The sequence below is a fragment of the Flavobacterium suncheonense GH29-5 = DSM 17707 genome, from assembly GCF_000430025.1.
GTDB lineage: Bacteria > Bacteroidota > Bacteroidia > Flavobacteriales > Flavobacteriaceae > Flavobacterium > Flavobacterium suncheonense.
In genome coordinates this window covers 186,777-244,447 of the sequence record NZ_KE387021.1, presented here as the reverse complement: position 1 = coordinate 244,447, position 57,671 = coordinate 186,777, and the positions used below count along the sequence as shown (strand labels likewise).

Below are 57,671 nucleotides of genomic sequence, written 5' to 3'. Positions count from 1 at the left end.
AATGCCGCTTCGTGGTCCGGATGCCATCATCCTAATATCATTGGCAATTTTGTTTAAGGAAACGGCTAATTGTTTTAAAGCGCCGTGAGTTTCCACCATGGTATCATGCGCAGCCAGGGCTTCAAACTTATTGTGAGCTGTTTTAAAAGGGAGATTGGTGAATTTTGTAATGTATTCCGCCACTTTTACATCGTAACCTTTTGGTGTGTTTAAACCAGTTCCTACGGCCGTTCCGCCTAATGCCAGCTCAGACAAATGCGGTAAGGTGTTTTTCAAGGCTTTCAGTCCGTGATTCAATTGTGCGACGTAGCCTGAAATTTCCTGACCTAGCGTAAGCGGCGTAGCGTCCATCAGATGCGTTCTTCCGATTTTCACCACATTAGTAAAAGCTTCCGATTTGATTTGAAGGGTATCCCGCAGTTGTTCAATGCCCGGAATAGTAGTTTCGATTATCATTTTATAAGCCGCAATATGCATCGCAGTAGGGAAGGTATCGTTGGACGATTGCGATTTGTTCACATCGTCATTCGCTTTGATAAACGGTTCTTCTCCAATTTTTCTGCCGGCCAAAACCTGTGCGCGTTTGGCAATTACTTCGTTCACATTCATATTGCTCTGCGTTCCCGAACCAGTTTGCCAGATAACCAACGGAAATTCGTCGTTTAGTTTTCCGGCAAGGATTTCGTCACATACGGCCGCAATGGCATCCCGTTTTTCAGCAGGTAAAACTTTCAAGTCTGCGTTGGTGTAGGCTGCGGCTTTTTTGAGATAGGCAAAAGCTTCAATAATCTCTTTCGGCATTGAGGCCGGTTCGCCTATTTTAAAGTTGTTTCGGGAACGTTCGGTTTGAGCGCCCCAATACTTATCGGCGGGCACTTTTACCTCGCCCATGGTATCTTTTTCGATGCGGAATTCCATATTATTCAGATTATGTTGCTTAAAATTAAGCATAATCCAACGGTTATGAAAGGCTGTTAAAATAAATTTAAGAGAAGTATTGCTGAAGCAGATAATATCGCGTATATTTGGCCTGAAATCATAAAAATTCCGGAAAACATGTTTGATTTTCAACAGTATTTAGGCTTTTTACTTTTCTTAGGAATCTTTTTAACAGGATTCTGGCTGATGCTTTTTCTGGTTAACTTCGTGTTTTACTGGGTAGGCGGGGCTCTTTGGGAAAGATTCAAAGAGAGAAGAGCAGAAAAAGCTGCAAAACAAGCATAAATTTATGTAAGTTTTTAAAATAAAAAAGTCCCGAAATTTCGGGACTTTTTTTATGATTATGAATTAATCATTAACCGCCAAAGAATTCATCACCGCCGTTTTCTTCACGTTTCGGCTGTTTTTCTTTGTCTGTTTTCTTTTTGTTGAAACGATAGGTGAACGAAAGATTGATTTGTCTTACTCTCCATTGCATTTCGCTGTAGGAGTTTAGTACGTTAGCTAAATTCGTTTCGGTGATTCTTTTTCTGGAGTTGAAAATATCACTTACATTCAAAGCCAGCGTAGCTTTTTCTTTAAACAGATCCTTGCTTAAAGAAGCATTGGCAGATATCACACCTTTACTGGTTCCCTGGGCATTTTTCTGAGGTGCATTGTAAGTGGCGTTAGTTTGCCAGTCGATTCCGTATGGTAATGTGATTTTGGAATTAATTCTTGAAAACCAGGAATAAGCCGTATTGTCTAAATTTTGTGTTATTTCATCACCTTCAAAATTGATATACTGATAATCACCTTGTGTTTCATTGCGGAAGAAGTTAAAATTACCGTTTATACGCCACCATTTGTATGGATTATAATTTAACGTAAATTCAAATCCGAAACGGTATTCTGTGGCTAAATTGACTGGAGTACTTACAATTACAGGTACACCATTTACAAAATCACCGGATTCCTTGCGGATAAACTGGTAAACATCGGTTGTTCTGTTCAGGTAAGTCGAAGTATTTAACGTTAGTTTCGGCCAGCGTTTCATGTAGCCTAAATCGAAAGCATCGGTTTTTGCCGGGTTAATGTCCGGATTTCCCTGGAACAAGTTAATGTTACTTGAATAATTAGAGAACGGATTTAAGAAACGGCCTCTCGGACGGTTAATACGCTTACTGTAACTGATACTTGCGCTTGAAGATTCCGAAAACTCATACGTTAAAAACACACTTGGGAAAAAGTTATTGTACGATTTTGTATTGTAATCGTTTGTGGTTAATTGGTTTACGTTGATGTGTGTGTCTTCAAATCGCAACCCAAGCAAATAGGAAAACTTATTGATTTTTGATCCGTATTGCGTATAAAAAGCGTTAACCTTTTCAAGGTATTCTAAGGTATTGGTGTATTGCGCATTGTTTACCCAGTTTCCGTCGTTGTCTAAATAATCGATGGCAAACGGAGTGGTAAGGTTGGTGAAACTTCCGCGATAACCGGCTTCAAACTGGGTTTTTTCTCCAATTGGCAGCACGTAATCGGCCTGGAAAAGGTTTCTTTGCTGTTTTTCGTTATTTGTGGTTCTTTCAATCAGTTTATTGGCTTCGTCACCAAAAACATAATCGGTAATGGTAGATTTGCTGTTGTCCCGGTCTGCTGATATTGCAATATCGAATGTCAGTTTATGACCGTCTTTTTTGAACTTTTTAGTCAGATTGGTAGTGTATTCAAAATCAACACTCTTACCGTACTGATCGTTAAAACGGTTTCGGATGAAAGTAGGTGTGTAATCGGCATCAAAATTATAATACAAAACATTGTCCGGATTACTGCTGCTGTTTTTACGGATGGAAATGGCATTGGTCCAAGTGGTGGTTTTGTCTAAAAACCATTCTAATCCGAAATTGGTATTGTACCCTTCACGAGCTCTTTCGTTATTGCGTCTTTCGTTGATGTAATTCGTTGTTTCGCCAGTAGTTCGGTTTAGATATTCGGTATCGGTTAAGGAGTTTCCGGGACTTTTACTGTTGGTATAACCGGTTGTTGTAAACAAATTGAAATGCTCACTTCTTAAGTTGATGTTTCCGTTTAAACCATAATTCTGCGGATCTCCGATTGTTCCGGTAATACTGCCGTTAACCCCTTGTGCTTTTCCTTTTCTTAAAATGATGTTTACAATACCACCACCACCTTCTGCTTCATAACGGGCTGACGGATTGGTGATTACTTCAACTTTTTCAACAGCGTCTGCCGGTAATGTTCTTAAAGCATCGGCGATGTTACCTGCCATGCCGGACGGTTTTCCGTCAATTAAAACACGAACGTTTTCATTTCCGCGTAAGCTTACATTTCCGTCGTTATCAACCGAAACGGAGGGAACGTTGTCTAAAACGTCGCTGGCAGTACCACCTTTTACCATCATGTCCTGACCAACGTTGTACACTTTTTTGTCCAGTTTGATTTCTACGGTAGAACGTTCGGCAATAACCACAACTTCATCCAACTGTTTGGCTTCTTCACTTACGGCGACAGTTCCTAAATTAGTGTCTGCAGTGATGGCTTTATCTTTAAATTCTACGGTTTTAAATCCAAGAAATTCTACTTTCAGATAGTAAGTACCCGAAGGAACTTCAAAGGAAAATTCTCCTTTAGCATCGGTCATGGCGCCGTTAACAATACTCGGATTTTTGGTGTTTTGCGCATAAATACTAGCATATTCAAGCGGTTGGCTCGTTGCTTTTTCAATAACTTTTCCTGTAATTTTAACTTTCTGAGGTCCTTGAGCGAAAGTCAAAACAGACGATACTAGTAGTAATGCGACTAGTATTTTTTGAATGCTTTTCATGAATGACTGGTTTGTTTCCATTTAAGACTGCAAAATTACTCCGTGGTTTAAGGGTAAATTCACAAATCTTTGTTAAAACAAAAGTATAATTGTTCTAAATAATCTCCAGGATTTTTTCGATAGGCCGGCCGATAACCGCTTTATTACCGTTAATGATAATCGGCCGTTCGATTAAAATCGGATTTTTCTGCATGATAACAATCAGTTCCTCATCTGTAAATTCTTTACCGGCGTAGTTTTCTTTCCAAAGTTCTTCTTTGGTTCGGATTAGTTCTATGGGTTTGATTTTCAGTTTTCTGATGATGGAAGTCAGTTCGCGTTTGGTGATTTTTTCATCCAGATATTTGAAGGTTTTGAATTCTATTCCTTTTTCTTCCAGCAAACAAACACCTTCTCTGGATTTGCTGCATTTTGGGTTGTGGTAAATGGTAATCATGGATAATTTTTTTGCAAAAGTAAAGGTATACTTTTAAAAATGACGTATTTTCGGCATAACAAAATTTAATTGGTTAAACTTACCTGTTATGTATATCGAACAACTTAAAACTAAAAATTATAATTACACGACTCATTTAATCTTATACCTTCTTGTAGTTGTTGGTTTTACACTTTTGATGTTGCTGAATTACCTGACAACACAAGACATGAATACAGAAGACGTAATCCATCAGATGATTGAACAATTCGGTTCCAATGTTACTTTTGTGATGATGGTTTTGCCTTTATCGCTTTTCTGTTTAGGACTGTTGTTTTGGGTAAAATTCCTGCACGGACAAAGTCTCAGAAGCCTTACCACTGCAAGACAAAAAGTTGACTGGAGCAGAATTTTCTTTGCCTTTACCCTTTGGGGTTCGGTAACCGCCATATTAACGGTTGCAGCCTATTACGCATCGCCGGAGAACTTTGTCGTTAATTTTGAACCCGGTGCTTTCTTTTCGTTTTTAATTTTGGCGATTATATTAATTCCGTTGCAGACAAGTTTTGAAGAATTTCTTTTCAGAGGCTATCTGATGCAGGGAATAGGTATTTTTTCTAATAGCAGGATTATTCCGTTTGTAATAACATCAGTATTGTTTGGGTTGATGCACATCGCCAATCCGGAAGTCGGAAAAATGGGAATGACAATTATGATTTACTACATCGGAACGGGTTTTTTCTTAGGATTAATCACTTTGATGGACGACGGTTTGGAATTGGCGTTAGGGTTTCACGCCGCAAATAATTTAGTGGGTGCTTTGTTGGTCACCGCAGACTGGACAGCTTTTCAGACGAATTCTGTTTTTAAGGACATTTCCGAACCTAGTGCCGGTTTCGATGTAGTTTTACCGGTTTTCATAGTGTTCCCAATCCTGATTTTCATCTTCGCCAGAAAGTATAAGTGGACCAACTGGAATCAGAAATTATTCGGAAAATTACAGCCAACCGAAGTAACCGAGGAAATTCTGTAATCATGAAAAAGTTATGCGATACGGTTCATGCATCGTTTACATTAAATTCGGTTGCTTACGATAAAGAGGCTTTGTGTTTGTTGGCACAATCGTTTTTAAATTCAGCGGAAGAATACAAAAAACAATTCGGGCGTTTTGTTCTGGAATGGTTTGATGCTAACGATTTTATAACTTTAACAACATCCGGCACCACAGGAAAACCCAAAGAAATTCACCTGAAAAAAGAAGCGATGGTCAATTCCGCATTCGCTACGGCTGAGTTTTTCAATTTAGAAGAAGGTTGTAAAGCGTTGCATTGTCTTCCCACACAATATATTGCCGGAAAAATGATGTTGGTTCGCGCCATTGTCTGTGGCTGGCAACTCGACTTGGTTAAGCCGGATGCTCATCCGCTTGACGGAAATGATGCAGCATATGATTTTGCCGCAATGGTACCACTTCAGGTTGAAAATTCCATTGCTGAGTTGTATCGTGTAAAAAAGACAATCATTGGTGGTGCCAAATTAAATCCGATGCTGGCAGGAAAGTTAAAAACTCTACCCGTTTCGGTATATGAAACTTACGGAATGACGGAAACCATAACGCATATCGCCGCGAAGAAAGTTCAGGAACAGGCTTTTTCGGTTTTACCGGGAATCACCATTGGTACCGATGAAAGAAATTGTCTGGTTATTGAAGCACCAAGAGTTTCAGATGAAAAAATCGTTACGAATGATGTGGTGGAAATTGTAAACAGCAATCAGTTTAAATGGCTGGGAAGGTACGACAACGTGATTAACAGCGGCGGTGTGAAACTGTTTCCCGAGAAAATAGAGGAGAAGCTGTCCGGGAAAATTCCATATCGTTTTTTTGTGATCGGAAAACCCGATGCAAGGCTTGGCGAAAAACTTCTGCTGGTGATAGAAGCAGAACCATATGACATTCAAACTTTGGTTTTTGATGTTTTGGACAAATTTGAAAAACCAAAAGAAATTTTGTTTGTGCCGAAATTCAGAGAAACGGAAACCGGAAAGATTAAAAGGCTTGAAACCATTCAATAAAAAACCACAAAGTCGCTTTTACAGTTCACATCGCCCCAATGACGAAGGTTTGCAATCTTTGTGGTTAGAGAATATTAAAAAAAGTTGTTTTCTTTATTGCTGCATTTTAAAATAGTAATCTGCAGAGTGTTTACCGCTTCCGTAGAAAAGAAAAAACACACAAACAATAAGTGTCAGGGAAGCCAAAATGAAATTCTGAGTATTAAAACTTCCCATAAAATTTACTGCTACTGCACCTATGAGTATCGGTAATTGTGCCACAATAGACCATCTGGTGAGTAACCCAAAAGCAATCATTAGTCCGCCCATCATATGCGCAGCAGCAATATAATGTATGATTAGCATTTCTCCACCTAAATTTCCGGCCTGACTCATAATTTCATGCAGGTACTGTCGGTTGGTAATAAATGAAATCCCTTTTACGATTAAAAAAACGCCTAATGCTATCCTTAAAATATCCAAAGGATAACTGGTGTGTGCGTTAGCCCATTTGTTTAAATTTTTTACAGTGTCCATAGCATAGTCGATTTGATATATGCTAAGATACTGAAGAACAATAAACTAAGGTAGTTTTTTCGTTGAAGCGATTTAGAATATCGACCAAATGAAAATTAATGCAATTTTGAGGTTTTAAAGTACATTTTTTTCGTGTTAAAATCGATTTTATCTGCAGTGGTTTTCACCGGAAGTTTCTGCCAGTTGTTCGTTACGTTGATGCGCGAAATTTTACCGTTAGCAGTATATTCCACTGGCATGGCGAAGTTTTTTACATCGGTTTTCCAGCGAACTTCCACATTTTTCTTGTGTTGACGGTACTCCAGAACCGGGACATTCTTATAACGAAGATATTGATCAAAAACAGGCGTAAGGTTCAGACCGGATTCTTTATTGAAGAAATCCACTACGGTTTGGGTTTCGATAATCTTATGACGATATGTTTCCGAATATTTTAAAATCAACGCCCACCATTTTGCATCGTCATTGATTATGTGTCGTATGGTATTCAGCATTAGGGAACCCTTATCGTACATATCGCCGGAGCCTTCGTGATTAACGCCATAATGACCTATTATTGGTTTGTCATTCGACACATTCATTTTCTGACCGTTGACGTATTGGATGGCTTTATCATAGCCTAAAGTACATTCCACAAAAACCGCTTCGGAGTAAGTGGTAAAACTTTCGTGAATCCACATATCGGCAATGTCTTTGGACGTTACGCTGTTGCCGAACCATTCGTGCCCGGTTTCATGAATCGTGATGTAGTCGAATGTTAAGCCGATTCCGGTATAACTTCTGTCCATGCCTAAATAGCCTTTAAGGTATTTGTTTCCGTAAGCCACGGCACTTTGGTGTTCCATACCCAAATAAGGCGTTTCCACCAATTTATAACCGTCTTCTTTAAAGGGATAGGTTCCGAATTTCGACTGGAAGCAGTCCATCATCGGTTTTACTTCTTCGAAATGTTTGCGGGCTTTGGCTTCGTTGGCTCTCAAAACGTAATAATCCAGATCCAAACCTTTGTGGTTGTCGTGAATGTGAACATAATCGGCAATATTAACCGTGATATCGTAGGTGTTGATGGGGCTTTTAACTTCCCAATCCCAACGGGTGTATCCGTTTTTTAAATCTTCACTGCCCAAAAAGCGTCCGTTGGAAACATTCATTAAACCATTAGGAACGGCTACTTTTACAGATGCTCCAAAATCAGGTTCATCGCTTTGAGTGTCTTTTACCGGATACCATAAACTTGCGCCGGTTCCCTGTACGGCCACACCAATCCAAGGCTTATTCTGGGTATCTTCTGCGAAAACGAAACCACCGTCCCAGGGTGCATTTTTGGCAATTATGGGTTTTCCGGAATAATAAAAACGGATTTTGCCTTCTTCGCCGGTTTGCATCATTAAAGGGAAATCGATGAAAACAGCGTGATGCTCTCTTTTGTATTGCAACTGTTTTTTGTTGAAAACAATACTGTCCACCTTCATGTTATCGAACAAATCGATTTGAATTCTTTGAGTCGGAACTGCAATTTTAAAAGCAATATCGTTATAACCCACAATAGATTTCTCATCGGGACTAATTTTGATGTTCAGATCGTAGCGCTGTACATCAAAACTGGTGCGCTCAGGACGTAATCCGCCTTGCAGGGAATCTTTACGCGTAAATTGCTGTGCCAAAACGGATTGAATACCAACAAAGAGTAGAACTGAATACAGTACGTTTTTCATAAGCTGCTGAATAAAAAAAAATCTGCTATATAAAGATATGTAGCAGATTTTAAGTTTTTGTTACTTAATTGATAAGTAAACTTCTGTAGATATTGTCCGATTGTTTTTCCGGGATTAATTCAACACCCAATCTTACAGATTCAATATTACATATTCTAAGATTAATGAAGCATTGCCGATATTGCCGGAAGCATGGTTATGGAAAGTTGTAAAATAAATTGTTCCGTTGTTGCTTATGCCGTTACATGATCCAAGATTGTCGCCATGGGCCAGATGGGCGTTTAAGGCACTTTCATTTATAGTGATAGTGATCGGATTTTCGTTGTTTCCTGGCGGAAGATGACAAATAGTTACCCAACCATTGTTCGCTGCATTACCTATTTGAACATGTGGTGCATCCTGATTATTGTAATTTTGGGTTTTTAGCATTAAGGCTTCATTGTTTGCCGGGTTTTTTACCAATACATCCCAAAAAGCAGTATCATAATTGACAATTCTTTGCCAGGCTCCTAAATCGTATTCAATATTCAGGCTGTTAAAACCCATTGCCGCTGCTAAAGCAGGATTGCTTATTTCGGCACCTGGAATAGTAGAACTGGAGCCGCTGTTTACAGAGCATAGTTTACTGTCCTCAATAAATCCTCCGGCAAGTCCGCAAGATGGTGAATTTCTTTGACCTCCTGTCAGATAGGCTACATCCCAATCCGATACATATAAACTACCACCATTTGAAACGAAGGTTGCCAGATTTGCATCAATAGCAGCTTCCAGGCCTGTGGCTGATGAGGGTCTTGATCCGCAATTCAGGAAAATAATGTCATATTGTGAAATGACTGATATATCCGATAAATTATCGAACGTAATCATGTCTGCATTGTAGCCGAGATTTGTAACAATCTCTTGTATGTTATCATAAGCTCCTGCAACATATGCGATATTAGCCACTTGATTAAGTTTCGCAGCAGAAGCGTCCAGATTTACGGTTTGGTTGTTTGGGATGTTTACAACAAGCTCGGTTCTGAAATTTGAACCGTCACCGGTCTGAATGTGAAGTGTTCGTTCCCCTGAAGGTGCATTAAGATTAAAATTTCCGTTTGCATCGGAATAAGTGTAATGAATTTGGTGATTTTCATCCAAAACAAAAACAAGAGCGCCACCAATAGGTTTACTTCCGTTAGACGCGATTACTTTACCTTGAACGTTACCGGTTGGTGTTGGTACGGTATATGATTCCTCTGTAGAATCATCCTTACAGCCGATAAAACTGAATACAAATAATGATAAAATAAGAAGGGTAATTTTTCTTTTCATACTTTTTTTTTCTTAAAAATATATAATTATTCTGATAATCAGTAGGTTGTTTTTAAGAAATGTTAAAATATGTTACATTTTTGTGAATAAATTTGTAATTATATTGTTTTTCAACAAATTAGTTTAGAAAAGATTATTTTATAAAAAAAGGTTAATTCTTTAAGAACTAACCTTTAGTAAATTGATGTTTTTTTCAGACCTGAATCACGCCCAAATTAAAAGGCTTTTCAATAGGAGCGTGGTTGGCTGCTTCAATTCCCATGGAAATCCATTTTCTTGTGTCTAACGGATCGATGATGGCATCGGTCCATAACCGTGATGCAGCATAATAAGGCGAAACCTGTTCGTCGTAACGCGATTTGATTTTATTGAACAATTCTTCCTCTTTTTCCGGAGTAATTTCTTCCCCGCGGGCTTTCATGGCGGATTCTTCAATCTGTAGTAATACTTTTGCCGCCTGAGCACCGCCCATTACGGCCAATTCTGCGGAAGGCCAGGCAAAGATTAAGCGCGGATCATAAGCTTTACCGCACATCGCATAATTTCCGGCACCGTATGAGTTTCCAACCACTACCGTAAATTTCGGAACGACAGAATTGGCAACCGCATTGACCATTTTCGCCCCATCTTTGATAATTCCGCCGTGTTCGGATTTGGAACCTACCATAAATCCGGTAACGTCGTGTACGAATACCAAAGGAATTTTCTTCTGATTGCAATTTGCGATGAAACGGGTGGCTTTATCGGCTGAATCGGAATAAATTACACCGCCGAACTGCATTTCACTCGGTTTGGTTTTAGCGCCGGTCGTTTTAACGATTTTTCGCTGATTGGCTACAATACCAACGGCCCAACCGTCAATTCTGGCATAGGCTGTGATGATGGATTGCCCGTAACCGGCTTTGTATTCATCCACTTCAGAATTATCCACCAAACGTTTGATGATTTCCATCATGTCATATTGTTCGGCTCTTGATTTTGGTAAGATGCCGAAGATTTCGTTTTCGTCCAAAGCAGGTTTTTCAGCTTTGATGCGGTTGAAACCGGCTTTTTCGTAATCACCGATTTTGCCTACGATGCTTCGGATTCGGTCTAAAGCGTCTTTATCGTCTTTGGCTTTATAATCGGTAACACCTGAAATTTCGCAATGTGTTGTGGCGCCGCCAAGTGTTTCATTGTCAATGGTTTCACCAATGGCGGCTTTTACTAAATAACTTCCGGCAAGGAAAATACTTCCGGTTTTATCTACAATAAGCGCTTCATCACTCATAATCGGTAAATAAGCACCACCGGCAACACAGCTTCCCATAACAGCAGCAATTTGAGTGATTCCCATGCTGCTCATGATGGCGTTGTTGCGGAAAATACGGCCGAAATGTTCTTTATCCGGGAAAATTTCGTCCTGCATCGGAAGGTAAACTCCGGCGGAATCCACCAGATAAATGATTGGTAATCGGTTTTCCATGGCGATTTCCTGCGCGCGAAGGTTCTTTTTCGCCGTAATCGGAAACCAGGCTCCGGCTTTAACCGTAGCGTCGTTTGCCACAACCACACATTGTTTCCCGTTGATGTAACCGATTTTCACCACTACACCACCGGACGGACAACCACCGTGCTCCTTATACATGCCGTCGCCAACGAATGCCCCGATTTCGATGTTTTTTGAACCTTTGTCCAATAAATAATCGATTCGCTCCCGTGCGGTCATTTTTCCTTCGGAATGTAGTTTGGCAATTCGTTTTTCGCCACCGCCTAATTTTACTTTGGCAAGACGTTGTTTTAAATCGGAAAGTAAAAGTTTGTTGTGATCTTCGTTTTTGTTGAAGTTAATGTCCATTATGTAGTTGTTTTTTACTGTAAAACTGTAATTTTGGTTGGCTAAAATACAAAACCTTTTTGTTCTTTGAAACAAGTTCATGAGGTTTTCCAGGCGGCGTTTGATAAAAATGAATTGTCGTTAACTTAACATTAACTTAACATTGCGCTGTTACTTTTGCAGCAACAAATTAACACACTTATGTCATTAAACAGTATTTTCCAATTTTTGGTTCCGAAAGACAAGAAGTTCTTTCCCTTATTCGAACAGGCTGCTTCAAATTTAACGTTATTGGCAGAAACCTTGCATGAAGCAGTAAATGCTCCAAAAAACGAAAGAGAAGACTACTACAAAAAAATAGAAGAATTAGAGGCGAATATCGAGGAAATCACTCATAAGACACACCTTGAGTTAAGCCGAAATTTCATTACACCATTCGACCGCGAAGATATTCACGCGTTAATCAAAGCTATGGACGATGTGGCGGATTATATGCACGGTGGTGCCAGCAGAATGCGTTTGTATCAGGTGGAGAAAATTACAAAATCCATCCGTAAATTAACGGAAATCAATTTAGAGGCCTGTCAGTTAATTTCGAGAGCTATTCAGGATTTGAAAGACATGAAGAATCTTAAATCGATTGCCGACGCCTGTAAACGTATCAATAAATTAGAAAGCAAAGCCGATAACGTATTCGATAAAGCCGTTGCGGATATCTTCGAAAATGAAACGGATGCGAAGAATATCATCAAATATAAAGAAGTATTATCGTCCTTGGAAACAGCTTCAGACAAATGTAAAGGCGTAGCGAATGTTTTAGAGTCGATTATAGTTAAACATTCTTAATCATCTTTTCATTCTGAAAGTAATCTTATGGATTTTACAATACTAATTATAATCATTGCGTTAGCCTTACTTTTTGACTATATCAATGGTTTTCACGATGCGGCCAACTCTATTGCTACCATTGTGGCTACAAAGGTGTTAACACCGTTTCAGGCCGTGCTTTGGGCAGCAGCGTTTAACTTCGCCGCTTATTTTATTTCCAGATACTGGATTGGTGAGTTTAAAATTGGTAATACGATTGCAAAATCAGTCGATGAAAGTTTTATCACTCTGGAAGTAATTCTCGCCGGATTAATTGCAGCCATCATCTGGAATCTTGCTACCTGGAAGTTAGGGATTCCGTCGTCGTCTTCCCACACGTTATTAGGTGGATTTATGGGAGCAGCTTTGGCTAATGCAGGCGCTTTTTCTGCTGTAATTAACGGAGAAACGATTGATGTAATTAACTACTCAAAAGTAGTGCCTACATTTTTATTCATCTTTATGGCGCCTTTAGTCGGGATGGTTGTGGCGTATCTGATTACCATTCTGATTCTGAATATCTGCCGGAAAGCCAACCCGCATAAAGCAGACAAATGGTTTAAGAAACTGCAGTTGCTTTCTTCCGCCATGTTCAGTTTGGGACACGGAGGAAATGATGCCCAGAAAGTTATGGGTATTATCGGAGCCGCGGTAATCTGTTATCACATGAATATCGGAGATCCGGCGTATGCAAATTTAGAAAGTGCTGACCGTTTTGCACACTTCGTGGACGATTGGGCCTGGGTTCCTCTGGTATCGTTCGTATTCATCGGATTAGGAACTTTGAGCGGTGGTTGGAAAATCGTAAAAACCATGGGGTCTAAAATCACCAAAGTAACCCCGCTTGAAGGAGTAGCGGCAGAAACTGCAGGAGCAGTAACCTTATATTTAACCGAACATTTAGGAGTTCCGGTTTCTACCACGCACACCATTACCGGTTCGATTATCGGGGTTGGAGTAACAAAACGTGTTTCGGCCGTGCGTTGGGGAGTTACCATCAGCCTTCTTTGGGCCTGGATTTTAACGATTCCGGTTTCGGCTGTATTAGCGGGAATAGTATATTATTTACTGAAATTATTTGTGTAGCTATTTCCATAAATAAAAAATCCCGATGTTTTGCATCGGGATTTTTTATTTCTAAAACACCTCATATCTCAAAATGAATGAAATATTATTAAAGTCAATAGATGCATCATTTGAATTAGAAAGGTTCGTTGGAGTAATATATCTTGCTTCAAGAGAAAATTTATCATAATTATATCCAATACCTCCGGCAAAAGCAAAAGTGGTCTGTCCAAAAATATTGTATTCGTGATTACTATAGTTAACATACGACTTTTTGCCAATTACTCGTAAATTTCCCAATGCATTTAAGAATATACGAGACTTTGAATCAATGAAGAAATAATGGCGGATACCAAAAGGGATTTGTAAATATTTCAGATCAAGTTTTGATTGCGATGTCGTAAAAATTGATTTTGAAGAATTTGAAGTTTCTTTAAAAACATTATAAGAAGGCTCTATTATTACAGACCACTTATTGTTGTTGTAAGGTAAGATTATTTCAGATTCAAAGCCAATTCCAAAATTTGAGCCTTTAAATACAATAGGGTCTTCTGCGAAATAGTCATGAACTTCCATGTTACTAATGTTATATGCTGCAGAAACTTTGAAGTTAAAATTAGCTTTGCCTTTATTTTCGCTTTTTATTTCATCACTTACATTTCCATCGCAATTGTTCACCTGATTAAAATACTTGATAAGACTGGGTTCGTTATAATCAAGTGAGTTTAGTTCTTTTTGACTAGTAGTCTCGCACTTCACGTCATACCACAACTGTCTTTTATATTGTTCGTTTGATAAAATGGAAGTTCTGTTAATTTCAGGGTTGTTTCTTACTTCCTCCTCACTTGGCATATATTTAATATAAATAAGCTGCTTTATTTTGGAGTTTTCAGTAGAATAGAAAAATTTTTCAATTCCATTTTCTTCATATTTGTAAAGATTATTGCTTCCGCTAGCAAGTTGTTTCAAAAACAATGTTTGTTTTACGAAATCAGGTTCTTTTTTAGTTCCGATATGAGCGGTTTTTAAACTGGATTTTTCAATATCAACTTCTGCTCTTAAATAACGTAAGTTGTTGTTGATGTTGAATTCTTTTGCAAAATCAATATTGATGATTTCAACTTCAGAATCTTCAGAAGTTTTAAATTCAAAAGAAGTTGGATTGTTCTTCCAATCATAATTTTTAATTAAGCCTGAAATTTTTTCACCATCGTTATTCACATAATAAGCATTTTCAAACTTTATTTGTGAAAAAGCAGCTAGTGAAAAAAGCATTAAAAAGCAAAATAGGTTTTTCTTCATTGTATTTAAATTTAATTATTATTCGTCTTCTTTCTGTCCCATCATCATCAGATAGGCTTTTAAAAATTCATCAAGATTTCCGTTCATTACGCCGTCTACGTCGCTGGTTTCGTAACCGGTTCGGACATCTTTAATCAGTTTATAAGGATGCATCACATAGTTACGGATTTGCGATCCCCATTCGATTTTCATTTTTCCGGCTTCGATATCGGCACGTTGTTCCATTCGTTTCTTCAGTTCGATTTCGTATAATTGGGAACGAAGCATTTGCATGGCTCTGGTTCGGTTGTCCTGTTGCGAACGTGTTTCGGAACACTGAATCTGAATTCCGGTCGGTTTGTGAAATAACTGCACTTTGGTTTCCACCTTATTCACGTTCTGACCACCGGCACCGCTGGAACGGGAAGTTGTGATTTCAATATCGGCGGGATTAATTTCGATTTCAATCGTATCATCCACCAAAGGATACACGTACACTGAAGCAAACGAAGTATGTCGTTTTGCATTACTGTCAAACGGAGAAATGCGCACCAATCGATGTACACCGTTTTCCCCTTTTAAATATCCGAAAGCGTAATCGCCTTCAAATTCTAAAGTAACGGTTTTGATTCCGGCCACATCGCCTTCCTGAAAGTTCAGTTCTTTGATTTTGTAGCCTTGTTTTTCTCCCCACATCAGGTACATACGCATCAGCATCGAAGCCCAGTCGCAGCTTTCGGTTCCTCCGGCTCCGGCGGTAATCTGCAATACAGCGCTCATGCTGTCACCTTCGTCGGAAAGCATGTTTTTGAATTCCAGATTTTCGATGTGTAAAACAGTATCTCGGTACTGATTGTCGAGTTCTTCTTCGGTCGCGTCGCCCTCTTTGAAAAAGTCGTAAAGAATCTGAAGTTCTTCTGCCATCGTGTTGGCTTTTTCATAATCTTCCACCCATTTTTTCTTGGATCGAAGGTTTCTGACAATAATTTCGGCTTCTTTGGCGTTGTTCCAAAAGTCGGGAGCAAAGGTTTTTTCTTCCTCGTTGGTTATTTCGATAAGCTTCTTATCGATGTCAAAGATACCTCCTTAACGCACCAAGGCGCTCAATAATATCCTTAATCTGTTCGGTATTTATCATAAAAAGTATAATTTTATAGCCCAAAAATAGACATTCCTTTTTAATGTATGGAAATAAATTTAGTTAGCGATACGGTTACCAAGCCAACTCCGGAAATGTTGCAGCATATGTTTCGTGCCAAAGTTGGGGATGATGTATACCGACAAGACCCAACTGCTGTGGAACTGGAGGAAACCGTGGCTGATTTATTCGGAAAGGAAGCGGCTCTGTTTTTTCCTTCGGGAACTATGGCCAATCAAACAGCAATTAAGTTGCATACGCAGCCTGGTGATCAATTAATTTGTGATAAATGGTCTCATGTTTATTTGTATGAAGCGGGTGGCGCCTCATTCAACAGTGGCGTTTCGTGTTCGCTTGTTGATGGAAACAGAGGAATGATTACCTCGATGCAAGTGGAAGAACATCTAACCGATCCGGAATTTTATCACAACCCGAAAACGTCTTTGGTTTGTATCGAAAACACGACCAACAAAGGAGGAGGCGCTTGTTACGATATCGAAGAATTAAAACGAATCAAACAGGTTTGTACCGATAATAACCTGAAATACCATTTGGACGGTGCGCGTTTGTGGAATGCTTTAGTAGCCAAACGTCAGCATCCGAAGCAATATGGTGAATTGTTTGATACAATTTCGGTTTGTCTTTCCAAAGGAATGGGTGCTCCGGTAGGTTCTTTGTTGTTGGGCGATAAAGAAACGATTCACCGGGCTTTAAGAATCCGCAAAGTTTTAGGCGGAGGCATGCGTCAGATTGGTTATTTGGCTGCGGCCGGATTATATGCTTTGCAGCACAATGTGGGTCGATTGGAAGAAGACCACCGCAGGGCCAAAGAATTAGGTACTTTGTTGCAGCAAATGTACTGGGTGGATAAAGTGGAACCGGTGGAAACCAATATCCTGATTTTTTCCGTAAAACCGCAATTCGACGAGAATCTTTTAATGGAAAAACTGAAACAGAAAAATATCTACATCAGTTCGATGGGAAGAGGAAAACTGCGTATTGTTACACATCTGGATTACAAACAGGTAATGCACGATTACGTGATGGAAGCGTTACAGAAAATAGAGCTTTAAGTTTTTAAACCGCAGATTCACAGATTTTTATCAAAAAAATATAGAGGTTTTAAAATTATATTTTCTAATACTGTGAAAAGTATAACCGCAAAATTACAGAATAATACTCTGCGAATTTACGGTATTATTTTTTAAAATTCCGCTGCAACTTCAAAAGTCACGACTTCTCTCGTAATCGGGTGTCTGAATTCAATCCATTCGGCATGAAGGTGAAGACGGTCTGCTTTGGTTCCGTACAAATCATCCCCAAAAATCGGGCAATTCAGCCCTAACGAATGCGAAGCATGAACGCGTAGTTGATGCGTACGTCCTGTAATCGGCCAGAAATGAATTTTGGTTTTATTGTCATTTTGTGAAACGACTTTCCATTTTGTTTTTGCAGGTTTTCCGTATTCATAACACACTAATTGGCGCGGACGGTCTTCTAAATCCACGCGTAACGGCAAATCAATTTCACCTTCATTTGCAGAAACTAATCCGTTAAGCAAAGCGGTATAACGTTTTTTTACCGTGCGTTTTATGAATTGACTCTGAAGCGATTTATGAATGCCTTTGTCTTTGGCAATCAGCATGAGTCCGGAGGTTGACATGTCTAACCGGTGTACAATTAACGGCCCGGTGGCGTTGGGATATTTCAGTCGCATCCGCTCATACACCGAATCCTGAATCGTGATGCCGGGAACGGATAAAAACTCGGCCGGTTTGTTGACAATGGCGATGTAATCGTCTTCGTAAATGGTTTCAAGCGTCACGCCATCTGCCGGATTTACAAGCATCGGATTGTCATCCACTTTCAAACCTTCCAGCATATGTCCTAAAATAGGTTCGCATTTACCGCGACAGGCAGGGTAGAAGTGCTTGTGTTTTCGAATTTCGGATTTCGGTGATTGCCCCCACCAGAATTCGGCCATGCAAATCGGTTCTAACTGATGCTGATAGGCATAATGCAATAATTTCGGAGCGGCACATTCTCCAGCAGCAGCCGGTGGTTTTCCCTGAACGGTATTTTTGAAAATGTCAAAAAGGCTTTTCGTTTCACCCTTTGCGTTTAAAAAACTGTATTGTTCGAAAAGCTGCTGCTGTAAAGCATTGGATTTGTTTTTGCGTTCTTCTTTCAGAAAAGTGATCCGGTTTCGGAACACATTTACTTTCTGCTGAATTTCCTCCAGACGGGCTTCTCCCTGACGGATAAAATCTTTGAGAAAATAGGCCTGTTTTAAACTTTCTTTCCGAAGTTCTTCCAGTAAAATTTCTAAATCGGATGTGCTGATTCCTTCTGCTACTGCTTTTTCGCGTTGGGCTTTTCGTTCTTTTTTAGAAGCTTTGATACGTTTTTTGTAATCATCTGATTCCGCATCAAATTTTGTTGTTTCAGTTTTTAAAAACTCCTCCAGCGAAAGAAATTCCGGATTATTTTCCAGTGCTTCAATTTCCGCATTGATTTGATTGAGAACGGCTTCTTCCTTTTTGAAAAAACCTTCTTCCGTCAGCATATCAAAAACCGGTGGAACAAATAAAGAATGATGATTCTCACCAGCCAATTTTCCCGAAAAAGCCGCTAAATACCCAATTTCATTTTGCGGATTGCGAACTACAAGAACTCCGAACATTTTTCCGATAACCAAGCCTTCCTGATTTGCTTCCAAACCAAAATTATGTTCCCATTCGGTTTGATTTTCAAGATGTTCCTGTAATTCTTCGGAGGCTAATATCGCCAGCGGATGCGGTTCATAGTAAAACGGAAAAGTGAATCGCTCCGGCAGCGGCAGAGTGTCTGTTGCTCCTTTAAAAGGGATGAAGCAAGCGGATTCGGCATTTTGGGAGTGATTCATTTTCAGTGAATTATTTAAACATATCCAAGCCGGGAATATTTGGCATGCCTTCTTTGGCTACGGCTCCTAATTCGGCTTCATTTACGTTGCTTGCTTTCTCGATGGCTTTGTTCATAACTAAAACCAAATAGTCTTCCAGTTGTTCTTTATCTTCCAGCAAACTGTCGTCGATAAGGATGGATTTAATCTTTCTGTTGGCGGTCATCGTTACTTTTAAAAGCCCGTCGTTGCTCTGTTCGTCGATTAATACCGTATCTAATCTTTTTTTGGTGTCTTCAATTTTCTGCTGGGTTTCTTTCAGCTTACCCATCATGCCCATGATATCTCCAAACATGTTGATAAAATTTAAAATTACTGAAACGCAAAATTAGTAAATTGCTGAGAGATAGCGGCAGTATTATAAAATGAAAAAACAATTTCTTTTAAGTTGCGTTTGCCTTATTTTTGCAGGCTCGAATGCACAAAACAAAACACCAAAAATGACAAAGACAATTGCTCCGCCTGTAGCGGCTGTAAAACCCAAAAAGCTTGAAAAACACGGTCATGTCCGAACCGATAATTACTATTGGTTAAACGAAAGAGAAAACCCGGAAGTAATTGACTATCTGAACAAAGAAAACGAGTACTACAATGCCATGACGGCGCATACCAAACAATTTCAGGCTGATTTGTTTGAGGAAATGAAGTCGAGAATCAAGGAAGATGACAGTTCGGTTCCTTATCTGTACAACGGTTACTACTATATTACCCGTTACGAGAAAGGAAAAGATTACCCGATTTATGCCCGAAAAAAAAGGAGTCTGGAGGCTAAAGAGGAAATCATGTTCGACTGCAACGAAATGGCAAAAGGACATGCTTATTTTCAGTTAGGCGGTTTAAATGTAAGTGAAGACAATAAATGGTGTGCTTTTGGAGTGGATACGGTTTCCCGAAGAGAATACACCATTCAGATTAAAAACCTTGAAACCGGTGAAATCTTACCGGTGAAATTGGAAAAAACAACAGGTGGTTCCACTTGGGCTTCAGACAATAAAACCTTGTTTTACACGCGAAAAGACTTGGTAACGTTGCGTTCGGAGAAAATCTACAAACATAAATTAGGTACGGAAGCTAAAGAGGATGTTTTGGTTTACCATGAAAAAGACGACACGTTTTCCGTTTACATCTACAAAGAAAAATCCAAAAAATACTTGGTGATTGGCTCCAACAGTACCATGACTACGGAGTATCAGATTTTGGAAGCCAATAATCCTGACGGTCAGTTCCGCGTGTTTCAGAAGCGAACCAGAGGTTTGGAGTACAACATTTCACACTTCGGCGACAGTTTTTATGTGGTAACCAATAAAGACAAGGCGACCAATTTCAAAGTGATGAAAACGCCTGAAAAAGCCACTGCCAAAGAGAATTGGGTGGATTTGATTCCGCACCGGAAAGAAACGTTGGTGGAAGGTATCGAAATTTTCAAAGATTATCTGGTTGTGGAAGAGCGCAACAACGGTCTGAACAAAATCCGCATCATGCCTTGGAACGGAAAAGGAGAGTATTATCTGCCTTTCGAAATCGAAACGTACACGGCTTACACAACTACAAACGTAGATTTTGATACGGATATTCTGCGATACAGCTATCAGTCCATGGCTACACCGCCTTCGGTTATCGATTTTAATATGAAGACGAAGGAAAAAACCATCATGAAAGAGCAGGAGGTGCTTGGCGGTAAATTCGACAAAAATAATTATACCGAAGAACGTATTTGGGCAACGGCTCAGGACGGAACCAAAGTGCCGATTTCAATCGTTTATCGCAAAGGAATCAAAAAAGACGGAAACAATCCTTTCTTGCTATATGCTTACGGTTCCTACGGTTCTTCCATGGATCCTTATTTTTCTTCTATTCGTTTGAGTTTGCTGGACAGAGGCTTTGTTTACGGTATCGCTCATATACGCGGCGGCGAAGATTTAGGACGCGAATGGTACGAAAACGGGAAGCTGCTCAAAAAAATGAACACTTTTACCGATTTTATTGATTGTTCCAAATATGTAATTGACCAAAAATACACTTCACCGAAACATTTATATGCGGAAGGCGGTTCTGCCGGCGGTCTGTTAATGGGAGCCATCATCAATATGGCGCCGGAATTGTACAATGGCGTAATCGCTCAGGTTCCGTTTGTGGATGTGGTGACAACCATGTTAGACGATTCGATTCCGTTAACTACCGGAGAGTATGACGAATGGGGAAATCCGAACGAAAAAGAGTATTACGAGTATATGTTGTCCTATTCGCCATACGATAACGTAAAAAAACAAAAATATCCTAACTTGTTAGTAACTACCGGATTGCATGATTCTCAGGTGCAGTATTGGGAACCGGCCAAGTGGGTGGCCAAATTGCGAACCATGAAAATCGGAGACAGTCAATTGTTTCTCGATACCAATATGGATACCGGGCATGGCGGGGCTTCCGGACGATTTGAAGCCATTAAGGAAGTAACAAAAGAATATACTTTTTTGTTAGATTTAGAAGGAATTAAAAGGTAGATAAAGAATTTTTTATACATTTGCAAGGTTGTGAATATGTCAAAAAATGTTTATATTCACATCTTGAGTAATTTATTTTTTATGAAAGAAGAAATAAAAGCCTATAATAACGTATTGGAATTAATAGGAAATACGCCCCTAATAAAACTGAATACGATAACCGAAGGACTAAAAGGTAATTTTTACGCTAAAGTAGAAGCTTTTAATCCGGGACATTCCACCAAAGACAGAATTGCTCTGTATATTATAGAGGAAGCTGAAAAAAGAGGAATTTTAAAACCAGGCGATACTATTATTGAAACCACTTCCGGTAACACGGGCTTCAGCTTAGCAATGGTAAGCATTATTAAAGGTTACGATTGTGTACTGGCTGTAAGTTCAAAATCATCCAAAGATAAGATTGATATGTTGAGAGCGATGGGCGCAAAGGTTTACGTTTGTCCGGCTCACGTTTCTGCAGACGATCCGCGTTCGTATTACAATGTTGCCAAACGTTTACACGAAGAAACCAAAGGTTCGGTTTACATCAACCAGTACTTTAATGATTTGAATGTGGATGCGCATTACAAAACAACAGGTCCTGAAATTTGGGAACAGACCAATGGTAAAATCACCCATTTTATCGCCTGCAGCGGAACAGGAGGAACGATTTCAGGAACGGCTCGTTTCTTAAAAGAGCAAAATCCGAACGTTCGGGTTTTAGGAGTAGATGCTTTTGGTTCGGTGCTGAAAAAATACCACGAAACGAGAGAATTTGACAACGATGAAATCTATCCGTACCGAATTGAGGGATTAGGAAAAAATTTAATTCCAACCGCTACAGACTTTGATGCTATTGATAAATTCACAAAAGTAACCGACGAAGAAAGCGCTCACACAGCTAGAGAAATTGCTAAAAAAGAAGGTTTATTCGTAGGATATACTTCAGGAGCAGCGATGCAGGCCATCAAACAATTTGCAGAAGAAGGAGAATTTGACGAAAACAGTAATGTAGTGGTTATCTTCCCGGATCACGGTTCCCGTTACATGAGTAAAGTATTCAGCGATGAATGGATGAACGAACAAGGATTCTTCGACAGTATCAATGCAGAAGAAGCTCAGAAGATTGAGTTCATAAAATAAATTATATGGTACCTAAACATAAAAAAATCTGCTTTTAAGCAGATTTTTTTATTTGTTAATTTAATCCAGTATAAAAAAAACTCCGAAATTAATTCGGAAGTTTTAAATCTTTATTTATTGGTATCAATTATTCCTGCATTGTGTGGAAAACGTTCATCACGTCATCGTCTTCCTCGATTTTTTCTAACAGTTTTTCAACGTCAGCAACTTGTTCCGGGGTTAATTCTTTGGTGATTTGCGGAATTCTTTCAAAACCGGAAGACAGGATTTCCAATCCTCTGTTTTCCAACTCTTTCTGAATGGCGCCAAAACTTTCAAATGGTGCATACATAACAATTCCGTCTTCATCGGCAAAAATTTCTTCCACACCGAAATCAATCATTTCCAATTCTAATTCTTCAACATCCTGACCTTCAGCCGGAATGCGGAAATTACAAGTGTGGTCGAACATAAATTCTACCGAACCCTGTGTCCCTAAAGTTCCGTTACATTTGTTGAAATAACTTCTGATGTTGGCTACGGTTCTGTTGTTGTTATCGGTAGCAGTTTCGATAAGAATCGCGATGCCGTGTGGTGCATAACCCTCAAACAAAACTTCTTTGAAGTTAGCCGTATCTTTATCGGTAGCTTTTTTGATGGCACGCTCAACGTTGTCTTTCGGCATGTTGGCCGCTTTCGCATTTTGGATAACCGCGCGTAAACGGGAGTTCGTTTCAGGATTTGGACCTCCTTCTTTAACTGCCATTACAATGTCTTTACCAATTTTCGTAAACGTTTTGGCCATTGCCGACCAACGTTTCATTTTACGTGCTTTTCTGAATTCAAACGCTCTTCCCATTTCTAAGAATCTTTTTAAGTTACTTAGTCACTGAGTTGCTAAGTGACGGAGTTTTTTATTAAATCGCCGCAAAATTAAATTTTTCCCTTGAATTTTGAAAAAAACTTAGCGACTTAGTTACTTAGCAACTCAGCAACTCTTTTTATTTTTTATAAAACGGTAATTTTACCACTTTAGCTTTCAAATCTTTATTTCTGATTCGGATGTAAATTTCAGAATCCGGTGTTGACAATGCCGTCGGAACATATCCCAAACCGATTGCTTTTCCTAAAGATGGCGATTGTGTTCCGGAAGTTACAATACCGATTACATTACCATTAGCATCCACGATTTCGTAGTCATGACGCGGAATACCTCTTTCCAGCAATTCAAAACCTACTAATTTACGATTTACGCCTTCTTCTTTTTGTTTTTTCAGATTCGCGGAATTGGTGAATTCTTTGTCGAATTTCGTAATCCATCCCAAACCGGCTTCTAACGGAGAAGTGGTGTCGTTGATGTCGTTTCCGTACAAGCAGAAGCCCATCTCTAAACGTAACGTATCACGGGCAGCCAATCCGATAGGTTTGATTCCGAATGATGCTCCGGCTTCAAAAACTTTGTTCCAGATTAATTCGGCATCTTCATTTTTGAAATAAATCTCAAATCCTCCGGAGCCGGTATAACCTGTAGCTGAAACGATTACATCTTTCACGCCGGCAAATTCACCAATTTGGAACGAATAATAAGGCATGTTGATTAAGTCGATTGAAGTTAAAGACTGCATGGCTTCCGCAGCTTTCGGTCCCTGAATCGCCAATAAAGAATAGTCATCAGAATTGTTAATCATTTCCACACCCAAATCATTGTGAGACGAAATCCAGTTCCAGTCTTTCTCTATGTTTGAAGCATTAACCACTAACATATAATGATTGTCGGCAACTTTGTAAACGATTAAATCGTCTACAATTCCGCCTTCGTTATTTGGTAAACAAGAATATTGTGCTTTTCCGTCCACCAATTTTGAAGCGTCATTAGAAGTTACTTTCTGGATTAAAGCCAAAGCATTTTCCCCTTTCAGAAAGAATTCGCCCATGTGGGAAACGTCAAAAACACCTACGCCGTTACGAACCGTTTCGTGCTCGATGTTAACTCCTTCATACTGAACAGGCATATTGAATCCTGCAAACGGAACCATTTTAGCTCCTAAACTTTCGTGAACGTGCGTTAATGCTGTATTTTTCATTTGATGTTGTTTGTTATTTTTCGGATGCTAATGTATCGATTTTTTGCCTTGTATCAAAGCGTTGGAACGGCTATATTTCGTAAATTTATGTTATGGAAAAACATATTTTAATCGACAGAAGTGAAGCTGTTAAACGATTCAGACCCATTGCTAAAGATTCTCACAAAGGGTTGCAGGGACATGCCCTGATTGTTGGCGGGAGTTACGGTAAAATGGGTTCCGTTTGTCTATCGGCAAAAGCTTGTCTGAAATCCGGAGCAGGTTTGGTAACGGCTTATATACCGAAATGCGGCTATGATGTGGTGCAGTCTGTCGTTCCGGAAGCAATGGTTTTAACGGATGATTACAACGAACACATCACTTCGGTTAATCATAAATTATCGTTGCAGGCCATAGGCTTTGGAATGGGAATGGGGCAGGATTTGGACACGCATCAGGCGATGTTTCATTTTCTGAAGATGAATTCCGTTCCACTGGTAATTGATGCTGACGGACTGAATATTCTTTCCGAAAACAAAGAATGGCTGGAAATACTTCCCAAGCAGACCATACTGACACCACATGTTAAAGAACTTGAACGCTTAATCGGACACTGGGATTCGAAACTTGAAATGCTGGAAAATGTAAAAACATTTGCAGCTAAATATGATGTTATCGTAGTGGTTAAAGGCGCTCCGACGCTAATTGTGTCTAAAAACGTAATCTATGAAAACACCACCGGAAACCAGGCTTTGGCAACTGCAGGCAGCGGCGATGTGTTAACCGGAATCATTACCGGACTTTCAGCGCAACATTATGCACCGGCAGACGCGGCCATTCTGGGTGTTTATGTACACGGATTAACAGCCGATTTAGCCGTACCCGAAACAGGGCATCATGCTTTTATTGCTTCGGATATCATCCATTATTTAGGGAAAGCTTTCCTGACCTTAGAGCAATAAAAAGGCCGCCTATAGAAGACAGCCTTTTTTTTATCATTTTTTTCAATTATTTGATTCCCAATTCCTCAAATTTTGCAATTAATTTAGGATCGGAAGGGCGAGGAGCATCTGCAGAAACGATATTTCCGTTAGGATCCACTAAAATAAATCTTGGAATACCTTCAATGGCATAATCGGTTACGAATTTTGAATTCCAGTCGTTATCGGCAAATAACTGAATGCCGCCTAAATTTTTCTCTTCCACGAATTTTCTCCATTTTTCGTAGTCTTTTTTCTCGTCAATCGACAAGCTTACGAATTCGATGTTTTTTCCGTGGTATTGCTCTTCCACTTTTTGTAGACTTGGAATTTCACGACGGCAAGGTCCGCACCAGGTAGCCCACACATCAATGTAAACATATTTGCCTTTTAAGCTTTCCATAGAGGTTTTTCCGCCTTTGAAGTTTTCATAATCGAATTTAGGAGAAATATTTCCGGGAGTTAACGTTTTGATTTTGTTGAATTTAGTAGTTAAGCCCTCTTTGAATTTAGCATCGGTAGACAAATTCATGATTTCGTTGTAAAGCATTGTAGCTTCAGGATTTCCGGCACCAACTTCATACGCAAGATTCTGAATATGCGCATTGCGGATGGCGGTACTTTTTACTTTTTTGATTTCCGGTAACGCTAACTTATATGTGTATTCTTCGTTCTCTCCCATTTTAGCATACAAATCGTTGTTGAATTTTGTAGCCACCAATTGCTTGTATGAAGAAGAAAAAAGAAAATCCTCGTCACTGTCAAAATTAGCTTTGTCATTAAACTTCGGAAACGACTCGCTTGGCGTGTATGCCTCTTTTTTAGCGTAATGCTTATGATAGGCCGGATAGTTTAGAAGTTGTAGTTGTTCAAAAAAATCAATGCTTCGTAATTCGTTTTTCTTGAAATCGGCATTGGTAACTTTTGACGTGTTCAGCAAATTTGTCATGGCTGTTTTCACTTCCTTAAGTTTTTCCAGAAAAGCGGTTTCTTCCAAGGCATAAAACGTCTGGGCGCTTCCCATTAACTTGTTAACCGCATTGGATTTGTCGAAAAAATACTGATTTTCAGCACTTCCGTTTCCCGAAAATTTCAACGTTGACGCAAAATTCTTGTCATCAGCATTGATGGTTAATTTCGTGCCTTTTCCAAGATATAGCGAAGAACGGTTGCCTTTTGTAGCAAAATTGTAAGTTCCGGAATAGTCAATCTGAAAGGTTTCGGAGAACGAACCGTCTGGTTTTAAGGTAATTTCCTTTTCAAAAGATTCGCCTTTAATTCTCAGTTTCCCGTCATCCGTATTGCTGATTTTACCGGAAAGCGTTACGGTTTCTTTAGGCGTGGAAAAGGAAGCCAGCAAGACAACCAGGAATGAATACAGTGTGTTTTTCATGTTTAATAGTTTTTTAGTTGTCCAAATGTAGCAAAAATGTCCGACAAAATTTCATAATGAAATACTAATAAATAAGCTTGCATTTTACGGCGTTTTTACGGAATTTTGAACCGCAAACTAACAACCAAATGGAAACAGTACATTATATAAGTTCTGATGTTTTTACCTTAGAACTGCTTCATGAAATTATTTCGCAAAACTTTACCTTAGAATTATCCGAAGAAGCGCGTATCAATATTGAAAAATGCCGCCATTATCTGGATAAAAAAATGGAAACCCACAGCGAACCCATCTACGGAATAAACACCGGTTTCGGATCGTTGTGTAATGTGAAAATCTCTAACGAAAACCTTTCGCAACTTCAGGAAAATCTGATGAAATCGCACGCTTGCGGAACCGGGGACGAAGTGCCGCATGAGATTGTAAAAATCATGTTGTTACTGAAAATCAAATCATTAAGCTACGGAAATTCCGGGGTGCAGTTAGCTACCGTTGAGCGTCTGATCGATTTCTACAACAATGATATTCTTCCGGTTGTCTACACGCAAGGCTCATTAGGCGCGTCCGGAGATTTGGCCCCTTTAGCACATTTGTGTTTGCCATTAATCGGTGAAGGAGAAGTGTACGCTGACGGATTCCGCCAACCGGCTATGAAAGTGCTGGAGAAAAACGGCTGGAAGCCAATTACCCTACAATCAAAAGAAGGCTTGGCGCTGTTGAACGGAACGCAGTTCATGAGTTCTTACGGCTGTTATATTTTACTGAAAGCTTGTAAATATTCCTATTTAGCCGATGTTATCGGCGCGATTTCCTTAGAAGGTTTCGACGGAAGAATTGATCCGTTTCATGAATTGATTCACATCGTTCGTCCGCATAAAGGACAAATCAATACCGCAAGACGTTTCAACGAATTGTTAGAAGGCAGCGAAATTATTGCGCGTCCGAAAGTACATGTTCAGGATCCGTATTCCTTCCGTTGTATTCCGCAAGTACATGGTGCTTCGAAAGATACGATTGATTATGTAAAAAAAGTATTTAAGACTGAAATTAATTCGGTAACGGATAATCCTAATATTTTCGTTGGTGAAGATTTAATTGTTTCCGGAGGAAATTTCCACGGTCAGCCATTAGCTCTTGCTCTGGATTTTCTTGGAATTGCTTTAGCGGAATTAGGAAACATTTCTGAAAGAAGAACCTATCAGTTAATTTCTGGGCTACGTGAGTTACCAGCGTTTTTGGTAAGCAATCCCGGTTTGAATTCCGGATTCATGATTCCGCAATATACTGCGGCTAGTATTGTAAGTCAGAACAAACAACTGGCTACTCCGGCAAGTATTGACAGCATTGTTTCTTCAAACGGGCAGGAAGATCATGTGTCAATGGGAGCTAATGCAGCAACGAAATGTCTGAAAATCATGGAAAACCTGGAGCGCATTTTAGCGATTGAGCTCATGAACGCTTCTCAGGCGATTGAATTCAGAAGACCTTTAAAATCAAGTGAATTCCTTGAAACGTTTTTAAAATCCTACCGAGAAGAAGTGCCGTTGGTAGAAGAAGACCGAATTTTACATTACGACATCGAAAAATCCATTGCATTCCTGAACAGTTTGCAGTTGGACAGTGAAGTGTTAGAATAAGAAAAAAGCCTCGATAAGAGGCTTTTTTTATTTCATAAAATGAATACTGATGATGGCAAGAGCAGCCGGAACAGATTGCACATAAAAAATAGTTTTCTGTACTGTTAAGGCTCCAAAAATTCCGGCAACAAAAACACAGCTCAGGAAAAATAAAGCCACATAAAAACTCCAATAAACATCACAGATAATTAGTGACCAGATTAATCCGGCGGCCAAAAAACCGTTGTATAAGCCTTGATTTGCAGCAAGCTGTTTTGTTTTTTCAAACATTTCTTCCGGAACTTTCCGGAATACTTTTTTTGCTCGGGTGGTCCAGGCAAACATTTCCAGCCAAACAATGTAAAGATGAATAAAGGCTACAAAACCAATGAGAATTTTAGAAAGTAACGTCATAAGTTTTATTTTTTAAAGAAACCGTTAGGATTCTGGTCGTTATAAATCTTGATAATAAGTTTTATTCCGGCGATTGCTAAGAAAAACATGCCTGCAATCAATAAAAATTTAGCATATGGCCAATGCAATATTTTGAATAAAAAGCCAAATGACGCAATCAGGCAGCCTAAGATGAAGAATGTGCGGATACGTTTCATAATCATTTTAATTTCGTTGTTCAAATGGTGTGATGATGCCTTCTTCCAGATATTGTTTCATTTGCCGTAAAAGATTGGCCCAACAATAACTGGCAATTCGGAATTCCTGACTTATTTCTGACCAGTTTTCATGATAAAATTGCACATAAGTTACATTAGGCTTTACTTCAGACAATTTGAAGCCAAAACGGGTTGGCATCCATTCCGGCATGGCTTGTGTCATCTTAAATTCGATTTCGTCATTCGGAACACAATTCGAAACTTCTGCAAACCAGTTATATTCCTCTCCGAAATAAAAATTATATGCTTCGTGCAGAGCAGGTTTTCCGGAACAACGCAATGTCCACCAGTTGTTTAAGCCATCAGGTAAACTTATTGTTTCAAACACTTTTTCTTTTGAAACTCTGATGGTGAAATCGTGGTAAATCGTCGGCATAACCCGTGTCTTATTTATTCGGCATCAATGATTTTCTCAATGCGTTTGTCAGGAATCAGCCATATCAATGCTACCAGAATATATATTGCGCCTGAAATTAAAGTATTAAAGTTAGCACTAATAATTCCAAGAAGATATAAAACGGGAGAAATTTTTCCTTTTAAGTCGTTGCCAATAGCTTTCGACAATACGGAATTGGGACCGTGTTTTTGCAGAATTCTGGACTGCAGCAGGAAATAGGCGATAGCGGCCAGTAACAATATAAGGCCGTAACACATCATTGGCGTTGGTGCAAAATGAGATTCTCCAATCCATGCTGTAACGAACGGAACCAGGGAGAGCCAGAATAACAAATGAAGATTGGCCCATAAAATGGAACCCGAAACCTGTTTGACCGTATGCATCATATGATGGTGGTTGTTCCAATATATTCCAATGTAAATGAAACTCAGGAGATAACTCAGGAGTTTGGGAAACAAAGGTTTGAGTGCGACGAAATCAATTTCATCCGGTACTTTCAGTTCCAATACCATGATGGTGATAATTATGGCTAAAACGCCGTCACTAAAGGCTTCCAGTCTGTTTTTGTTCATAACGTCAGCTTAAGGATTTATGGGTTCTTTTTTTATGATGGGTTTGCCGTAATTCGGTATCACCGGAAATAATACTGATGTTACCGTCAATTTCGAGCATCGCTAATTTGACGTCTTTGTAATGTTCCACACCGTGTTCGCGCATGGCTTCCTGAAGTTCGTCGGCTGTGATTCCGAGTTTTGCCAAGATTTCAAAATCTGCTTTTCCGTTGTGAATCAGAATCTGAGGTTTGTCATGAATCAGTTCACTGAAGGTCTTGGATTTGAACATCAGCCTTTTCAGCAGAAAGTTAATCAGAAACAATACAAAAGCGGCGGTTAGACCACCCAAAAGAGTAGTATTATCTCCAACCATAGCATTTTGTACCGAGTTGCTAATCAGTAAAATTAGAATAACATCGGAAGTGTTGAGTTGGGAAAGTTCTTTCTTGCCAAAAATCCGCAAAGCGATAACCATAAAAAAATAGACGGCTACACTTCGCAGAATGATGTCAAGATAGATGTTCATTTTTTAAGATTAAAAGATTAAAAGATTAAAAGATTAAAAGATTAAAAGATTAAAGATTTACAATTAATAATAATTTTTTATTCCTAATTTCAAATTATCAATTGTCAATTACGATTATTTCCACTTAAAATTCTTCTCAATCGCTTTAATCATTTCGCCGGCTATGTCTTTTTGTGTGGCACCTTCAATCCCTTCTAAACCAGGTGATGAGTTCACTTCTAACAGCAAAGGACCTTTGGAAGAACGAATAATATCTACTCCGGCCACTTTTAAATTCATGGCTTTTGCAGCTTTAATGGCGATGCGTTTTTCTTCAGCTGTTACTTTTACCACTGACGCCGTTCCGCCTAAATGGATGTTTGCCCGGAATTCTCCCGGAAGTGCTTCCCGTTGCATGGCGGCTACTACTTTTCCGTCCACTACAAACAAACGCAAATCTTTACCGTTGGCTTCTTTGATGAATTCCTGAACCAAAATGTTGGCATTCAGACTTTTGAAAGCATTGATAACCGATTCGGCGGCTTTTTTGGTTTCGGCTAAAACAACGCCTTTTCCTTGTGTTCCTTCCAGTAATTTTACGATTAGGGGAGAACCGCCAACCATTTTGATTAAGTCGTTGGTGTCTAAAGGGGAATTGGCAAAACCTGTTGTGGGAATGTCAACACCGTTGTTCAGTAGCAATTGCAGGGAAAATAATTTGTCTCTCGACTGACTGATGGCCGCAGAACTGTTTAACGCATACACTTTTAAAGCTTCGAATTGACGGGTTAAAGCACAGCCGTAATAGGTCATACTCGGACGAATACGCGGAATTACCGCATCAAAATCGTTTAAAACACGACCGCCCCGGTAATGAATTTCCGGCGTATCGGCATCGAGTTTCATGTAGCAGTATTTCAGATTTAAGAAATGCATTTCATGACCGCGCATTTCCCCGGCTTCCATAATGCGTTTGTTGCTGTACAGTTCCGGATTACTGGCTAACAAACCGATGCGTAATCCTTTTTTAGTGGCGTCTTCAGCGTAATAGTATTCTTTTATTTTTTCGTTGGTGGGTTGTCCTAACAGGTATTTTTGTTCCGGATCGACTAAAATTCTTCCGGACATAGCTTCACGTCCCAACAGCATGCGGAATCCCATGGAATCGCGATTGGTCAGCGTAAGTTCGACTTCCCAAGTGCTTCCTCCGATTTCCAACAGGGTTTTAACTACATAACGCTGTTCGCGATAACCGCTGGAACTTTTTACAACGCGTTTGTCAATAAGGAGCGCTTCACAGTGGATGACTGCTTTTAAGTTGTTTTGAATCGGATTGATGTCGAATTTTACCCAATTTTCCCCGTTTTTCTCAAAAGGAGTGATGTTGGTGGCATGAAGTGCCGAAGTTTTTGCACCGGAATCCACGCGGGCTTTAATTACAGGAATTCCAAGAGAAGGGAAGGAGCACCATTCTTCGCTCCCTACGATTACTTTGTCCAGCATTTTGTATAAATTAGTAAACTAATGTACTATTTTTTTTGACATGCCAAACAAAAAATTAAAATTTAGGATTTATGAATAATGAAGGAATGACAAATTGCAATTTCAATTAGCAGGTTTGTGGTTTATGATAATAAATAACCCCAGACTCGCAGGTTACTTCTTTTGATAAAATCTGCGAATCTGCGGTGTAATTAGAATCCGGAAAAGAAAAAGCCTACTTAATTAGTAGGCTTTTCTGCTTTTTTTATGGTGACTTTCAGTTCTTGTTTTTCGTCGTCCAAATCCATGAAAATTTCATCACCGGCGTTTATTTTGGAAGTGATGATTTCTTCGGCCAATTCGTCCTCAACATATTTCTGAATCGCACGTTTTAAAGGTCTGGCTCCGAATTGTTTGTCGAAACCTTTCTCGGCGATATAGTCTTTTGCTTTTTCCGATAAAGTCAGTTTGTATCCTAAATCAGCAACTCGGGCATACAATTTGTCCATTTCGATGTCGATGATTTTGTCGATATCTTCTTTTTCCAAAGCATTGAACACGATTACGTCGTCGATACGGTTCAGGAATTCAGGAGCGAAGGCTTTTTTCAGCGCGTTTTCGATTACACCTTTTGCGATATCATCTGCCTGTGCCTGTTTTGCAGCGGTTCCGAAACCAACTCCGGTTCCGAAATCTTTCAACTGACGCGCTCCCACATTGGAAGTCATGATGATAATGGTGTTTCGGAAATCGATTTTGCGTCCTAAGCTGTCGGTTAAATGGCCGTCGTCCAAAACCTGTAACATCATGTTGAATACGTCCGGATGCGCTTTTTCGATCTCATCCAGCAATACCACACAATACGGTTTTCTGCGGACTTTTTCGGTTAACTGACCGCCTTCTTCGTAACCTACATATCCCGGAGGCGCTCCGACTAATCTTGAAATCGCAAATTTTTCCATGTATTCGCTCATGTCGATACGAACCAATGCGTCTTCCGAATCAAATAATTCTTTGGCGATAACTTTAGCCAATTGCGTTTTACCCACACCAGTCTGACCTAAGAAAATGAACGAACCAATTGGTTTGTTTGGGTCCTTCAATCCGGCACGGTTTCTTTGAATCGATTTGGCAATTTTCAAAACTGCTTCGTCTTGTCCAATTACCTTACCTTTAATAAGTTCTGGTAAATGAGCTAATTTATTACTTTCAGTCTGAGCAATACGATTTACAGGAATTCCAGTCATCATGGAAACGACGTCAGCAACGTTGTCTTCAGTAACGGTGATTCTGTTGTTTTTAGAATCTTCTTCCCATTGTTCCTGTGCAATAGCCAAGTCTTTTTCGATGCGTTTTTCATCATCGCGAAGTTTGGCTGCTTCTTCGTATTTCTGCTTTTTAACTACGGAATTTTTTAGTTCGCGAACTTCTTCCAATTGTTTTTCAAGTTCCAGAATTTGTTTCGGAACATCAATGTTGGTAATATGAACGCGGGAACCTGCTTCATCTAAGGCGTCAATGGCTTTATCCGGTAAGAAACGATCCGTCATGTAACGGTTGGTTAACTTCACACAGGCTTCGATGGCTTCCGGTGTGTAAATTACGTTATGATGGTCTTCGTATTTGTTTTTAATGTTGTTCAGAATGGTAATGGTTTCTTCCACGGAAGTAGGCTCCACAATTACTTTCTGGAAACGTCTTTCCAACGCGCCGTCTTTCTCGATATACTGACGGTATTCGTCAAGCGTTGTAGCACCGATACACTGAATTTCTCCACGGGCTAACGCTGGTTTAAACATGTTGGAAGCATCCAAAGAGCCTGTTGCGCCTCCAGCGCCTACGATGGTGTGAATCTCGTCAATGAAAAGGATGATGTCGTCGTTTTTTTCTAACTCGTTCATCACGGCTTTCATGCGCTCTTCAAACTGACCGCGGTATTTGGTTCCGGCTACCAAACTCGCCAAATCCAGTGTTACCACACGTTTGTTGAACAGAATGCGGGATACTTTTTTCTGGATGATGCGTAAAGCTAAACCTTCCGCAATGGCAGATTTACCAACGCCCGGTTCACCAATTAAAAGCGGGTTGTTTTTCTTTCTTCGGCTTAAAATCTGGGAAACGCGTTCAATTTCTTTTTCGCGTCCTACTACCGGATCGAGTTTTCCTTCTTCGGCTAATTCGGTTAAATCGCGTCCGAAGTTATCCAAAACCGGCGTTTTTGATTTTTTATTGGCCTTGCCGGGTGCGTTCGGGTTGTTGAAGCCACCGTCACGCATACTGTCATCTTGTCCGGAATCGTCGTTAAAGGACTCGTTTTTCGGCAAGTTATCGATGTAATCTTCTTCGTTTGATGTCATAGCTATAAATTGTTCTTTAGCGAGTTCGTAGTCGATTTTTAATTTATTTAAGAGCTTTGTTGTCGGATCGTTCTCGTTGCGGAGAATACACAACAGCAAATGCCCTGTACTTATGGAAGTGCTCTGAAATACTTTAGCTTCCAGAAAAGTGGTACGCAAAGCGCGTTCGGCCTGCCTTGTTAAATGCAGGTTTTTCTTTTCGGTACTTCTGTCTGCGCTAGGATTTGGAGGACTAACAATTTCGATTTTTCGGCGTAAATGTTCTAAATCTACCGATAAATTGTTCAATATATTGATTGCGGTTCCATTGCCGTCTCTTAAAATCCCGAGCATTAAATGTTCTGTACCAATGAAGTCGTGCCCCAGTCGTAAAGCTTCTTCTTTACTGTAGGTGATCACGTCTTTTACTCTTGGTGAAAAATTATCGTCCATCACAAAAATCTTTATACTGTAAATTTACTAATTCTATAACGGTTGTGCAAAAACCGTACCTGACAGAGTTAGTCTTCGATATTTGCTAATTGACAAAAAAAAATCGAGAAAAAAAAGACAAAATAGCAGGTTTTATCAACTTTTTGAACGGCTGTGAATGTTAATAAATCCCTTAAAATTGTGGATAAATTACTGTTGTGTTACCTCAAAAATATGTATATTGGCACGTTTAGAAAATAATATAATTTTAATTGTAAATACTTATGTCTGAAGGAGAAAAGTTAATTCCTATTAACATTGAGGATGAAATGAAATCAGCGTACATCGATTATTCGATGTCGGTAATTGTATCCAGAGCGCTTCCTGATGTTAGAGATGGCTTAAAACCTGTACACCGAAGAGTATTGTTCGGGATGTATGAATTAGGAGTATTATCAAACAGAGCACATAAAAAGTCAGCGAGAATTGTAGGGGAGGTTCTTGGTAAGTACCACCCGCACGGTGACAGTTCAGTATACGATGCCATGGTTCGTATGGCACAGGAATGGAGTTTGCGTTATCTGATGGTAGACGGTCAGGGGAACTTTGGTTCCGTAGATGGTGACAGTCCGGCAGCGATGCGTTATACCGAGGCAAGAATGAAAAAATTCTCGGAAGAAATGCTGGCCGACATCGACAAAGAAACCGTAGACTTCCAGTTAAACTTCGACGATACGTTAGAAGAACCGAAAGTAATGCCGACGAAAGTACCAAACCTTTTGGTGAACGGAGCTTCGGGTATTGCAGTAGGTATGGCTACGAATATGGCGCCACACAACTTAACCGAAGTTATCGACGGAACTTTAGCTTATATCGACAACAATGATATTGAAATTGACGAGTTAATTACACACATTAAAGCACCGGATTTCCCTACAGGTGGAATCATTTACGGTATGGACGGTGTGCGCGAGGCATTCAAAACCGGCCGCGGACGTGTGGTAATGCGCGCTAAGGTAAGTTTTGAAGAAGTTGACGGACGCGAATCTATCGTAGTTACCGAAATTCCGTATCAGGTGAACAAAGCGGCCATGATTAAACATACGGCTGATTTGGTTAATGAGAAGAAAATCGAAGGAATTTCCACTATCCGTGACGAATCCGACAGAAACGGTATGCGTATCGTTTACGTGTTGAAACGTGAAGCGGTTCCGAATGTGGTATTGAACACCTTATATAAGTATACGCAATTGCAGTCGTCTTTCAGTGTGAACAATATCGCTCTGGTAAACGGACGTCCGCAGTTGTTAAACCTGAAAGACCTGATTCACTATTTTGTGGAACACCGTCACGATGTGGTAACCCGCCGTGCGCAGTTCGATTTAAGAAAAGCAGAAGAAAGAGCGCACATTTTAGAAGGTTTAATCATTGCTTCCGACAACATTGACGAAGTAATTCAATTGATCAGAGCGTCTAAAGACGGAGACGAAGCGAGAGCGAAATTAATCGAGCGTTTCAATTTATCTGAAATTCAGGCAAGAGCAATTGTTGAAATGCGCTTACGTCAGTTAACCGGTCTGGAACAGGATAAATTGCGTGCCGAGTACGAAGAAATCATGAAATTGATTGCTTATTTGAAAGAATTATTGGCAAGCAAAGAAATGAGAATGCAGGTAATTAAAGACGAATTGGCTGAAATCAAAGACAAATACGGAGATGCACGTCGTTCACAAATTGAGTACGCAGGTGGCGATGTAAGTATCGAAGATTTGATTGCCGACGAACAAGTGGTAATTACCATTTCCCATGCCGGTTATATCAAACGTACACCGCTTTCGGAATACAAAACGCAGAACAGAGGCGGAGTTGGTCAAAAATCTGCCGGAACCCGTGATGCGGATTTCCTTGAGCACATGTATGTGGCGACCAACCACCAGTATATGCTGTTCTTTACTCAGAAAGGAAAATGTTTCTGGATGCGTGTTTACGAAATTCCGGAAGGAAGCAAAACCAGCAAAGGCCGCGCGATTCAGAACCTTATCAACATTGAAAACGACGATAAGGTAAAAGCATTCATATGTACACAGGACTTAAAAGACCAGGAATACATCAACAACCATTATGTAATCATGGTAACCAAACAAGGTCAGGTGAAGAAAACGGCTTTGGAATCGTATTCAAGACCGCGTGTTAACGGAGTTGCAGCCATTACCATCAAAGAAGACGATGAATTGTTAGAAGCAAAACTAACCACCGGAAACAGTCAGATCTTAATTGCTGTAAAATCCGGTAAGTTGGTGCGTTTCGAGGAAGAAAAAACCCGTCCGATGGGAAGAACGGCTTCCGGAGTTCGCGGAGTTACTTTAGCCGATGAAAATGACGAAGTAATCGGAATGGTTTCCATCGACAGGGATCATGTAAACGATTCTCAGATTTTAGTGGTTACCGAAAATGGTTACGGAAAACGTACCCGATTGGTAGACGAAGACGGCGAAGATGTGTACCGCATCACCAACCGTGGAGGAAAAGGAGTTAAGACTTTAAATATCACCGAAAAAACTGGCTCACTTATTGCGATTAACAGTGTAACCGATGAAGATGATTTGATGATTATCAACAAATCTGGTTTAACCATTCGCATGAGAGTTTCCGATTTACGTGTGATGGGACGTGCAACGCAAGGGGTTCGTTTAATCAACATCAAAGGAAACGATGCCATTGCCGCAGTTGCTAAAGTAATGCGGGAAGAAGAAAGTGAGGAAAACGGAGAGGATTTTGAAGGTGAAAACGAAAACACAACTTCTGAAGAAACAAACGATACTCAGGAATAATTAAATTTTGATAACAATGAAAGTTAAATATTTAGTACTGGCATCTTCATTGATGCTATCGGCAGCTTCATTTGCACAGAAAGACGAGCTGAAAACATTAAAAAAACTTTATGGAAAAGATCAGTTGTCGGCTGATGATATTTCTTCTTATAAAGCTAATGTTAACAAGTTAACTGCAATGTCAGGATTGGCAGAATCAGATTTGATATATACGAATTTCTACAAATCAATGTTGCCGATTTTGGAGTTGAATGAAGCAATGATGAAAAATCCTAACGATATTTCTGCTTTTGCCAAAAGTCTTACTCCGGCAAACATTAATACGTTGGCTACAGGTTTAAACAATGTGTTGGATTTTGAAAAAAAATCGGGTAAAGCTATATATACGTCAGATATCAAAGAAACGATTGCCAGTTTTAAACCGATGATGTTACAGTATGCTTATACTCTGGCAGCGTCAAATTATAAAGACGCAGCTAAAATTTTTGAAGCCGTGTATAATCTTGACAAATCAGATCCTAATAATTTATATAATGCTTCTGTTTTATCGCTACAAGCAAAAGATTATGACAATACTCTTAAATATTATGAAGAATTAATATCAATTCATTATACAGGAGAAGGAGTAAATCATATTGCTGTAAGTAAAGCAAACGGACAGGATGATACTTTTGCATCTGATGATGAAAGAAAAAAAGCAATCAAAATGGGGACCCATGAAAAACCTCGTGACGAAAAGATTCCTTCCAAAAGAGGTGAAATTTATAAAAACTACGCCTCAATTTTAATTGAAAAAGGCAGAATTGATGATGCTAAAAAAGCAATATCGGAGGCACGATTATTAAATCCGGATGATAGTGACTTAATTGTTAGTGAGGCCAATCTTTACTATCAAACAAAAGATATGGAATCTTATAAAAGATTGATCAGCGAAGCTATACAGAAGAAGCCAAATGATGTGGATTTGCTATTTAATTTAGGCGTTGTTTCAACAACCTCTGGGGATATTGATGGTGCTAAGAAGTATTACGAACGTGCAATTTCGATTAATCCCAACTATTTTAATGCCTATAATAATTTAGGAGCGTTGTATTTGATGGATGATGACAAAATAGTTAAAGAAATGAATTCATTAGGAATGTCTGCAAAGGAAATCAAACGTTACGATGAATTGAAATCTAAAAGACAGACAATGTTCAAATCTGCTCTTCCGTATTATGAAAAAGCTTTGGAATTAAAACCTAATGATGAAGGTATTAAATCTATGTTGTTAGGGGTTTATCAGTTTTTAGAAATGGATGCAAAATATAAAGCCTTAAAAGCAAAAAAATAGGACAATTTCTTGTGAGCAATAAAAAAACCACGTTTAACAAACGTGGTTTTTTTATTTAAATAACTTTTTTAATAACTCTTAATTTGTGTGTGTGTCTTCCGGTATCCACATTGCATATGCCCAAATGATCTAAACGGTCGATACGTACTTTTCCGTGTGCGTGAATGATGTAGTTGTTTTCCATAATCATTCCGACATGAATAATCCGGCCTTCTTCGTTGTCAAAAAATGCCAAATCTCCGGGCTCGCTTTCTTCAATAAAACTTAAAGCTTCTCCCATGGTAGCTTGTTGGGAAGCATCCCTGAGAATGGAGTAGCCGTTAAGTTTGTAAACCATTTGTGTAAAACCGGAACAGTCAATTCCGAAAGGCGTTTTTCCGCCCCATAAGTACGGAGCATTCAAATACATGAAAGCTGTTCTAAGCAGCTCAGATTTTGGTTTAACACCACATACTTTTAAACCTTCAAAAGAATATTGTGTTGTATTGATATCGGGATTGTCTAAAAACGCCAACGAACTTCCAATAGGGATAGGCATCAGATAATTGTTGGGAGTGGTAATGTATTCCACTAAATCTGCATTCATAATTATAGGTGATGATGAAAGCAGGTTGTAATTGACTTCCGATATAATTTGAAACTGTTTGTTGTCTATCCAGCCTTCGTATCCGTCAAACGCCAATTGAATTCTGGACCATTTTTCGGTTTGCTCCAGGATTTTAAAATGTTCACCAAACAAAACCTGTGAAACTAATTCGCTTCGGTCGCTTGGTTCAAAACGTAAGGGGACAATTGCCAGATTACAGATTGCAAACATTTCAGAAGTTTGAATTTAGAAATTAGAATTCAGAAGTTGGAAAAAGCAGAAGATAAGAACTCGGCTGAGAACTAACTTCCTGCTTCTAACTTCTGAATTATAGTTTAAGCTCTTTCAATAACAATGGCAGAAGCACCACCACCACCGTTACAGATAGCAGCTGCACCAATCTTGGCATTGTTTTGTTCTAACACATTAATTAAAGTAACCACAATTCTTGCTCCGGAACATCCCAGCGGGTGACCTAAAGAAACAGCACCGCCATTAACGTTTATTTTATTGTTGTCTAAGCCTAAAATTTTAGCATTGGCTAAGCCTACCACCGAAAACGCTTCGTTAAATTCGAAGAAATCAACATCAGAAACGGATAAACCTGCTTTATCTAATGCTTTTGGTAACGCTTTTGCAGGTGATGTAGTAAACCATTTTGGTTCCTGAGCTGCATCAGCGTAAGATTTAACATAAGCTAATGGTTTTAATCCTAAAGCGTTGGCTTTCTCTTCGCTCATTAAAACTACAGCTGCCGCGCCATCATTGATAGTGGAAGCATTTGCAGCGGTTACTGTTCCGTCTTTTGTGAATACTGCGTTTAAAGTAGGAATTTTGTCTAATTTCACATTAGTGTATTCTTCGTCTTTAGCAAAAACGACAGGATCTCCTTTTCGCTGCGGAATAGAAACCGGAACAACTTCGTTATCGAATTTTCCAGCTTCCCAGGCTTTAGCAGAACGTTCATAAGATTGAATAGCGAAAGCATCTTGTTCTTCACGGGTAATTTTATATTCGGCAGCACATAAATCTGCGGAAACTCCCATGGCAGTGTTGTCGTAGGCGTCGGTTAAACCGTCCTTCTGCATACCGTCCAATAGCGTTGCCGGGCCAAATTTAGCTCCGTTTCTCATGTGAACATAGTGAGGAATCAGACTCATGTTTTCCATACCACCGGCTACAACAATTTCAGCGTCACCGGCCATGATAGCCTGAGTACCCTGCATGATTGCTTTCATTCCGGAAGCACAAACTTTGTTTACGGTAGTACAGGCAACAGTGTTTGGCAAACCGGCATAAATGGCAGCCTGACGTGCAGGAGCTTGTCCGACACCCGCCTGAACTACGTTACCCATAATTACTTCGTCTACTAAATTCGGGTCTAAATTGATTTTATTTAAGGCACCTTTAATTGCTGTAGCACCCAATTGTGGAGCTGTAACGGTTGATAAACTTCCCATGAAGCTTCCAATTGGAGTTCTTACAGCCGATACAATAACTACTTTCTTATTCATGATATTATGTTGTTAGTTTGTGAAAGTGCGAATTTAACCAAAATTGTGAAGATATTTTAATTATCGACGAGATTATTAAGCTGATTTTTTTGTTTTGTGATTTTATTAAGAAGAGACGTTAAATTAATTCAAATTTTCACGTTTTCTATTGTGTTGACAATGAAAGGGTTTTAAAATATCTTTATAAAAAATAAAAAAAAACGTAAAAAATAGTTGCAGAAACCATATCGTTAGTATACATTTGCAACCGCAAAAAAGGATAAGTTCTTTGCAAAAAGGAGAGGTGCCGGAGTGGTAACGGAGCAGATTGCTAATCTGTCGACGGGTAACCGTCGCCAGGGTTCGAGTCCCTGTCTCTCCGCTTTTTTTGCTTTCGGGGTGTAGCGTAGCCCGGTTATCGCGCCTGGTTTGGGACCAGGAGGTCGCAGGTTCGAATCCTGCCACCCCGACGATAGCTTTCAGTATTCCCAATTCAACTGAAACAAGACTTAAGGTCCCGTAGCTCAGCTGGATAGAGCAACTGCCTTCTAAGCAGTAGGTCTCAGGTTCGAATCCTGACGGGATCACAAAAAAGCCTGGTAACTTACCAGGCTTTTTTGTTTTCTGTGGTTAAATTATTCCACACACTTCAGATAATTGATAAAGTAATTTTCAGGTGAGTAATCTCCTTTAATATTATCAGATTTCAATTCTTTTTTAAAAACGTAATCGGTTGTTTCTGTAAGGTATTTTACTTTCATCAGGCTAATTGGATATTTTTTCAGGTCCTCATAACCATCTTTACTGAAGAGAAAGTAATTATTTAGTATACGAATATTATTCTTCTCTTTTTCATCAAAAATAAGTTGGCTGCAAGTTTCACCTGCACTAATAAGTGTTACAATTTTACCGTTAGTAAGCTGTAATGAAATTTTCGAAGTTGTATCAAAGCAGTTGGATTTTATGAAATCCTTACTTCTTTGCAGCAACTGAAAATTAAGGTAAAGAGTACCGTCAGAATTAATTAAGGCAAATTGTATAAAATCTTTATTGTTTCCCAGGTCTTTTTCGTGTATCAGATAATCATGAGTTTTTTTTAGGTAGGTAGAATCGGTTTTTTCCTCCATGTCGTACTCACATTTAATTTGCTGCGCATTCGTATACAAGGCTCCAAAGCATAAAAGCAACGTCAGTATTTTTTTCATTCTTAAATTTTTTCGCAAAGTAAAACTATTTTCTCGTTATTTAAATTGGTTGTAAAGAAACAATATAAATCGCCGCCGTCTTTAAGTTTCCATTTTTTTCGCAATTCTTCCACGGTTACCGGGAAATTTCTAACGGAAATATTGCATTTTTTGCCTTCTAAATGCTTTTTCATTTCTGTTTTATCGAAATGGAGTATGTTTTTTATAGCAAATTTCCTGCCGGGAAAGCTGATTTTTTCATCAGAAGTATATAAATGGGAATGCTGATGCAATTTGCAAATGCCGTAATGAATGCCGATACTTTCAAAAGCGCCGGTTTTCATCATGGCAGCATTAGGTTCATAAAGAAATTCGGAAGGCATTGCATATTCGGATTTTTCATCGGCATAAACGTCTGAATGTTTTACAGAGAAAACGGTGGTTTCGTTTTTAGAAATCGATACCGCATTTAGTGTGGTCGTATCGGAAAAACCGTTTTCAATTTCCCAGAGTAATTCTTTTACTTCGTTATCAATGGCAACGATGTGAATGTTTTTAACATGCTTTAATTCTGTTAAACCGGAAGTTATATCTAAAATCGGAGCCGTTTTTATAAGGATATTATCCGAATATTCAAAATAGATGTCTAAAAGATTCGGGACATTTGGCAAACAGTCTTTGAGCATGAAAACTTTTCCTTTCACGTCGCTTCTGCGGGAAGGATCAATATAAATCCAGCTCCATTTTTGATCGATTTTTTTCAGAATATCCAGACTGTCACCTTCATAACATTCAATGTTGCGTTGGTTTAAAATGTGGAAATTATGATTTACAATCGCCGATAATCCTTCATTGATTTCACAATGAACCACTTTGTTAAAATGCTGAGCGAAAAAGTAATCGTCAATGCCAAAGCCTCCGGTTAAGTCAATCAGTGTCACTCCGCTGATTAAAGAAGCTTTGTATTTTGCCGCAATTTCGGAAGAAGTCTGTTCGATGGATATTTTTGAGGGATAAATGATGCACTTATGCGCATACCATGTAGGCAATTTGTCTTTAGCTTTAGCTTTTGAAGCGATTTGATTTAAAATATCATTCCATTTTACATCCGGAAACGGATTCTTCATCAGGGCAATTTTGGTGAAATTCCCTTGCATGGATGTGTTGATAAATTCCTGAATATCAGTTCTTAAAAGAGGTGTATCCAAAACTAAATATCTTTGGTTAACATACTTACTATTTTATTCTCCGGACAAAATTCTTTGGCCACCACTTTAATCACGGTGTATGTCGGAATGGCTAAAATCATCCCGGTGATTCCGAAAAGAAAACCGCTAATTAAAGTAATTATAAAAATTTCCAAAGGATGTGATTTAATGCTGTTGGAGAAAATAATGGGCTGACTGATGTTGTTGTCAATCACCTGAACAATAGTAAATCCGATTAAAACATAAAACGCAGTCGGCAGGATTTCGGTTTTAAAATCGGCGCCGATGCTTCCCATCATGGTTAATACTACGGCAAGTATTGTTCCGATTAACGGACCTACGTAAGGGATAATGTTTAAAATGGCACAAATAAAGGCTATGGTGAACGCGCTTTTCACTCCAAAAATAAGCAGCACAATAAAATAGAGTAAGAAAACAATAAAAAGCTGCAGCAAAATACCGGAGAAATATCGGGATAATAAATAGTTTATTTTTCCAATTGAAGCTAAAATTTTGTCTTCATGATTGTCCGGAATGGCTTTTCTGAACAGTAGCTGAAACATCAGTTTGTCTTTCAGTAAAAAGAAGGAAATAAAAGCAACGGAGGCAACTCCCATTCCAAAATTACTGATGATTCCGATTAGAGAGTTAAGTATGGCCGGTAAAAAATTGAAATTCAGTTTTGAGGTGAAATTCGATTGTTCCATCAAAGACAAAATATCAATATTGTGTTCCGATAAATAGGTGTTAATCTGTTGCAGGATTCCGTTAAAATTGTTTTGTATGCTGTTGGTATCCAGCAGGGAAAGATTTTTACTTTGTGTGAGAATCAGCGGAACAAACATCATCACAAAACCAACGATAAGACCAATGAAGATGACAAGCGTTGTGATAACGGCCAATGTATTTCTGAATTTTAAACGGCGTTTTAAGAAATTAACAACAGGTTCGCCAATCAGGGAAATTACAATGGATATAAGGACATAAACAATTACCGGGCTTATTTTATAAAGCGTAAACAAGAGTAATGCAATACCGGCCAGAGTTAGCACAGATCGGACTATTCCGTTTGAAATATCTTTTGAAGTCATTCCTGTTTTTGTTGTGAATCAGATTTAAATGTATAAAAAAACCCGCTACTATGAACGGGTTTTCTTAATTAATTTTATCAATCTGTTATGGTTGAGCAAATGAATTTCTGGCTCCACCGGCAGCAAAAATGGCTAACATTCTTGATTTCTGACCGTTAGAGAACATGTACATTCCTCTGTCATCGGTATAATCCATGTAGTTCATGTACATTTCAAGCGGAGTGCCGGAACAAGTACTTCTGTGACCTACAGCAGGAACACCATAGTTAGGAGCATTGTGTGACGGCGTATCGGAAACTAGGTCATTGCCACAGGTTGCATCACCCCAGATATGACGTAAGTTCATCCAGTGACCAATTTCGTGAGTTGCAGTTCTTCCCAGATTAAACGGATAAGTTGCCGTACCGGTTGTTCCGAAATATTTAGAATCGATAACGACACCATCAGTGGAAGAGGAACCTCCCGGGAATTGAGCGTAACCTAAAATTCCACCACCAATAGTAGCAACCCACAGGTTTAATTTAGTCGTTGGAGAAGTTGGTGCCATACCGCCAGAAGCTGTTTTTTTACAGGCATCATTAGTTCCCCAGGAAGTTTTTGTTGTAGATTTTCTGTAAACAGCATCTAAAACAAATGAAATTCCAACATTCGCTCTTACGGAAGAATACGGGTTGTTGGCGGTATTATAATCGGAGTTTTGAGCATTAAAATCCTTGTTTAAAACATCGATTTGCGATTGAATCTGAGCCAGAGAAATATTTTCAGCTGAAGTTCTGTATAAAACGTTTACGACAACCGGAATCTGAATTTTACCGTTTACTAATCGTCCTTCTTTAATGGCTCTTTCGGTGAATGACTCGATTTCGTTCATTCGGATGGCCATTTTAGGATCTTCCTGTAATTGTCTTTCCAGTACTTCGGTTGATGCACAGCCTCTGTGCGCCTCAGCGGAAGTATGGGTTACCTCGGTGTTAGAATCTTCCGTGTTACATGAAAACAACATAGCCAGCAAAGCTGTTGATAAAATGATTTTTTTCATAATTTTTTTAGTTTTTTGTTAAATAGTTTGTTAATTAATTAGAACAATGCAATTATATAACAAAAAAATAAATTTCAAAATAAAATGTATAAAAAAAATCGCACAATTATTTTGTGGAAAATTTATAATAAATCATAAAAACAGATGAAGATAATGTAAAAAAAACTTTACAGCAAGAAAGATTTTTGACAATAATACAAACAACGATTTGTTGGTAATATTATTGTGTTTTTGAAAAAAAATAAAAAACCGTCAAAAAATGACAGTTTAAAACGGTTTAAATGATTTTTAATAAGTGGAATTTCCTTAATAGTTAAAGACGTAATTGATAATATTCGCACCCATCTTCAAAGCTTTAGTACGAACTTCTAAAGGATCGTTATGAACTTCCTGATTTTCCCATCCATCACCTAAATCGGTTTCGTGAGTATATAAAAGGACTAAACGGTTTTCAATAAAAATTCCGAAAGCTTTTGGGGGTTTGTTGTCATGTTCGTGAATCTTCGGAATTCCGCCCGGAAACAGGAAGGGTTTTTGAAACAAGACATGATTAGCGGGAAGTTCAACCAGTTCCATATCAGGAAAAACCCGTTTGATTTCTTTGCGGATGTATTGGTCCATGCCATAATTGTCGTCAATATGAAGAAATCCTCCGGAAGTTAGATAGTTTCTTAGATTAATTATATCATTGTCGCTGAAAACTACGTTTCCGTGACCAGTCATGTGCACAAATGGGTAGGAAAACAAATCAGGGCTTCCCACTTCAACCGTTGGAATTTTAGTGCTGAGTTTGGTATTGATATTCTGATTGCAGAACTTCACCAGATTCGGTAACGAAGTAGGATTGGCATACCAGTCCCCGCCGCCTGCATATTTCAACAGCGCAATTTCCTGGGAAAATCCCAGATTCCATAAAAAGAAAATTCCGGCTAAAAGAAGTTTTTTCATATTATTCGTTGCTGAAAACAATGCTGTGACAGGCTACTACGGCCGCTGTTTCTGTTCGTAAGCGGGTATTTCCCAAAGATACGGGAATGTAGTTGTTTTTTAAAGCGGTTTCGATTTCTTTTTCGGAAAAATCGCCTTCAGGCCCAATTAAAACGGTGTATTTTTCCTTTGGCTGTATGGCTTCTTTCAACAGTTTTTTATCGGTTTCTTCACAATGAGCGATAAATAAATTGCCGTCATGCTTTTGGCTGATGAACTCCTTAAAAGAAATCGGTTCGTTCAGTTTCGGTAAAAAAAACTGCAGCGATTGTTTCATGGCCGATTGAATGATTTTATCAAAGCGTTCGCTTTTAATCACTTTCCGTTCGGAATGATCGCAGATAATGGGCGTGATTTCATGTATGCCGATTTCGGTCGCTTTTTCCAGAAACCATTCGAAACGGTCGTTCATTTTGGTGGGAGCAACGGCCAAATGCAGATAAAAATCCGTAGGTTTAACAGTCTCTGTTTTGTTGATTTTTACAGTACATTTTTTATCGGATGCCAGAATAATTTCCGTGTGAAACAAACTTCCTAAACCATTGGTTACATGTAAAATATCTCCTTCTGTTTTACGTAAAACTTTAACGATGTGTTTGCTTTCTTCTTTGTCAAAAGAAAACGTTTCTGAAGCGGCATTGATATCGGGATTGTAGAATAACTGCATATTAAAATTCAATTCTTGCTTTAGAGACTACCGAAGCATTTTCAAACTGTTTTTCCAGAAATTTATGATAACCCACTATGCCAATCATCGCGGCATTATCGGTCGTGTATTCAAATTTAGGAATAAAAGTTTTCCATCCGTATTTTGTTTCGGCTTCTTTTAACGTATTCCGGATGCCTGAGTTTGCCGAAACACCGCCGCCAATTGCAACTTGCTTGATTCCGGTTTCCGCAACGGCCATTTTCAGTTTATCCATCAGAATTTCGATGATGGTATGCTGAATCGACGCACAAATATCGTTCATATTCTCCTGAATAAAGTTGGGGTTTTCCGCGACTTTCTTCTGAACGAAATACAAAATCTGTGTTTTCAGTCCGCTGAAACTGAAGTCTAAACCGTCCACTTTTGGTTTGGTAAACGGAAAAGCTTTCGGATTCCCTAATTGCGCATATTTGTCGATTAACGGGCCGCCGGGATAGGGAAGACCCAGTATTTTTGCGCTTTTGTCGAACGCTTCGCCTACGGCATCATCGGTAGTTTCGCCAATCACATACATATCAAAAAAACTGTTCACCTTGATGATTTGCGTATGACCACCTGAAATCGTCATCGCCAAAAACGGAAATTCCGGTTTGTCAAATCCTTCTTCCTCAATAAAATGCGCCAACACGTGAGCGTGCATATGATGTACGGCCATCATCGGTATATTCAAAGACATCGCCATAGATTTTGCAAACGAACTTCCAACCAAAAGCGAACCCATCAAACCAGGACCTTGCGTGAACGCGATACCGGAAAGCTGTGATTTGTCAATATTCGCCTTCTTTAAAGCCACATCGATAACCGGAACAATATTCTGCTGGTGCGCTCTGGAAGCCAATTCCGGAACCACACCGCCATATTCTTCGTGAATTGCCTGTCTTGCTACAACGTTTGACAAAACTTTTGCGTCTTGTAATACAGCGGCGGCCGTGTCGTCACAGGAACTTTCGATGGCAAGGATATAAATTGGCGATTTTGTCATAAAAAAGGCACGAAATTTGAGTGAATATTAAAAACGACTGTATTATCTTTGATTTGTTAAAAAACAACACGCAAAATGTTTTACTTTTGCTTGTTAACACTGATAATTTCATCGTTGCTCCGACAAAATTAATATAAATACTACGGGTATCAAAAAATTTAGAAAAATACTGCTCCGAACCATACTGGTATTGCTCCTGTTGCTCCTGCTTCTCGGGATTGCACTTTCGTTGCCTGTAGTACAAACGGAAATCGGAAAATACGCAACGGAAAAAATCAACAAAGATTTCGGGACAAAAATTTATATAGACAAAGTTGCTATTTCTGTTTTTGGCGGTGTGAAGCTGAAAGGTATTTATGTTGAAGACCATCATAACGACACCTTATTTTATGTGAACCGCCTTCAGTCTAATCTTCTTAGTTTTAAAGAAATCAAAGCGTCCCATTTGTTTTTTGGAGAAGCCCGAATGGATGGCCTGAATTTTAAACTGAAAAAATACAAAGGCGAAACCAAAACGAATTTAGACTTGTTTGTGGCCGCTTTTGATGACGGCAAACCCGGTTCAGGGAAATTTCGTCTGAAAGCCGATAATTTATATGTAACCAACAGCAGATTCCGGTTAATCGATGAAAACCTGAAAACTCCTAAAGCGCTCGATTTTACAAAGCTTAACGGAGAATTAGAGGATTTTTTCATTAAAGGGCCAAATGTTACCACGCAAATCAAAAAACTTGCGTTACACGATCATCGCGGGCTTATTGTTGAAAATCTTGCTTCGGATTTCACTTATACGAAGAAAAACATCATCCTGAGAAAGATGGAGTTAAATACTGCGGAATCAACATTATTTGGTGATGTAATCTTAAAGTATAATCCTAAGGATTTTACGGATTTTAACAACAAAGTGGTTTTTGATGTGAACATGGAAAAGGCATCAGTATCTTCTAACGAGCTGAACTTTTTCTACAATGAATTTGGTAAAAATCAGCGCTTTTTCCTGAAAACCCATGCAAAAGGAACGCTTAATAATTTCGTATTGCACGATTTGAAACTCGTAGACAGGAATCAGTCGGAAATTATCGGTAAGGTAAATTTCAAAAATCTCTTCAACAAAAAAGGAGAGTTTTACATGAACGGAAATTTTGACCGAGTTACGTCTAACTACGATAATTTAAGTGCCATTTTGCCGAGAGTTTTGGGTGAAAAACTGCCGCAAACCTTAAAAAAACTGGGCAGAGTAGATTTAGTAGGCGATGTGGAGTTAACCAAAACCTACATCAATGCAGACGTTTACCTGATGTCGCAGTTAGGAGAATTGGAGTCGAAACTTTCGATGACGAATATCAACAACATCAACAACGCTTCGTACAAAGGAACGATTTCGCTGCACGATTTTAATATTGGTGTGCTGACCGACCAGAAAAGCATCGGCAACACCACACTCGATTTAGAAGTTGACGGAAAAGGATTCAACAAGAAATTCCTCGATACTTCCGTGAAAGGAAAGATTCAGGATTTCCGTTACAACGGCTACACGTATCAGAACATTACCGTAGACGGAAAACTGAAAATGCCTTATTTTAAAGGATATTTCAACAGTAACGATCCGAATTTACGAATGGATTTCGACGGTTTGGTCGATTTAAGCTCCAAAGTTAAAAATTACGATTTCGAAGCCAATATCGATTACGCCGATTTGCATCTGTTAAACTTCATGAAAAAAGATTCCATTGCAATTTTCAAAGGAAATCTGAAGTTTAAGGCAAAAGGAAACACGGTTGATGATATAGACGGAAAACTGGAAGTGGCCAATGCGGCGTTCCAGAACAGCCGTGATAATTATTATTTTGAAGATTTTCAGGTAGAATCGACTTTCGATGAACAAAGAATAAGAACCATTACCATTAACTCGCCGGACATTATTCAGGGGAAAGTGGTGGGGAAATTCCAGATGAAACAAGTAAGCGATATCGTTGAAAACGCGCTCGGAAGTCTGTATGCCAATTATTCGCCCAATAAGCTGAAACCCGGACAGTTTCTCGATTTTGATTTTGCGATTTACAATAAGATTATCGAGGTGTTCAATCCGAATGTTTCCGTTGCGGAGAATACTGTTTTAAAAGGAAGAATCAATGCGGATGAAGGGGATTTTAAGATGAATTTTACCTCACCAAAAGTTACGGCCTACAACAATACATTTGACAGAATAAATGTTCAGATAGACAACAAAAATCCTTTGTACAATGCGTTTATCGAGCTGGACAGCATTAAAAACAAGAACTACAAGATTTCCGATTTCAGTTTAATCAACGTAACCATGAACGATACACTTTTTGTACGTTCGGAGTTTAAAGGCGGTGAAAAGAATCAGGATTTTTATAATCTGAATTTATACCATACGATTGATGAGCAGAATCGTTCGGTGGTAGGTTTGAAAAAATCGGAAGTGAACTTTAAAAATTACCTCTGGTTTTTAAATGAGAATGACACGAAAGACAACAAAGTGGTTTTCAATAAAAAACTAACCGATTTTGAAATAGAAAAAGTAGCGCTTACCCACAACGGACAAAAAATGGAGCTTTCCGGCATTCTGAAAGGTAAGAACTACAAAGACATTCAGCTCACTTTTGATGGTGTCGATTTGGCAAAAGTAACTCCGTCCCTCAACAATATGGCATTTGCCGGGAATCTGAACGGGGAAGTCAATCTGAAGCAGAATGGTGACGTGTATCAGCCAACATCTTCTATAACAATCGATTCCCTTGAGATTAACGAATACAAGCTAGGGAATATGGATTTGAAAGTTACGGGTGATAATTCGTTCCGCAAGTTCAATGTGTATTCGACCATCGAAAACGAAAATGCAGAGAGTTTTTATCTGAAAGGAAATATCGAAGTCGTAAACCAACAGAGCTTGCTGTCGTTGGAAACCGGATTTTCGAAATTCAATATTGGTGCTTTCGGACCGCTTTTGGGCAGTGTGTTTAAAAATGTTCGTGGTTTTGCAACCGGTCAGGCATCTATTTTAGGAACCGTAAGTGACCCTGAAATAGATGGCAGATTGTATTTAAACGATGCCGGTATGCTTGTGCCGTATTTGGGTGTTGATTTTGTAATGGAGCCAAATGCCATCGTAGACGTTACAGAACATCAGTTTTTATTCCGAAACATCGAAATTACAGATACGAAGTATAAAACAAAAGGATTTTTAAACGGTAGTGTGCGTCATAACAAGCTGGCGGATTGGCAATTAGATTTATCGGTAAGATCCGATAATATGCTGGCATTGGATACCAAAGATAATGATGATGCACTTTATTACGGTACAGCCTTTATTAACGGAAATGCCCGTATTTCCGGTCCTATTAATGCGCTTTTGGTTAAGATGAAAGCCAGTTCAAATAAAGGTACAGCCATTAAAATCCCGCTTAATGATGCTGAAGGAATTGGCAACAACTCGTACATTAACTTTATTACTAAGGAAGAAAAACTCAAAAAAGAAAAAGGATTAGTCAAAGATTTCAAGAAATACAGCGGAATTGAACTCGATTTCGACTTCGAAATTACACCGGATGCCGAAATTGAAATCATTTTAGACCGAAATACCGGTCATGCCATGAAAGGAAAAGGAGTAGGTACCATTACTATGGAAATCAACACGTTGGGTAAGTTTAACATGTGGGGCGATTTTCAGGTTTGGGAAGGCGAATACAACTTTAAAAACTACGGATTGATCGATAAAAAATTCCAGGTAAAAAAATTCGGAACCATTCGTTGGGAAGGCGAACCGCTTAATGCGGCATTAGACCTGGAAGCCGTATACAAAACCGAGTCGAATCCGGCGATTATTCTGGATAATCCTTCCTTCAATAAAAAAGTTCCAACCGAAGTAGTTATTGCCATAAACGGTAATTTAAGCAATCCGGAGCCGGATTTCAGAATTGAGTTTCCAACCGTAAGTTCTGTTTTAAAATCGGAAATCGATTATAAATTAAGTGACAAGGATGTTCGTCAGACTCAGGCCATTGCATTGCTTTCGGGAGGAGGTTTCCTTACACCGGAAAACGCATCCAACACTGTTTACGGAACCTTGTTTGAGCGTGCCGGAAGTTTGTTTAATGATATTTTTTCCGGTGATGACGATAAATTTCAGGTAGGGCTGAATTATGTTCAGGCAGACCGAAACCCGCTTTTGGAAACCGAAGGAAGGGTTGGGGTTACCTTATCCACGCAAATCAACGAGAAGATTACCATTAATGGAAAATTAGGAGTTCCGGTTGGCGGTACCGAAGAATCTGTAATCGTGGGTGATGTTGAGCTTCAGTTGCGTTTAAACGAAGACGGAACCCTAAAAGCACGGGTTTTCAATCGCGAAAATGATATCAACTATATCGGGGAAGGTATCGGCTATACACAAGGAGTGGGTATTACGTATCAGGTTGATTTTGATGATTTTAAAGAACTAATCCGAAAAATCCTGAACAAAGCCCAGGAAGAAAAAAATAATAATCCGACAGATCAGCTTCCGGATTCGGATTTGTCGCCGGAATTTATTAAATTTATCAACGATAAAAGAGAACGCAAAACGGAATCCCCAAAAAAGGACGTACAAAGAGTTCCTGAAATCGACTAACTGCGCAGCACACAAACAACAACACTTCTTTTTCGGCAAACGTTATTATTATGCTAAATCCGCAGCATGATATAAGGTTTTTCGCAACATTATTGTTAAATTTAAAGGATTAAAATGTAACCTATGTCTGAAAAGATTAGTAAGATTGGTGTGCTTACCTCCGGCGGTGATGCCCCGGGTATGAATGCCGCAATCCGGGCTGTAGTCAGAACCTGTGCTTACCATAACATCAAATGTATGGGTATTTACAGAGGTTTTGAAGGAATGATTGAAGGCGATATTTCCGAAATGGGCCCCCGATTTGTAAAAAACATCGTAAACAAAGGCGGAACGATATTAAAATCAGCGCGTTCCAAAGAATTCATGACGGCCGAGGGCAGAAAAAAAGCCTATGAAAACCTGAAAGCCAACGGCATTGATGCATTGGTGATTATAGGAGGCGACGGAAGTTTCACCGGTGGAATGGTGTTTAATAAAGAATTCGGTTTCCCGATTATGGGAATTCCCGGAACAATTGATAATGATATCTTTGGCACTAGCTTCACCTTAGGCTATGATACGGCATTAAATACCGTAGTGGAAGCTATCGATAAAATCCGCGATACTGCCAATTCGCACAACCGCTTATTTTTTGTGGAAGTTATGGGTAGAGATGCAGGTCATATTGCACTAAATGCCGGCATTGGAGCAGGAGCCGAAGAAATTCTGATTCCTGAAGAAGATTTAGGATTAGACCGCCTTTTAGAATCGTTGCGCCGAAGTAAACTTTCCGGAAAATCTTCCAGTATAGTAGTAGTTTCCGAAGGCGATAAAATCGGAAAAAACGTTTTCGAATTAAAGGATTATGTGGAAGAAAACATGCCTGAGTATGACGTTCGGGTTTCGGTGCTGGGCCACATGCAGCGAGGCGGTTCACCGAGTTGTTTTGACAGGGTTTTGGCTTCAAGATTGGGCGTAAAAGCTGTAGAATCCTTATTGGAAGGAAAAAGCAATTATATGGTAGGACTCATAAGCGACAAAATCGTTTTAACGCCTTTAGAACAAGCAGTTAAGGGACAATCCAAAATAGACGAAGAATTATTAAGAGTATCAGACATTATGTCTACATAAAATGTATTAACCAGAAGAAAGATTATGACGAAAGTAAAATTAGGAATTAACGGATTCGGAAGAATCGGAAGAATTGTTTTCAGAGAAACCATCAACAGAAATAATGTAGAAGTGGTAGCGATTAACGACTTATTAACCGTAGACCACTTGGCTTATTTGTTAAGATATGACTCCGTTCACGGACGTTTCGACGGAAAAGTGGAAGTGAAAGACGGCCAGTTATTTGTAAACGACAGACACATTCGCGTTACAGCCGAAAAAGATCCGTCCGTTTTAAAATGGGACGAAGTAGGCGTAGACGTGGTTGCGGAATGTACCGGAATTTTCACTACCGTGGAAACGGCGTACAATCACATCAAAGGAGGCGCTAAAAAAGTTGTGATATCAGCACCTTCCAACGATGCTCCAACGTTTGTAATGGGCGTAAATCACGACAAAGTGAAACCTAGCGATGTTATTGTGTCGAACGCTTCCTGTACCACAAACTGTTTAGCGCCATTGGCAAAAGTACTGCATGACAATTTTGAGATTGTGGAAGGATTAATGACCACGATTCACGCCACAACTGCCACCCAATTAACCGTTGACGGACCTTCAAAAAGAGATTTCCGCGGCGGAAGAGCGGCTTTGCTAAACATTATTCCGGCTTCAACAGGAGCAGCGAAAGCCGTTACCAAAGTAATTCCGGCACTGGAAGGCAAATTAACCGGAATGTCCATGCGCGTACCGGTAGCCGATGTTTCCGTGGTTGATTTAACCGTAAAACTGAAGAAAGCCACTTCGTATGACGAAATCATGAACGTACTTAAAAATGCTTCCGAAACCTCGATGAAAGGAATCATGGGCTTTACGGAAGATGACGTTGTTTCACAAGACTTTGTTTCCGATACCCGCACTTGTATTGTTGATGCTAAGGCAGGAATTGGGCTGAATGCAACATTCTATAAAATTGTGGCCTGGTATGATAACGAATACGGTTATTCATCCAAACTGATTGATTTGGCGGTGCATGTTGCCAATTTATAAAAAAATGTTATTTTTACTGAATCCCGTTTAAAGCGGGATTTTTTTATAAAAAACACGCATGAAATTAGTAGTAGACAGCGGTTCCACAAAAGCCGATTGGATTGCTTTAGACGATAACGGAAACATCCAGTTTACGGCAAGCACCTTAGGATTGAATCCCGAAGTTTTAACCAAAGAGGAAGTCATTTCGCGGATTAACGAACGGTTTGATATCATTCAGAATAAAGACATTGTAAAAGCGTTGTATTTCTACGGCGCCGGTTGCGGAACCGACCGCATGAAAAACCATCTGGCCGAAATTCTGCACGAATTGTTTGTGAATGCCCGTATCGAAGTGAAAGAAGATACGTATGCCGCAGTTTTTGCGACAACACCCAGAGGCGAGAAGGCGATTGTTTCCATCTTGGGAACAGGTTCGAATTGCAGTTATTTTGACGGGGAAGTTTTGCATCAGAAAGTACAGTCGCTGGGTTATCTGGCTATGGATGACTGTAGCGGCAATCAGTTTGGCCGTCATTTAATCCGGGCGTATTATTTTAATACCATGCCGAAAGAACTGGCGGAAATTTTTGAAAAAGAGTACGATCTCGATGCCGATGCCATCAAACACAATCTCTACAAAGTTCCGAATCCGAACGCGTATTTAGCAACGTTTGCCAAGTTTCTGATTCAGCATAAAGACCACGAATTCATTCAGAAAATCGTTTTGAACGATATGCAGAATTTTGTCGATTTATACATAAAACAATTCGACAACTGCAAAGAAGTTCCGGTGCATTTTATCGGTTCCATCGCGTATTATCTGAAAGATGAACTGGATAAGGTTTTAACTCAAAACGGATTGAAATTGGGGAACGTTTTCCGAAAACCAATCGACGGTTTAATTCATTATCATTCCGTAACCGCATAACTATGGAAATTGCAATAATCGCCCACGACGGTATGAAAGCCGACATGGTTCAGTTTTTAAACGAACACAAAGCGTTTTTACGCTCGGAAAACATCAGTCTGATTGCCACCGGAACCACCGGAAGCAAAGCAGAACACGCCGGATTTAAAGTAACCAAAATGCTGTCCGGACCAATGGGAGGCGATGCTCAGATTGCGGCCCGTGTGGCGGAAGGAAAATGCAACATGGTGCTGTTCTTCAAAGATCCGTTAGCAAAACACCCTCACGAGCCGGATATTAACATGCTCATAAGGGTGTGTGATGTGCATAATGTGCCGTTGGCCACCAATGAAGCTACGGCAAAATTATTATTGAAAGCAATTGCTATCTGATTGCCATCATTGAAATTTCAACATTTACGTTTTTAGGCAAACAGGCCACCTGAACCGTTTCTCGTGCCGGAGCGGTTTTTTCGTTAAAATAGCTGCCGTAAACTGCGTTAATTTTTGCAAAATCGTTCATATCACTGATGAAAATAGTGGTTTTGAAAACGTTTTCAAAAGTCATGCTGGCAGCTTCCAGAACGGCTTTCATGTTTTCCATAACCTGTTTGGTTTCCGCTTCAATGTTGTCTAAAACCAATTCGCCGTTTTCAGGATTAATAGCAATCTGTCCCGAAGTATAAAGCGTATTCCCGACTAAAACAGCCTGATTGTAAGGTCCAATAGGAGCCGGAGCCTTTTCTGTAAAAATGATTTTTTTCATATCTCTAAAATAGGTCAGTAGTCTATTCTTAAATTTCTTGTCTCTTGTTTCTTGTTTTTTACCTCCAAAACTATCTCAAACGTCTGTCTGGTAAACTACGCTTATCCCACTTAATATCGCTAAGTACAGACGATTTGATTCCGATAAAAAAGCCCCAGGAAGAATAAATTCCGATAGGCATCCAGTTAAAGTCCATGCGCCAACTCAATAAATCGCGTTCAAAACGCAATTGTGTAAATGTAACCCCTTTGTTAACAAAGTCATATCCCGAAGAGAATCCCATTTTCCATCGGGGGGTAACATCTATATTTCCGGAGAGCATTAAGGAATTCCCGACTATTTTATTTTCACGGTTGTTATTAGAAAAGGTTAAGGAGTAGGCCAGGCGCAAATCCCAAGGAATGGTTAATGAGTAGAATTCCGTTTCTTTTTTGTCTTTTTCTTCTTTTTTGTCTTTGTCAAACATACTTTGACGCTGATCGCTTAAATCGACACCGCGGCCAAACAAATCGTCCGGACGCCCTCCGTTCATCTCCGTTTGGTTGACGGTGGAAGAAGTATTGGAAAGTTCAGAACTTGCTAAAGCATAATTAACAGTGACATTAGCACTGGTCATTCGGAAAAGACTTCCTCCATTGTCGATATTGTATTTTTGAATTCTTCTTCCGGAATTGTCAATAGCATAAGGATCTAATGTGGTTCCGAAATTCAGGTTTAGCTTATCGTTAAATAAGTTAGTTCCACCGGTAATTCTCATAGGTGACCAAGGTAAAGAATCCGCAGCAATATTATAACTTGTCGAAAAATTCAGGTTGTTCAAAAGCATTACTTTTTTAGGCTCCGTTTTGGTTTCGTCTTTATCGCGAA

49 protein-coding genes and 3 tRNA genes (2 of these 52 cut by a window edge) are annotated in these 57,671 nt (G+C 39.3%); 20 read left to right on the top strand and 32 right to left on the bottom strand.

All coding sequences use genetic code 11. From position 1 onward, the window contains the following. On the bottom strand, positions 1 to 918 hold the 5' portion of the coding sequence (gene fumC, locus G498_RS0113630) for a class II fumarate hydratase (protein WP_026981666.1). The gene continues 465 nt to the left of window position 1, outside the view; 918 of the gene's 1,383 nt are visible here — the first part of the coding sequence; its start codon is at positions 916 to 918; its stop codon lies beyond the left edge, outside the window. A gap of 138 nt (positions 919 to 1,056) precedes the next feature. Here fumC and G498_RS15895 point away from each other — a divergent pair, with 138 nt between their 5' ends. Continuing rightward, positions 1,057 to 1,224 (top strand): hypothetical protein, encoded by a 168-nt coding sequence (locus G498_RS15895; protein WP_026981665.1) that lies wholly within the window; start codon positions 1,057 to 1,059, stop codon positions 1,222 to 1,224. Between the two features lie 70 nt (positions 1,225 to 1,294). Here G498_RS15895 and G498_RS0113620 read toward each other — a convergent pair whose 3' ends face one another. After that, the gene (locus tag G498_RS0113620) at positions 1,295 to 3,766 is read right to left on the bottom strand and encodes a TonB-dependent receptor domain-containing protein (RefSeq protein ID WP_026981664.1); all 2,472 of its coding nucleotides are present in this window, start codon (positions 3,764 to 3,766) and stop codon (positions 1,295 to 1,297) included. Between the two features lie 94 nt (positions 3,767 to 3,860). After that, positions 3,861 to 4,202 (bottom strand): arsenate reductase (glutaredoxin), encoded by a 342-nt coding sequence (arsC, locus tag G498_RS0113615; RefSeq protein WP_026981663.1) that lies wholly within the window; start codon positions 4,200 to 4,202, stop codon positions 3,861 to 3,863. An 88-nt stretch (positions 4,203 to 4,290) separates the two neighbouring features. Between arsC and G498_RS0113610 the strand changes: the two genes are divergently transcribed. Together G498_RS0113610 and G498_RS0113605 are read left to right on the top strand one after the other, a co-directional pair. Continuing rightward, a complete protein-coding gene (locus tag G498_RS0113610) occupies positions 4,291 to 5,214 on the top strand; it encodes a CPBP family intramembrane glutamic endopeptidase (protein ID WP_026981662.1) in 924 nt (307 codons plus the stop codon). A 2-nt stretch (positions 5,215 to 5,216) separates the two neighbouring features. Beyond that, positions 5,217 to 6,254 carry an AMP-binding protein gene (locus G498_RS0113605; protein ID WP_026981661.1) on the top strand — a complete coding sequence of 346 codons (1,038 nt, stop codon included), beginning with the start codon at positions 5,217 to 5,219 and terminating at the stop codon, positions 6,252 to 6,254. 93 nt (positions 6,255 to 6,347) lie between these two features. Here the strand turns inward: G498_RS0113605 and G498_RS0113600 are convergent, their stop codons facing one another. From G498_RS0113600 to G498_RS0113585, 4 genes are all read right to left on the bottom strand, one after another. Then, a complete protein-coding gene (locus tag G498_RS0113600) occupies positions 6,348 to 6,770 on the bottom strand; it encodes a DoxX family protein (protein WP_026981660.1) in 423 nt (140 codons plus the stop codon). A gap of 95 nt (positions 6,771 to 6,865) precedes the next feature. Continuing rightward, positions 6,866 to 8,485, bottom strand: coding sequence for a M1 family metallopeptidase (locus G498_RS15195; RefSeq protein ID WP_035744103.1), 1,620 nt, complete (start codon positions 8,483 to 8,485; stop codon positions 6,866 to 6,868). Positions 8,486 to 8,617: 132 nt separating this feature from the next. Beyond that, positions 8,618 to 9,796, bottom strand: a complete 1,179-nt coding sequence (locus G498_RS0113590; RefSeq protein ID WP_035744105.1) for a carboxypeptidase-like regulatory domain-containing protein — start codon at positions 9,794 to 9,796, stop codon at positions 8,618 to 8,620. Between the two features lie 193 nt (positions 9,797 to 9,989). After that, the gene (locus G498_RS0113585; RefSeq protein ID WP_026981658.1) at positions 9,990 to 11,633 is read right to left on the bottom strand and encodes an acyl-CoA carboxylase subunit beta; all 1,644 of its coding nucleotides are present in this window, start codon (positions 11,631 to 11,633) and stop codon (positions 9,990 to 9,992) included. 180 nt (positions 11,634 to 11,813) lie between these two features. Between G498_RS0113585 and G498_RS0113580 the strand changes: the two genes are divergently transcribed. After that, positions 11,814 to 12,458 (top strand): DUF47 domain-containing protein, encoded by a 645-nt coding sequence (locus tag G498_RS0113580; protein WP_026981657.1) that lies wholly within the window; start codon positions 11,814 to 11,816, stop codon positions 12,456 to 12,458. Positions 12,459 to 12,485: 27 nt separating this feature from the next. Then, on the top strand, positions 12,486 to 13,565 hold the full coding sequence (locus G498_RS0113575) for an inorganic phosphate transporter (RefSeq protein ID WP_026981656.1): 1,080 nt from the start codon (positions 12,486 to 12,488) through the stop codon (positions 13,563 to 13,565). Positions 13,566 to 13,616: 51 nt separating this feature from the next. Here the strand turns inward: G498_RS0113575 and G498_RS0113570 are convergent, their stop codons facing one another. After that, on the bottom strand, positions 13,617 to 14,846 hold the full coding sequence (locus G498_RS0113570; RefSeq protein ID WP_131387674.1) for a porin family protein: 1,230 nt from the start codon (positions 14,844 to 14,846) through the stop codon (positions 13,617 to 13,619). A gap of 18 nt (positions 14,847 to 14,864) precedes the next feature. Continuing rightward, positions 14,865 to 15,963, bottom strand: a protein-coding gene (gene prfB, locus G498_RS0113565) for a peptide chain release factor 2 (RefSeq protein WP_117616517.1) whose coding sequence is annotated in 2 segments (ribosomal slippage) — positions 14,865 to 15,899 and positions 15,901 to 15,963 — 1,098 coding nt in all. Because the reading frame shifts where the segments join, the coding sequence is not laid out codon by codon here. A gap of 47 nt (positions 15,964 to 16,010) precedes the next feature. On the opposite strand from prfB, the gene G498_RS0113560 reads away from it, so the two are divergent. After that, a complete protein-coding gene (locus G498_RS0113560; RefSeq protein ID WP_026981653.1) occupies positions 16,011 to 17,036 on the top strand; it encodes a threonine aldolase family protein in 1,026 nt (341 codons plus the stop codon). A gap of 131 nt (positions 17,037 to 17,167) precedes the next feature. On the opposite strand, the gene G498_RS0113555 is transcribed toward G498_RS0113560, so the two are convergent. Next, the gene (locus G498_RS0113555; protein ID WP_026981652.1) at positions 17,168 to 18,868 is read right to left on the bottom strand and encodes an RluA family pseudouridine synthase; all 1,701 of its coding nucleotides are present in this window, start codon (positions 18,866 to 18,868) and stop codon (positions 17,168 to 17,170) included. Between the two features lie 10 nt (positions 18,869 to 18,878). Further along, on the bottom strand, positions 18,879 to 19,202 hold the full coding sequence (locus G498_RS0113550) for a YbaB/EbfC family nucleoid-associated protein (RefSeq protein ID WP_026981651.1): 324 nt from the start codon (positions 19,200 to 19,202) through the stop codon (positions 18,879 to 18,881). Positions 19,203 to 19,347: 145 nt separating this feature from the next. Between G498_RS0113550 and G498_RS0113545 the strand changes: the two genes are divergently transcribed. Both G498_RS0113545 and G498_RS0113540 read left to right on the top strand, forming a co-directional pair. Further along, positions 19,348 to 21,408: a S9 family peptidase gene (locus tag G498_RS0113545; protein ID WP_026981650.1), complete on the top strand. Its 2,061-nt coding sequence runs from the start codon at positions 19,348 to 19,350 to the stop codon at positions 21,406 to 21,408. 81 nt (positions 21,409 to 21,489) lie between these two features. Continuing rightward, the gene (locus G498_RS0113540; protein WP_026981649.1) at positions 21,490 to 22,530 is read left to right on the top strand and encodes a PLP-dependent cysteine synthase family protein; all 1,041 of its coding nucleotides are present in this window, start codon (positions 21,490 to 21,492) and stop codon (positions 22,528 to 22,530) included. A gap of 127 nt (positions 22,531 to 22,657) precedes the next feature. On the opposite strand, the gene G498_RS0113535 is transcribed toward G498_RS0113540, so the two are convergent. Next, on the bottom strand, positions 22,658 to 23,368 hold the full coding sequence (locus tag G498_RS0113535; protein WP_026981648.1) for a YebC/PmpR family DNA-binding transcriptional regulator: 711 nt from the start codon (positions 23,366 to 23,368) through the stop codon (positions 22,658 to 22,660). Between the two features lie 142 nt (positions 23,369 to 23,510). Then, positions 23,511 to 24,593: a glycine cleavage system aminomethyltransferase GcvT gene (gcvT, locus tag G498_RS0113530; protein ID WP_026981647.1), complete on the bottom strand. Its 1,083-nt coding sequence runs from the start codon at positions 24,591 to 24,593 to the stop codon at positions 23,511 to 23,513. A gap of 92 nt (positions 24,594 to 24,685) precedes the next feature. On the opposite strand from gcvT, the gene G498_RS0113525 reads away from it, so the two are divergent. After that, the gene (locus tag G498_RS0113525) at positions 24,686 to 25,534 is read left to right on the top strand and encodes an NAD(P)H-hydrate dehydratase (RefSeq protein ID WP_026981646.1); all 849 of its coding nucleotides are present in this window, start codon (positions 24,686 to 24,688) and stop codon (positions 25,532 to 25,534) included. 46 nt (positions 25,535 to 25,580) lie between these two features. Here the strand turns inward: G498_RS0113525 and G498_RS0113520 are convergent, their stop codons facing one another. Beyond that, positions 25,581 to 26,945 (bottom strand): TlpA family protein disulfide reductase, encoded by a 1,365-nt coding sequence (locus tag G498_RS0113520; RefSeq protein WP_026981645.1) that lies wholly within the window; start codon positions 26,943 to 26,945, stop codon positions 25,581 to 25,583. Between the two features lie 128 nt (positions 26,946 to 27,073). Here G498_RS0113520 and hutH point away from each other — a divergent pair, with 128 nt between their 5' ends. Further along, complete coding sequence (gene hutH / locus G498_RS0113515) at positions 27,074 to 28,582, top strand: histidine ammonia-lyase (protein ID WP_026981644.1); 1,509 nt, start codon at positions 27,074 to 27,076, stop codon at positions 28,580 to 28,582. A 27-nt stretch (positions 28,583 to 28,609) separates the two neighbouring features. Here hutH and G498_RS0113510 read toward each other — a convergent pair whose 3' ends face one another. The 7 genes from G498_RS0113510 to G498_RS0113480 form a co-directional block, all read right to left on the bottom strand. Then, a complete protein-coding gene (locus tag G498_RS0113510) occupies positions 28,610 to 28,975 on the bottom strand; it encodes a DUF1304 domain-containing protein (RefSeq protein WP_026981643.1) in 366 nt (121 codons plus the stop codon). Between the two features lie 5 nt (positions 28,976 to 28,980). Beyond that, positions 28,981 to 29,172: a GldL-related protein gene (locus G498_RS15190; protein ID WP_117616520.1), complete on the bottom strand. Its 192-nt coding sequence runs from the start codon at positions 29,170 to 29,172 to the stop codon at positions 28,981 to 28,983. A gap of 7 nt (positions 29,173 to 29,179) precedes the next feature. Further along, complete coding sequence (locus G498_RS0113500; RefSeq protein WP_035744111.1) at positions 29,180 to 29,608, bottom strand: SRPBCC family protein; 429 nt, start codon at positions 29,606 to 29,608, stop codon at positions 29,180 to 29,182. 14 nt (positions 29,609 to 29,622) lie between these two features. Further along, positions 29,623 to 30,201 carry a TMEM175 family protein gene (locus G498_RS0113495; RefSeq protein WP_026981641.1) on the bottom strand — a complete coding sequence of 193 codons (579 nt, stop codon included), beginning with the start codon at positions 30,199 to 30,201 and terminating at the stop codon, positions 29,623 to 29,625. A 4-nt stretch (positions 30,202 to 30,205) separates the two neighbouring features. Further along, positions 30,206 to 30,709, bottom strand: coding sequence for a DUF421 domain-containing protein (locus tag G498_RS0113490; protein ID WP_026981640.1), 504 nt, complete (start codon positions 30,707 to 30,709; stop codon positions 30,206 to 30,208). Positions 30,710 to 30,823: 114 nt separating this feature from the next. Beyond that, positions 30,824 to 32,191 (bottom strand): 30S ribosomal protein S6--L-glutamate ligase, encoded by a 1,368-nt coding sequence (rimK, locus tag G498_RS0113485; protein WP_026981639.1) that lies wholly within the window; start codon positions 32,189 to 32,191, stop codon positions 30,824 to 30,826. A 218-nt stretch (positions 32,192 to 32,409) separates the two neighbouring features. Continuing rightward, on the bottom strand, positions 32,410 to 34,959 hold the full coding sequence (locus tag G498_RS0113480; RefSeq protein WP_026981638.1) for an ATP-dependent Clp protease ATP-binding subunit: 2,550 nt from the start codon (positions 34,957 to 34,959) through the stop codon (positions 32,410 to 32,412). A 263-nt stretch (positions 34,960 to 35,222) separates the two neighbouring features. Between G498_RS0113480 and gyrA the strand changes: the two genes are divergently transcribed. Together gyrA and G498_RS0113470 are read left to right on the top strand one after the other, a co-directional pair. Continuing rightward, positions 35,223 to 37,769, top strand: coding sequence for a DNA gyrase subunit A (gene gyrA / locus G498_RS0113475; RefSeq protein WP_026981637.1), 2,547 nt, complete (start codon positions 35,223 to 35,225; stop codon positions 37,767 to 37,769). Positions 37,770 to 37,785: 16 nt separating this feature from the next. Further along, on the top strand, positions 37,786 to 39,102 hold the full coding sequence (locus G498_RS0113470) for a tetratricopeptide repeat protein (protein WP_026981636.1): 1,317 nt from the start codon (positions 37,786 to 37,788) through the stop codon (positions 39,100 to 39,102). A 55-nt stretch (positions 39,103 to 39,157) separates the two neighbouring features. Here G498_RS0113470 and G498_RS0113465 read toward each other — a convergent pair whose 3' ends face one another. Together G498_RS0113465 and G498_RS0113460 are read right to left on the bottom strand one after the other, a co-directional pair. Next, positions 39,158 to 39,919, bottom strand: coding sequence for a C40 family peptidase (locus G498_RS0113465; protein WP_026981635.1), 762 nt, complete (start codon positions 39,917 to 39,919; stop codon positions 39,158 to 39,160). 104 nt (positions 39,920 to 40,023) lie between these two features. Continuing rightward, the gene (locus G498_RS0113460) at positions 40,024 to 41,202 is read right to left on the bottom strand and encodes an acetyl-CoA C-acyltransferase (RefSeq protein ID WP_026981634.1); all 1,179 of its coding nucleotides are present in this window, start codon (positions 41,200 to 41,202) and stop codon (positions 40,024 to 40,026) included. Between the two features lie 277 nt (positions 41,203 to 41,479). Between G498_RS0113460 and G498_RS0113455 the strand changes: the two genes are divergently transcribed. The 3 genes from G498_RS0113455 to G498_RS0113445 all read left to right on the top strand — a co-directional run bounded on the left by G498_RS0113455 (position 41,480) and on the right by G498_RS0113445 (position 41,768). Then, positions 41,480 to 41,563 (top strand) — tRNA-Ser (locus G498_RS0113455). 13 nt (positions 41,564 to 41,576) lie between these two features. Continuing rightward, positions 41,577 to 41,651 (top strand) — tRNA-Pro (locus tag G498_RS0113450). Positions 41,652 to 41,694: 43 nt separating this feature from the next. Beyond that, a tRNA-Arg gene (locus G498_RS0113445) sits at positions 41,695 to 41,768 on the top strand. Between the two features lie 48 nt (positions 41,769 to 41,816). On the opposite strand, the gene G498_RS0113440 is transcribed toward G498_RS0113445, so the two are convergent. The 7 genes from G498_RS0113440 to tsaD all read right to left on the bottom strand — a co-directional run bounded on the left by G498_RS0113440 (position 41,817) and on the right by tsaD (position 48,381). Continuing rightward, on the bottom strand, positions 41,817 to 42,386 hold the full coding sequence (locus G498_RS0113440; protein WP_026981633.1) for a hypothetical protein: 570 nt from the start codon (positions 42,384 to 42,386) through the stop codon (positions 41,817 to 41,819). 2 nt (positions 42,387 to 42,388) lie between these two features. Then, positions 42,389 to 43,573, bottom strand: a complete 1,185-nt coding sequence (locus G498_RS0113435) for a THUMP-like domain-containing protein (RefSeq protein ID WP_026981632.1) — start codon at positions 43,571 to 43,573, stop codon at positions 42,389 to 42,391. 2 nt (positions 43,574 to 43,575) lie between these two features. Further along, complete coding sequence (locus tag G498_RS0113430; protein WP_026981631.1) at positions 43,576 to 44,664, bottom strand: AI-2E family transporter; 1,089 nt, start codon at positions 44,662 to 44,664, stop codon at positions 43,576 to 43,578. Between the two features lie 85 nt (positions 44,665 to 44,749). After that, positions 44,750 to 45,703 (bottom strand): zinc metalloprotease, encoded by a 954-nt coding sequence (locus G498_RS0113425; RefSeq protein ID WP_026981630.1) that lies wholly within the window; start codon positions 45,701 to 45,703, stop codon positions 44,750 to 44,752. A gap of 306 nt (positions 45,704 to 46,009) precedes the next feature. Beyond that, positions 46,010 to 46,651: a DUF4159 domain-containing protein gene (locus tag G498_RS0113420; protein WP_026981629.1), complete on the bottom strand. Its 642-nt coding sequence runs from the start codon at positions 46,649 to 46,651 to the stop codon at positions 46,010 to 46,012. Position 46,652: 1 nt separating this feature from the next. Beyond that, positions 46,653 to 47,357, bottom strand: coding sequence for a 16S rRNA (uracil(1498)-N(3))-methyltransferase (locus G498_RS0113415; RefSeq protein ID WP_026981628.1), 705 nt, complete (start codon positions 47,355 to 47,357; stop codon positions 46,653 to 46,655). A 1-nt stretch (position 47,358) separates the two neighbouring features. Continuing rightward, positions 47,359 to 48,381 carry a tRNA (adenosine(37)-N6)-threonylcarbamoyltransferase complex transferase subunit TsaD gene (tsaD, locus tag G498_RS0113410; protein ID WP_026981627.1) on the bottom strand — a complete coding sequence of 341 codons (1,023 nt, stop codon included), beginning with the start codon at positions 48,379 to 48,381 and terminating at the stop codon, positions 47,359 to 47,361. 190 nt (positions 48,382 to 48,571) lie between these two features. Here tsaD and G498_RS0113405 point away from each other — a divergent pair, with 190 nt between their 5' ends. From G498_RS0113405 to G498_RS0113385, 5 genes are all read left to right on the top strand, one after another. After that, positions 48,572 to 53,014, top strand: coding sequence for a translocation/assembly module TamB domain-containing protein (locus tag G498_RS0113405; RefSeq protein WP_240470448.1), 4,443 nt, complete (start codon positions 48,572 to 48,574; stop codon positions 53,012 to 53,014). 123 nt (positions 53,015 to 53,137) lie between these two features. Further along, positions 53,138 to 54,124 (top strand): 6-phosphofructokinase, encoded by a 987-nt coding sequence (gene pfkA / locus G498_RS0113400; protein WP_026981625.1) that lies wholly within the window; start codon positions 53,138 to 53,140, stop codon positions 54,122 to 54,124. 24 nt (positions 54,125 to 54,148) lie between these two features. Beyond that, a complete protein-coding gene (gene gap, locus G498_RS0113395; RefSeq protein WP_026981624.1) occupies positions 54,149 to 55,150 on the top strand; it encodes a type I glyceraldehyde-3-phosphate dehydrogenase in 1,002 nt (333 codons plus the stop codon). Positions 55,151 to 55,208: 58 nt separating this feature from the next. Then, complete coding sequence (locus tag G498_RS0113390) at positions 55,209 to 56,060, top strand: BadF/BadG/BcrA/BcrD ATPase family protein (RefSeq protein WP_026981623.1); 852 nt, start codon at positions 55,209 to 55,211, stop codon at positions 56,058 to 56,060. 2 nt (positions 56,061 to 56,062) lie between these two features. Then, the gene (locus G498_RS0113385) at positions 56,063 to 56,431 is read left to right on the top strand and encodes a methylglyoxal synthase (RefSeq protein WP_026981622.1); all 369 of its coding nucleotides are present in this window, start codon (positions 56,063 to 56,065) and stop codon (positions 56,429 to 56,431) included. Here the strand turns inward: G498_RS0113385 and G498_RS0113380 are convergent. Next, positions 56,424 to 56,804 (bottom strand): RidA family protein, encoded by a 381-nt coding sequence (locus G498_RS0113380; RefSeq protein WP_026981621.1) that lies wholly within the window; start codon positions 56,802 to 56,804, stop codon positions 56,424 to 56,426. The two genes, G498_RS0113385 and G498_RS0113380, sit on opposite strands and share 8 nt — an antisense overlap. Positions 56,805 to 56,874: 70 nt before the next feature. Next, a protein-coding gene (locus tag G498_RS0113375; protein ID WP_240470449.1) for a putative LPS assembly protein LptD crosses the window boundary here: on the bottom strand, positions 56,875 to 57,671 show its end. It continues 1,960 nt past the right edge of the window; only the last 797 of its 2,757 coding nucleotides appear in the window; the start codon falls outside the window, past its right edge — the gene reads right to left on this strand; it ends in the stop codon at positions 56,875 to 56,877.

Excerpts from the sequence above, each read along its gene's own strand:
- G498_RS0113490 (WP_026981640.1), bottom strand. The coding sequence starts at position 30,709 with ATGAACATCTATCTTGACATCATTCTGCGAAGTGTAGCCGTCTATTTT.
- G498_RS0113550 (WP_026981651.1), bottom strand. The coding sequence starts at position 19,202 with ATGTTTGGAGATATCATGGGCATGATGGGTAAGCTGAAAGAAACCCAG.
- G498_RS0113585 (WP_026981658.1), bottom strand. The coding sequence starts at position 11,633 with ATGGACATTAACTTCAACAAAAACGAAGATCACAACAAACTTTTACTT.
- G498_RS0113440 (WP_026981633.1), bottom strand. The coding sequence starts at position 42,386 with ATGAAAAAAATACTGACGTTGCTTTTATGCTTTGGAGCCTTGTATACG.
- G498_RS0113545 (WP_026981650.1), top strand. The coding sequence starts at position 19,348 with ATGACAAAGACAATTGCTCCGCCTGTAGCGGCTGTAAAACCCAAAAAG.
- rimK (WP_026981639.1), bottom strand. The coding sequence starts at position 32,191 with ATGCTGGACAAAGTAATCGTAGGGAGCGAAGAATGGTGCTCCTTCCCT.
- G498_RS0113430 (WP_026981631.1), bottom strand. The coding sequence starts at position 44,664 with ATGACTTCAAAAGATATTTCAAACGGAATAGTCCGATCTGTGCTAACT.
- G498_RS0113580 (WP_026981657.1), top strand. The coding sequence starts at position 11,814 with ATGTCATTAAACAGTATTTTCCAATTTTTGGTTCCGAAAGACAAGAAG.
- G498_RS0113555 (WP_026981652.1), bottom strand. The coding sequence starts at position 18,868 with ATGAATCACTCCCAAAATGCCGAATCCGCTTGCTTCATCCCTTTTAAA.
- G498_RS0113415 (WP_026981628.1), bottom strand. The coding sequence starts at position 47,357 with ATGCAGTTATTCTACAATCCCGATATCAATGCCGCTTCAGAAACGTTT.
- G498_RS0113495 (WP_026981641.1), bottom strand. The coding sequence starts at position 30,201 with ATGAACAAAAACAGACTGGAAGCCTTTAGTGACGGCGTTTTAGCCATA.
- G498_RS0113390 (WP_026981623.1), top strand. The coding sequence starts at position 55,209 with ATGAAATTAGTAGTAGACAGCGGTTCCACAAAAGCCGATTGGATTGCT.
- G498_RS0113380 (WP_026981621.1), bottom strand. The coding sequence starts at position 56,804 with ATGAAAAAAATCATTTTTACAGAAAAGGCTCCGGCTCCTATTGGACCT.
- G498_RS0113385 (WP_026981622.1), top strand. The coding sequence starts at position 56,063 with ATGGAAATTGCAATAATCGCCCACGACGGTATGAAAGCCGACATGGTT.
- hutH (WP_026981644.1), top strand. The coding sequence starts at position 27,074 with ATGGAAACAGTACATTATATAAGTTCTGATGTTTTTACCTTAGAACTG.
- G498_RS0113560 (WP_026981653.1), top strand. The coding sequence starts at position 16,011 with ATGGAAATAAATTTAGTTAGCGATACGGTTACCAAGCCAACTCCGGAA.
- G498_RS0113465 (WP_026981635.1), bottom strand. The coding sequence starts at position 39,919 with ATGTTTGCAATCTGTAATCTGGCAATTGTCCCCTTACGTTTTGAACCA.
- gap (WP_026981624.1), top strand. The coding sequence starts at position 54,149 with ATGACGAAAGTAAAATTAGGAATTAACGGATTCGGAAGAATCGGAAGA.
- gcvT (WP_026981647.1), bottom strand. The coding sequence starts at position 24,593 with ATGAAAAATACAGCATTAACGCACGTTCACGAAAGTTTAGGAGCTAAA.
- G498_RS0113575 (WP_026981656.1), top strand. The coding sequence starts at position 12,486 with ATGGATTTTACAATACTAATTATAATCATTGCGTTAGCCTTACTTTTT.
- G498_RS0113590 (WP_035744105.1), bottom strand. The coding sequence starts at position 9,796 with ATGAAAAGAAAAATTACCCTTCTTATTTTATCATTATTTGTATTCAGT.
- G498_RS0113620 (WP_026981664.1), bottom strand. The coding sequence starts at position 3,766 with ATGAAAAGCATTCAAAAAATACTAGTCGCATTACTACTAGTATCGTCT.
- G498_RS0113420 (WP_026981629.1), bottom strand. The coding sequence starts at position 46,651 with ATGAAAAAACTTCTTTTAGCCGGAATTTTCTTTTTATGGAATCTGGGA.
- tsaD (WP_026981627.1), bottom strand. The coding sequence starts at position 48,381 with ATGACAAAATCGCCAATTTATATCCTTGCCATCGAAAGTTCCTGTGAC.
- G498_RS0113540 (WP_026981649.1), top strand. The coding sequence starts at position 21,490 with ATGAAAGAAGAAATAAAAGCCTATAATAACGTATTGGAATTAATAGGA.
- G498_RS0113600 (WP_026981660.1), bottom strand. The coding sequence starts at position 6,770 with ATGGACACTGTAAAAAATTTAAACAAATGGGCTAACGCACACACCAGT.
- G498_RS0113425 (WP_026981630.1), bottom strand. The coding sequence starts at position 45,703 with ATGAAAAAAATCATTTTATCAACAGCTTTGCTGGCTATGTTGTTTTCA.
- G498_RS0113525 (WP_026981646.1), top strand. The coding sequence starts at position 24,686 with ATGGAAAAACATATTTTAATCGACAGAAGTGAAGCTGTTAAACGATTC.
- G498_RS0113535 (WP_026981648.1), bottom strand. The coding sequence starts at position 23,368 with ATGGGAAGAGCGTTTGAATTCAGAAAAGCACGTAAAATGAAACGTTGG.
- pfkA (WP_026981625.1), top strand. The coding sequence starts at position 53,138 with ATGTCTGAAAAGATTAGTAAGATTGGTGTGCTTACCTCCGGCGGTGAT.
- G498_RS0113605 (WP_026981661.1), top strand. The coding sequence starts at position 5,217 with ATGAAAAAGTTATGCGATACGGTTCATGCATCGTTTACATTAAATTCG.
- G498_RS0113470 (WP_026981636.1), top strand. The coding sequence starts at position 37,786 with ATGAAAGTTAAATATTTAGTACTGGCATCTTCATTGATGCTATCGGCA.
- G498_RS0113570 (WP_131387674.1), bottom strand. The coding sequence starts at position 14,846 with ATGAAGAAAAACCTATTTTGCTTTTTAATGCTTTTTTCACTAGCTGCT.
- G498_RS0113460 (WP_026981634.1), bottom strand. The coding sequence starts at position 41,202 with ATGAATAAGAAAGTAGTTATTGTATCGGCTGTAAGAACTCCAATTGGA.
- G498_RS15895 (WP_026981665.1), top strand. The coding sequence starts at position 1,057 with ATGTTTGATTTTCAACAGTATTTAGGCTTTTTACTTTTCTTAGGAATC.
- G498_RS15190 (WP_117616520.1), bottom strand. The coding sequence starts at position 29,172 with ATGAAACGTATCCGCACATTCTTCATCTTAGGCTGCCTGATTGCGTCA.
- G498_RS0113510 (WP_026981643.1), bottom strand. The coding sequence starts at position 28,975 with ATGACGTTACTTTCTAAAATTCTCATTGGTTTTGTAGCCTTTATTCAT.
- G498_RS0113480 (WP_026981638.1), bottom strand. The coding sequence starts at position 34,959 with ATGGACGATAATTTTTCACCAAGAGTAAAAGACGTGATCACCTACAGT.
- arsC (WP_026981663.1), bottom strand. The coding sequence starts at position 4,202 with ATGATTACCATTTACCACAACCCAAAATGCAGCAAATCCAGAGAAGGT.
- G498_RS0113500 (WP_035744111.1), bottom strand. The coding sequence starts at position 29,608 with ATGCCGACGATTTACCACGATTTCACCATCAGAGTTTCAAAAGAAAAA.
- G498_RS0113520 (WP_026981645.1), bottom strand. The coding sequence starts at position 26,945 with ATGAAAAACACACTGTATTCATTCCTGGTTGTCTTGCTGGCTTCCTTT.
- G498_RS0113610 (WP_026981662.1), top strand. The coding sequence starts at position 4,291 with ATGTATATCGAACAACTTAAAACTAAAAATTATAATTACACGACTCAT.
- gyrA (WP_026981637.1), top strand. The coding sequence starts at position 35,223 with ATGTCTGAAGGAGAAAAGTTAATTCCTATTAACATTGAGGATGAAATG.
- G498_RS15195 (WP_035744103.1), bottom strand. The coding sequence starts at position 8,485 with ATGAAAAACGTACTGTATTCAGTTCTACTCTTTGTTGGTATTCAATCC.